Source organism: Pseudomonas sp. CBS (assembly GCF_024734645.1).
Lineage (GTDB): Bacteria > Pseudomonadota > Gammaproteobacteria > Pseudomonadales > Pseudomonadaceae > Aquipseudomonas.
Window position 1 is genome coordinate 3,950,494 of the sequence record NZ_CP102929.1, and the last position, 56,301, is coordinate 4,006,794.

The window sequence follows — 56,301 nt, forward strand, 5'->3', positions numbered from 1 at the left end:
TTCCCGCTGTCCACCGCGAGCAATGCCGATATCGTCGGGCAGCTGGGCGCCATGGGTTTCTACAACTTGCCGCTGAGCTACCTGGAAGATTTCATGAAACAATCCCAGGCGCTGACCGTTGACCAGGTCAAAGCTGCTTTGAACAAACATTTGAGTGCCGACAAACTGGTCATCGTGACCGCCGGCCCAACGATTGCGCAAAAGCCACTACCGCCCCCCACAGATAAACCCGCCGAGCAGCCGCTCGGGGTTCCGGAGCATTAATGGCCCGTCCATCCCGTCCCAAAAAACCTGTCCACAACGTTCACAACGGTGTGGGCCAACTGCGCATCATCGGCGGAGAGTGGGGCAGCCGTAAGCTGAGCTTCCCTGACGTCGTGGGCCTGCGCCCGACGCCCGACCGCGTGCGTGAAACCCTGTTCAACTGGCTCGCGCCGTATATCGCCGGGGCCAAGGTGCTGGACCCGTTCGCGGGCAGCGGCGCGTTATTCCTCGAAAGCCTGTCCCGTGGCGCTGCCTTGGGCCAGGCGCTGGATGCCAGCAATGTGGCGGTCGCCAGCCTCAAGGAACACCTGGGCACCCTGCGTTGCACCACGGGGCAAGTGCAGACGGCTGATGCGCTGCGCTACCTGGAAACCCAGGAAGCCCGCGAGTTTGACGTGGTGTTCCTCGATCCGCCGTTTAACCAGAACCTGCTGCCGACCGTTTGCGCATTGCTGGAAGAGCGCCAGTGGTTGGCACCGGATGCCTGGATCTACACTGAAAGCGAAACCGCACCGTCCACACTCGGCCTGCCGGGCACCTGGCGCCTGCACCGCGAGCAGAAATCCGGGCGGGTGTATTACGCGTTGTGGCAACGCACGACACAAATCTAACCCTGTGGTGAGGGAGCTTGCTGTGGCGAGGGAGCTTGCTCCCGCTGGGCTGCGCAGCAGCCCCAAAGCAGGCGACCGAGTTTTCTGAGAGATTGAGGGGTCAGTTTTTAGGGCCGCTTCGCGCCCCAGCGGGAGCAAGCTCCCTCGCCACAGCAAGCTCCCTCACCACAGCAAGCTCCCTCGCCACAGGTTGCTTATCCGCTCTGCCACCTGCCGCGAGAATCATCGTGTCAAAAACGTCCGACCGCTTCACCCCCGCCTTCGGCCTCGGCAACCCTCACCTGCAAACGTTGTGGGGACCGCTGTGGCGCAAAACCACTCATATCGAACGCCAGCGCGAACGGCTGTGGCTGGCAGACGGCGACTTTCTCGACCTCGACTGGCACGGGCCCCATGAGGCAACCACCCCGTTGGTGCTGGTCCTGCATGGCCTGACCGGCTCGTCCAACTCGCCTTACGTGGCCGGCCTGCAAAAGGCCCTGGCGGCTCAAGGCTGGGCCAGCGTGGCACTGAACTGGCGTGGCTGTTCCGGCGAACCCAACCTGCTCGCCCGTAGCTACCATTCCGGCGCCAGTGAAGACCTGGCCGAAACCATCGCTCACTTGCGGGCCAAGCGTCCGTTGGCGCCGCTGTATGCGGTGGGTTATTCGCTGGGCGGCAATGTGCTGCTCAAGCACTTGGGTGAAACCGGCGAAGCCTCCGGGCTGCAAGGCGCGGCAGCGGTGTCGGTGCCGTTTCGCCTGGATCAGTGTGCAGATCGCATCGGCCTGGGCTTTTCACGGGTTTATCAGAAGCATTTCATGCGTGAAATGCTGGCCTATATTCGCGTCAAACAAAGCCGTTTTCTAAAGGATGGCCAAGAAGCAGGCCTGAAAACCCTGGCCGATCTGGGCTCGCTGGAAAAGATGCGCACATTCTGGGACTTTGACGGCCGCGTCACCGCACCGTTGCACGGGTTCCTCAGTGCCGAGGACTATTACCGCCGGGCATCCAGCCGCTACTACCTCGGGTCGATTCGCACGCCGACCCTGATCATCCAGGCCGCCGACGATCCCTTCGTGTTCGCCCACAGCCTGCCCGAGGCCAGCGAGTTGTCGGACTGCACCGAGTTCGAACTGCTGGCCAAGGGCGGGCATGTGGGGTTTGTGGATGGCTCGCTGAAACAGCCAACTTACTACCTGGAACGACGAATCCCGGAGTGGCTACTGACACAACGCCGATAAAAATGTGGGAGCGGGCTTGCTCGCGAAGGCGGAGTGTCAGCCAATACATCTGTGCCTGATACACCGCCTTCGCGAGCAAGCCCGCCCCCACACTTTGGATCAGACCGCGTCAGGCAGACCTCAGTCGCCTGTTACAACTTCCCGCTTTGGATCAGTGATCCACTCGCTCCACGACCCCGCGTACAACTTGCCCAACGGATAACCCGCCAGACACAACGCAAACAAGTTGTGGCAAGCCGTCACACCCGAACCGCAGTAAGCCACCAGGTCATCCGGCGAGCGGTCTTGGAGCTTGGCGGCAAAACGTTGCTTGAGCTGGTCCGCCGGCAGGAAACGGCCGTCGCTGCCCAGGTTTTCATTGAACGCTGCACATTGCGCACCGGGGATATGCCCGGCAACCGGGTCGATCGGCTCCACTTCACCGCGAAAACGCGGCTGGGCGCGGGCGTCGATCAGGGTCAGGCCGGGCTGGCCGAGGCGTTTTTGCAGGTGTTCGGCATCCAGTTGCAGGTGGTTGTCCGGCGAGCCGCTGAAGCTACCGGGCTCGGTCACCGGCGCATCCAGGCTCAGGGGGAAGCCCGCCGCGTGCCAGGCTTTCAGGCCGCCATCGAGGATAAACACCCCGTCGCGCTTGCCCAGCCAGGCCAGCAGCCACCAGGCGCGGGCGGCGTAGGCACCGGGGCCGTCATCATACAAAACGATATCGCTGTCGACGTTAACGCCCCAGGCCCGCAGTTGCCGGATAAACGCATCTGCCGCAGGCAGCGGATGGCGACCGGTCACGCCCTTGATTATCGGCCCGCTGAGGTGGCGTTCCAGATCGGCATACTGCGCCCCTTCGATATGCCCTTCGGCGTAGCTGCACAGGCCGTAATCCGGGTCTTCCAGGGCAAAGCGGCAATCGAGGATCACCAGCCCGCCGGACTGCTGGCGCTCGGCCAGTTGCTGGGGGCTGATCAGTTGGGCAAGCGGCATGACTGACTCCTGTGGCTAGGTTAGCGTTCGGGAAACATCCTACTTCACTTCTTCCAGCGCCTGATTCAACGGCACGTAAAACTCTTTGAACAGAGCATCCACCGCGTCCTTGGCTTTTGGGGTGATAAACCCGGCTTCCAGCACCAGCACCTGGTACACACCGCGCTTGATCGCCTCGGCGCTCAGGTGCGTGGATTTTTCATTGGTGGTGCACAGGAAGCGCACCCATGAGGTGAGGATGATCCAGGCGTTGAGGGTCAGGGCTTCGGTTTGTATCGGGTCCATGTTCAGGATGCCGGCATCGACAAAACCCTGATAGATGGCCGCACCCTGGATCAGGCAGCGCTGGGAAAACCGCCGGTAGCCGGTGGCCAGCTCCGGGTCGCTTTCCAGCAGGTGTTCGAGGTCACGGTGCAAGAAGCGGTAGCGCCACATGCCGGCGAGCACCGCCTGAAGGTAGAAGCGTTTGTCTTCCACGGTCACTGCGCGGCCCTGGGGCGGGCGCAGGAAACTGTCCACCAACGCTTCGTACTCGCGAAACAGCACGGCGATAATCGCCTGCTTGTTGGGGAAGTGGTAGTACAGGTTGCCCGGGGAAATTTCCATATGGGCGGCGATATGGTTGGTGCTGACACTGCGCTCGCCCTGCTGGTTAAACAGCTCCAGGCTGGTTTGCACAATGCGCTCGCTGGTCTTGACTCGTGGTGCCATGGGAAATCAACTTCTAGACCCGTGATGACGGCATCTTACGGACTATCCTTGTTCGGATAAATCGGCATGTACGTGCAATGTTATTTGACAATTTAGAGTAATGACTCTAAAAACTGAAGCATTCCAATAACAATCGGGAACTTCGCCATGTCTGCCAACGTTGCCTACCTGCAAGATTCCCAGGCGCTGGATCAGCTCCAGGTCCTGTTTGACGCTCAGCGCCAAGCCTACGCGGCCAACCCGATGCCGCCCGCCGCCCAGCGCCAGCAATGGCTCAAGGCCTTGCGCGAGCTGCTGAGCGATGAGCGCCAGGCGTTGATCAACGCCATCAGCCGTGATTTCAGCCATCGCAGCGCCGACGAAACCCTGTTCGCCGAACTGATGCCCAGCCTGCATGGCATTCACTACGCCAGCAAACACCTCAAAGGCTGGATGAAACCTTCCCGTCGCGCTGTAGGCATCGCCTTCCAGCCCGCGTCGGCCAAGGTCATCTATCAACCGCTGGGCGTGGTCGGGGTGATCGTGCCCTGGAACTATCCGCTGTACCTGGCCATCGGCCCTTTGGTGGGCGCGTTGGCGGCCGGCAACCGGGTGATGCTCAAGCTCAGTGAATCCACCCCCGCCACCGGCCAGTTGCTCAAGGCACTGCTGGCGAAGATCTTCCCCGAAGACCTGGTGTGCGTGGTGCTCGGTGAAGCGGAAGTCGGCATGGCGTTTTCCAAGTTGCGCTTCGATCACCTGCTGTTCACCGGCGCCACCAGCATCGGCAAGCACGTGATGCGCGCGGCGGCCGAACACCTGACGCCGGTCACCCTGGAACTGGGCGGCAAGTCACCGGCGATTGTTTCCGCCGACGTGCCGCTCAAGGACGCCGCCGAACGCATCGCCTTCGGCAAGGCGCTGAATGCCGGGCAAACCTGCGTGGCGCCGGACTACGTGCTGGTGCCGGAAGACCGTGTGGACGGTTTCGTCGAGGCCTACAGCAAGGCGGTTCGCGGGTTCTATCCTACCCTGGCCGATAATCCGGACTACACCGCGATCATCAACGAACGACAACTGGCCCGGCTCAACGGCTACGTGAAAGACGCCACCGACAAGGGCGCCACCTTGGTCCCGCTGTACGACCAGGGCCAGGACCGGCGTATGGCCCACAGCCTGCTGCTGAATGTCAGCGACGACATGACGGTGATGCAGGACGAAATCTTCGGCCCGGTGCTGCCGATCGTGCCGTATCGCGGCCTCGACCAGGCGTTCGCCTACATCAATCAGCGCCCTCGCCCACTGGCGCTGTATTACTTCGGCTACAACAAGGCCGAACAGAACCGCGTACTGCACGAGACCCATTCCGGCGGCGTGTGCTTGAACGACACCTTGCTGCATGTGGCCCAGGACGACATGCCCTTCGGCGGCATCGGGCCGTCGGGCATGGGCCATTACCACGGCCATGAAGGCTTCCTGACCTTCAGCAAGGCCAAGGGTGTGTTGATCAAGCAACGCCTGAATGCAGCCAAATTGATTTACCCGCCCTATGGCAAATCCATCCAGAAGTTGATCCAGAAGCTGTTCGTCCGCTAACAAACCCATCATCGGGATAACAATAAGAATGAACCCAAGCCTGACTGAATCACCCGCGCTGTCACGGCGCGGCGTCTTGAAACTCGGCCTGTGCGCCAGCGCCTTCCTGGCCACCGCCGGGCTGGGCGCCAGCCTCAGCGGCTGCTCCAGCAGCACCCCGGCCAGCGGCTTTGCGATGTTGCGCAGCAGCGACCTGCCGTTTTTGCGAGCGGTGATCCCGGTGCTGCTGGAGGGCGTGGCCAGCGCCGAGGTGGTGGTGGCGGGCATCGACGACACCCTGAAAAAGCTCGACTTCAGCCTGCAACACCTGTCGCCGGAGATGTTCAAGCTGACCCAGCAACTGTTCGACGTCTTGGGCATGGCCATCACCCGTGGGCCCTTGACCGGCGTGTGGGGCAGTTGGGAAAACGCCAGCGCCGAGCAGATCCGCAACTTCCTGCACCGCTGGGAAAACAGCTACCTGAACCTGCTGCGCATGGGCCAGGGCTCGTTGCTCAAACTGGTGATCATGGCCTGGTATTTCCGCCCCGAGTCCTGGGCGCATTGCGGCTACCCCGGCCCTCCGAAAATCTGATTCGCATCCCGATAAAAACAAGAGACGACCCTGATGCCCGTACCTGATCTGTTCCGCGATGGCATGGCCCGCGGCTGGAAAACCCACAATGGCGCCGCCCTCGACCAGGACCTGACCCTGGAAGCCGACGTCGCAATCATCGGCAGCGGCGCCGGCGGCGGCACCACCGCCGAAATCCTCAGCGCCGCCGGCTACAAGGTGCTGTTGATCGAAGAAGGCCCGCTGAAAACCAGCAACGACTTCAAGCTGCTGGAGGACGAGGCCTACGCCACCCTGTACCAGGAAGGCATCGGGCGCATGAGCAAGGACGGCGCCATCACCATCCTGCAGGGCCGCGCGGTCGGCGGCACCACGCTGATCAACTGGACCTCCAGTTTCCGCACCCCGGACCCGACCCTCGCCCATTGGGCCAGCGAGTACGCGGTCAAGGGCCATAGCAGCGCCGAGATGGCGCCCTGGTTTGAAAAAATGGAACAACGCCTGGGCATCGCGCCCTGGGCGATGCCGCCGAACGCCAACAATGACGTGATCCGCAAAGGCTGCGAAAAACTGGGCTACAGCTGGCACGTGATCCCGCGCAATGTGCGCGGCTGTTTCAACCTGGGGTATTGCGGCATGGGTTGTCCGGTCAACGCCAAGCAATCAATGCTGGTAACGACCATTCCGTCCACCCTGGAGAAAGGCGGCGAACTGCTGTACCTGGCCCGCGCCGAACGCCTGAAGTTCAGCGGCGACACCATCACCAGCCTCGAATGCGTGGCCATGGACCAGTATTGCGTGGCTCCCACAGGCCGCAAAATCACGGTCAAAGCCAAGCACTACGTACTGGCCGGCGGCGGCATCAACAGCCCGGCGCTGCTGCTTCGTTCCGATGCGCCCGACCCGCACTCGCGCCTGGGCAAGCGGACATTTTTGCATCTGGTGAATTTTTCCGCCGGGCTGTTCGACGAGGTAATCAACCCGTTCTACGGGGCGCCGCAGTCGATCTATTCCGACCACTTCCAATGGCAGGACGGCACTACCGGCAAAATGTCCTACAAGCTCGAAGTGCCGCCGCTGCATCCGGGCCTCGCCAGTACTTTGCTCGGCGGCTATGGCACCCAGAACGCCCTGGATATGGGCCAACTGCCGAAAACTCACGCAATGCTTGCCCTGTTGCGCGACGGTTTCCACCCCGACAGCCCGGGCGGCACAGTCGAATTGCGCGGCGATGGCACCCCAGTGCTCGATTATCAGGTCTCGCCCTACGCCTGGGATGGCCTGCGCCGGGCGTTCCACAGCATGGCGGAGATTCAGTTCGCCGGCGGCGCCAAGTCGGTCATGCCGCTGCACGGGGATGCACGCTACGTGAACACATTGGCCGAAGCCCGCAGCATGATTGACGGTTTGAACCTTGAATTGCATCGTACGCGGCTCGGCAGCGCGCACGTGATGGGCGGTTGCGCCATGGGTGAAGAACCGAAAAATGCCGTGGCCGACAGCCTTGGGCGCCATCACCAACTGCGCAACTTATCGATCCACGATGGCTCGCTATTCCCTACCAGCATTGGGGCTAACCCGCAGTTATCGGTGTATGGATTGACCGCGCAACTGGCGACAGCGCTGGCCGAACGTCTGAAAACGGCCTGAAAAAACCGGGTATTCGCGGTGTCTATAGTGCTTTCTTCTGAATAAGTTGACTTGGCCGACCGGGATGGCTGCGATACCATCCGGTTCCCCAACGGACTCCGCCAGGACGACGCGATGAACCGAGTGTTGTACCCAGGTACCTTCGACCCAATCACCAAGGGCCATGGCGATCTGGTCGAACGCGCCTCGCGCTTGTTCGACCATGTGATTATCGCGGTCGCTGCCAGCCCCAAGAAAAACCCGCTGTTTCCCCTGGAACAGCGCGTGGAGCTGGCCCGTGAGGTCACCAAGCATCTGCCCAACGTTGAAGTGGTCGGCTTTGCCACCCTGCTGGCGCACTTTGCCAAGGAGCAGAACGCGAATGTGTTCCTGCGCGGCCTGCGAGCGGTGTCGGACTTCGAATACGAATTTCAGCTGGCCAACATGAACCGCCAACTGGCGCCGGACGTGGAAAGCCTGTTTCTTACGCCGTCGGAACGTTATTCGTTCATTTCCTCGACGTTGGTCCGGGAAATCGCGGCGTTGGGCGGAGATATCACCAAGTTTGTGCACCCGGCTGTGGCGGATGCGCTGACGTTGCGCTTCAAGAAGTAATTCTGGTCTTTGGGCTTATTGTGGCGAGGGGCTTGTCTGTGGCGAGGAGGCTTGTCCCCCGTTGGGCTGCGAAGCAGCCCCAATAAAGACGCCGCGTAGTTTCAGGTAAAACCCAATCGCCTGATTCGGGGCCGCTTCGCGCCCCAACGGGGGACAAGCCCCCTCACCACAGACAAGCCCCCTCGCCACAGGGGCGCCAATGCGGCACAATTGCGCGCATTAGTTTTCAGATGCCTTGGCTGACAGCCCTGGCAGGAGTTTCCATGTCCCTGATCATCACCGACGATTGCATCAACTGCGACGTCTGCGAACCCGAGTGCCCGAACGCTGCCATTTCACAGGGTGAAGAGATCTACGTGATCGACCCCAACCTGTGCACCCAGTGTGTCGGCCACTACGATGAACCTCAGTGCCAGCAGGTCTGCCCGGTGGATTGCATTCCGCTGGACGAGGCTCATCCGGAGACGGAAGAGCAACTGATGGAGAAGTACCGGCTGATTACCGGCAAGGCCTAAGTCCCTTGGCGATTCGTTAGGCCCCTTCGCGAGCAAGCCCGCTCCCACATTCGACTGCATTCCAAAGGTGGAACTCGAACGAATGTGGCAGCGGGCTTGCTCGCGAAGAGGCCATCAGCAGCACCACAAATTCTCAGCTCTGACACTTCGGGCAAAACACACTTGCCCGCTGCCCCAGCGTCACACTGCGCAATTCGGTCCCACAGACCTTGCACGCCTCGCCACCACGGCCATAGACGAACAATTCCTGCTGGAAATACCCCGGCAGTCCGTCGCCACCGATAAAGTCCCGCAACGTGGTGCCGCCGCGCTCGATGGCCGCCGCCAGGATGCGTTTGATCTCGATCGCCAGCTTCAGGTAACGCCCACGGGAAATGCCCTTGGCTTCCCGGCGCGGATCAATCCCGGCAGCAAACAGCGCTTCCGTCGCATAGATATTGCCCACGCCCACCACCACCGCGTTATCCATGATGAACGGCTTAACCGCCATCGAACGTCCACGGGACAGCTGGAACAACCGCTCGCCGTCAAACAGGTCGGTCAACGGCTCCGGCCCCAGGCGGATCAGCAGTTCATGGTTCAGCGGGTCGAGGCTCCAGAGCATCGCGCCAAAGCGTCGCGGGTCGGTGTAGCGCAAGGCCAGGCCCGACTCCAGCTCGATATCCACATGCTCATGCTTGGCCGCCGAGCTGCCGGCCTCCACCAGGCGCAGGTTGCCCGACATGCCCAAATGGCTGATCAGGGTGCCGACTTCAGCATTGATCAACAGGTACTTGGCCCGCCGTTCCACCAGCACGATCCGTTGCCCGGACAGCCGCACATCCAGGTCTTCCGGGATCGGCCAGCGCAGGCGCCGCTCACGCACCACCACACGGCTGACCCGCTGGCCTTCCAGATGCGGCGCAATTCCGCGCCGGGTGGTTTCGACTTCCGGTAACTCGGGCATGTTTACCTCTTGGAGAAAGGGTTAGTGCGCGCCCAGCTCGCGGATCGACAACTTCAAGCTCTCGAAGTCGTAGTCCGACAGGCCGACATGGTCCAGCACCAGCGGGCCGATGGCGTTCCACTCATGGTCATCCACCTGGTTGCCCAGCACGCGGTAGGACGCGCAAATGTGCTCGGCCATTTTCAGGATCGCCAGCAGGTTTTTCAGCTGCGGCTTGTGGTTGGACTCGTCGCTGAAAATCGCCAGGGCATTGTGGTGGTTGGCGATGGCGTCGGTCACATGTTCCGGCAGGCGCCAGGATTTGGCGGTGTAGTAACCCACCACGGCATGGTTGGTGTTGAACGCCTGGTTCTCGGTGTCGACCACGCGGCATTCCGGGCCGGCGTTGGCGTAGGCCTCTTCCAGCACGCTCATGTAGTTCGGGAAACGCTTGAGCATCAGCGGCACGCCGCAATCGTGGAACAGCCCCAATGCATAGGCTTCATCGACCGTCTGGCTGCCGGTGCGCTTGGCCAGGGCCAGGCAGGTCATGGCCACATCCTGGGCGGTGTCCCAGAAACGGTTGAGGGTGACGATGGTGTCGTCGCTCATCTCGCCCTTGATCGACTGCGCGTTGATCAGGTTGACGATGGAGCGGCTACCCAGCAGGTTCACCGCGCGCTGGATCGAGACGATCTTGTTGCTCAGCCCGTAATACGGCGAGTTGACGATCTTCAGCAGCGAGCCGGAGAGGCCCGGGTCCTGGGCGATCAGCCGGGCGATCACTTCCAGGTCCGGATCGGGCATGTACTGCTCCATCTGCAAATCCACCATGATTTGCGGTTGAGGCGGCACGCTGATGCCTTGGAGGCTCTGTTGGATCTGTTCGGCGGATAGCTCTTGGGACATAGGGGGCACACTCTGGACTAGGCGGCGATTCTAACCTTTATGGCAACCGGGCTGACACCTCAAAAACCCGAACTGAAACCGGATCAAATGTGGGAGCGGGCTTGCTCGCGAAAGCGGTGTGTCAGCCACCGAATGGGTTTACTGATCCTCCGCTTTCGCGAGCAAGCCCGCTCCCACATGTCCGGCGGCGCCGCCAAGTACCGCACAACACGGTATACTCCCGCTCTTTTTTCCGGAGCGACGTCATGTCCCTGCCAAGCCTGCGTCTCAAAGCCAACGCCGATCGTCGTTTGCGCAACGGCCACCTGTGGGTCTACAGCAACGAAATCGATGTGGCCGCCACACCTCTTCACGGCTTCCAGGCAGGCGACCAGGCGATCCTGGAAGCAGCCGGCGGCAAGACCCTCGGCATCGTGGCCATGAGCCCGAACAACCTGATCTGCGCCCGCCTGCTGTCCCGCGACATCAAGCTGCCGCTGGACAAATCGCTGCTGGTGCACCGCATCAACGTGGCCCTGTCCCTGCGTGACCGCCTGTTCGACAAGCCGTTCTACCGCCTGGTGTACGGCGATTCCGACCTGTTGCCGGGCCTGGTGGTCGACCGTTTCGGCGACATCCTGGTGGTGCAGATCGCTTCGGCGACCATGGAAGCCCACAAGGAAGACGTGATCGCCGCACTGACCCAAGTGCTCAAGCCAAGCGGCATCCTGTTCAAGAACGACTCCGCCGCGCGTGATGCCGAAGGCCTCAACCGCTACGTCGAAACCGTATTCGGCCTGGTGCCGGAGTGGGTGGCCCTGGAAGAAAACGGCGTGAAGTTCGAAGCGCCAGTGATTCAAGGCCAGAAAACCGGCTGGTTCTACGACCACCGCATGAACCGCGCCCGCCTGGCCCCGTATGCCAAAGGCAAGCGCGTACTCGACCTGTACAGCTACATCGGCGGCTGGGGTGTGCAAGCCGCAGCCTTCGGCGCCAGTGAAGTGTTCTGCGTCGACGCCTCCGCCTTCGCCCTCGACGGCGTGGAGCGCAACGCGGCACTGAACGGCGTTGCCGAGAAGATGACCTGCATCGAAGGCGACGTGTTCGAAGCCCTTAAAGAGCTGAAAGCCAGCGAAGAGCGTTTCGACGTGATCGTGGCCGACCCGCCGGCCTTCATCAAGCGCAAGAAAGACATGAAGAACGGCGAAGGCGCCTACCGCCGCCTGAACGAGCAAGCCATGCGCCTGCTCAGCAAGGACGGCATCCTGGTCAGCGCGTCGTGCTCGATGCACTTGCCGGAAGACGACCTGCAAAACATCCTGCTGACCAGCGCCCGTCACCTGGACCGCAATATCCAGATGCTGGAACGCGGCGGCCAGGGCCCGGACCACCCGGTGCACCCGGCGATTGCCGAGACTCGGTATATCAAGAGCATTACTTGCCGGTTGTTGCCGAACAGCTAACGCCCAATTGAAACCGAATCAACTGTAGGAGCGAGCTTGCTCGCGAAAGACGAATAGACAACACGGGCTACCTGATAGCGCTGCGTTATCGTTGACGTTCTTCGCGAGCAAGCTCGCTCCTACAGCGGCCACACACACCATCATGGGCTTGGCCTCCCACAACACTTTTGATTGAATTCCCCGTTTCGCAGACTAGTATCGGTTTCTGGTTTTACTCCGGAAAATAAAAACAATGTCTGAGTCCTCTTATTCGCCACCCCATGGCGACGTAAAACGCCAACAACGCTCACGCTTCATCCTCATCACCTGCATCTCGCTGATCAGCTTCTTCCCGATCAATATCCTGCTGCCCTCCTTTCCAGCCCTGGCCGCGAAGTTCGATACCTCAACTGCTGAGGTCGCCTTATCCATCAGCCTGTTCACTCTGGTTTTTGCGATTTCCCAACTGATCGCCGGCCCGCTTTCAGATAAATTCGGGCGCAAGGAAGTGCTGCTGGGGTGCATCGTGGTTTCCACCCTAGGCTCGATCGGCTGCGCACTGGCGGCGAATTACCCGAGTTTCCTGCTGTTTCGCGCCGTCCAGGCCATCGGCTGTGGCTTTTTTGTGCTCGGCCATGCGCTGGTTGAAGACCTTTTCGAAGAGCAGGATCGCGCCCGCATCCGCATCTACTACATGACCCTGAGCGGATCGTTCGTTGCGCTGTCGCCGCTGCTCGGCTCCTGGCTGCAAACCACATTTGATTGGCAGGGCAGCTTTTATGGATTTGCGGTGATGGCGCTGGGCATGTTTATCCATGCCTGGCTGATATTGCCGTCCAAGGCGGCCAGCCCTGAAAGAGCCCCTGTTTCGATCATCGCCACGCTGAAATCCATCGCAAGCAACCGGGACTTCATCCGTTACTGGTGGATCGCCGCGTTGGTATTCGCGTGCTACTTCGCCTTGATCAGCGTGACACCGCTGATTTTCATGGATGAGTTGAAGCTGTCCGAATACCAGTACGCGGTAGTGCTGATGGTGTATGGCGTTGCCTACCTGCTGGGCGGCGTTGCAGCAACTGCACTGCAGAAACATATCTCCCTCACGCGACAAATCAACCTCGGGCTGGGCCTGCTGGGGATCGCAGGCGTATTGCTGGCGCTGGTGATCAGCTATGAAGCCATGACCACCACCACCCTGCTGATCCCGATGCTGATCAGCGCCCTGGCCGTGACCCTGGTTCGCCCCGCCGCGATTTCCGCGGCTATGTTGCTGTTCTCCAGCAGCGCCGGCACCGCCGCCTCGGCCGGCAACAGCATCATGTTCATCACCGCCGCCGTCAGCAGCGCCGCGCTCGCCCAAGCCGGAGACAACTTGCTGATGACCATCGCCATCAGCTTCATCGTGTTCAGCGTTTGGGGAGTGGTGACGAACATCAGAGTCGGACGCTAACGCTCTCCCACTCCCACTCCCACTGTAGGAGCGAGCTTGCTCGCGAAGAACATATAGGCGACACGGGCCACCTGATAGCGCTGCGTTATCGTTGACGTTCTTCGCGAGCAAGCTCGCTCCTACAGAAGGCATGACATATTCAGAACCAGTGTTTAAACGCCAATAGACACTGTTGCCTCCTACCGTCTCTCTTCTACCCACACGAAGAGGACGAAGGAATGTCCACCCAGCAAAACGCCCATCGGCTGCGCACAGGCCGCTATTCGGAATCCGGCCGCATTTACCTGCTCACCGCCGTCACCCATCAACGACAGCTGGTCTTCCAGGACTGGCGCATTGGTCGCCTGCTTGTTCGCGAATTCAGAAAGGCTCAGGACGACGGCGAGGCGACCTCACTGGCCTGGGTCGTGATGCCGGACCATTTCCATTGGCTGGTGGAATTGCACAACGGCGATTTGCCGAGACTGATGCGGATTACCAAGTCGCGAAGTGCCCACGCCATTAACAAAGCGAGGAGTTGCCACGGGACACTTTGGCAAAAGGGCTACTTTGATCGGGCGCTGCGCCGGGAAGATGACCTGAAAGCAACAGCTCGATACATCGTCGCCAATCCATTAAGAGCAGGGCTGGTTGAGCGTATCGGCGACTATCCACTCTGGGACGCCATGTGGCTGTGAAATACGCAACCCTGTAGGAGCGAGCTTGCTCGCGAAAAACCAACAGACGACACGGACCACCTGATAGCGCTGCGTTACCGTTGACGTTTTTCGCGAGCAAGCTCGCTCCTACAGGTAGACGGCCATTCCCTCCGGCCGCCAGCGGTGTAGAATCGGACCTATTCATCGCCAGTCATCCCCCGGCGGGTTTATGAGCTCGAGGCCCAAGCAAGCGGCGATCCCGCGACGCGAGTGGCAACTTCCGGACACACGGCCATTTATCGGGTGTTCCAGTCGTCAATTAGAAGCTCACTCCCCTTTAGTACTTGATTAGCCGCCCGGAGTGCTCCAATGCCTGATTACCGCTCGAAAACATCCACCCACGGCCGCAACATGGCCGGCGCCCGCGCACTGTGGCGCGCCACGGGGATGAAAGATGACGACTTCAAGAAGCCGATCATCGCGATTGCCAACTCGTTCACCCAGTTCGTACCCGGCCACGTCCACCTCAAGGACCTGGGCCAACTGGTCGCCCGCGAGATCGAACGCGCCGGCGGCGTGGCAAAAGAATTCAACACCATCGCCGTGGATGACGGCATCGCCATGGGCCATGACGGCATGCTGTATTCCCTGCCGAGCCGCGAGATCATCGCCGACTCCGTGGAATACATGGTCAACGCCCACTGCGCCGACGCCATCGTGTGCATCTCCAACTGCGACAAGATCACCCCCGGCATGCTGATGGCCGCTCTGCGCCTGAACATCCCGGTGATCTTCGTCTCCGGCGGCCCGATGGAAGCCGGCAAGACCAAGCTCGCCTCCCACGGCCTCGACCTGGTGGATGCCATGGTCATCGCCGCCGATTCCAGCGCTTCTGACGAGAAGGTCGCGGAATACGAGCGCAGCGCCTGCCCTACCTGCGGTTCGTGCTCCGGCATGTTCACCGCCAACTCGATGAACTGCCTGGTGGAAGCCTTAGGGCTCGCCTTGCCGGGCAACGGCTCGACACTGGCCACCCACAGCGACCGCGAGCAGCTGTTCCTGCAGGCCGGCCGCACCATCGTCGAGCTGTGCAAGCGCTACTACACCGAGAACGATGAGTCGGTGTTGCCGCGCAACATCGCCAACTTCAAGGCGTTCGAAAACGCCATGACCCTGGACATCGCCATGGGCGGTTCCACCAACACCATCCTGCACTTGCTGGCCGCCGCGCAAGAAGCCGAGATCGACTTCGACCTGCGGGACATCGATCGTCTGTCGCGCCACGTGCCGCAACTGTGCAAAGTCGCGCCAAACATCCAGAAGTACCACATGGAAGATGTGCACCGTGCCGGCGGGATCTTCTCGATCCTCGGCTCCCTGGCCCGTGGCGGCTTGCTGCACACCGACCTGCCGACCGTGCACAGCAAATCATTGGCCGAAGGCATCGCCAAGTGGGACATCACCCAGACCACCGACGAAGCCGTGCATCACTTCTTCAAGGCAGGCCCGGCCGGCATCCCGACGCAGACCGCGTTCAGCCAGTCGACCCGTTGGGAAACCCTCGACGACGACCGTGAAAACGGCTGCATCCGCAGTGTTGAGCATGCCTATTCGAAAGAAGGCGGCCTGGCCGTGCTGTACGGCAACATCGCCCTCGATGGCTGCGTCGTGAAAACCGCCGGTGTCGACGAATCGATCCACGTGTTCGAAGGCCGCGCCAAGATCTACGAAAGCCAGGACAGCTCTGTACGCGGCATCCTCGCTGACGAAGTGAAGGAAGGCGACATCGTCATCATCCGTTACGAAGGCCCGAAAGGCGGCCCGGGCATGCAAGAGATGCTCTACCCGACGTCGTACCTGAAATCCAAAGGCCTGGGCAAAGCCTGCGCCTTGCTCACCGACGGCCGCTTCTCCGGCGGTACCTCGGGCCTGTCCATCGGCCACGCTTCGCCGGAAGCCGCTGCGGGCGGTGCCATCGGCCTGGTGCAGGATGGCGACAAGGTGCTGATCGACATTCCGAACCGTTCGATCAACCTGTTGATCAGCGATGAAGAACTGGCGGCACGCCGGGTTGAGCAGGACAAGAAGGGTTGGAAACCGGTTGAGAAGCGTCCGCGCAAAGTCACTACCGCGTTGAAGGCTTACGCCCTGCTGGCCACCAGTGCCGACAAAGGTGCTGTGCGTAACAAGGCGATGCTTGACGGTCTGTAAACCTCGCCCATAAAAATGCCCCGCCATGTGCGGGGCATTTTTTTGCCTGGTTGAATCAGAACTGCGGCGTATAGGTCATGGTGAACATCACATTACGCGGATCGCCATAGTAGTTGCTGCCCCAGGTCGCGTTGTACGCAGGGATGTAGTACTTCTTGTCGAACATATTGTTCAGGTTCGCCGCCACGGTGAATTCCTGATTGATTTTGTAGGCCACCCGCGAATCCCAGAGGGCGTTGCCCGGCACACTGAAGTTGCGGTCATAGGATTCAGTGCTGCTTTGCGCGGTAACGCCGGCGCCGACGCTGACTTTCTCCCAGTCACCCGGCAACTGGTAATCACCCCACACCTTGAGCAGGTGCTTCGGGGTCCAGGTGCTGAAGATCTTGCCTTCGTAAGTATTGTCCTTGAGGAACTTGGTGGTGTTGTAGGTGTAACTGGATGCCAGTTGCAGACCAGGCAGCACCTCACCGCTCAAGGTGGCTTCAAAGCCCTGGCTGCGGACCTTGCCCGACGCGACCGAGCAGTACCAGCCACCACAATTCATCGGCCCTTGCAGGTCCTGCACGCCACGGTTTTCCTGGTCGTAGCGGAAGATCGCAAACGAGGTATTGAGACGACCATCGGCCAATTCACCTTTGAGGCCCAGTTCGTAATTCTTGCCCTCGATAGGCTTGAGCATGCTGCCGGACGTAGTCAGGTTGGTCTGGGGTTCGAATGCATCGGCATAGCTGGCGTAGGCCGACCATTGGTCATTGAGGGCATACACCAGGCCTGCGTACGGCGTGACCCGGCCAGTGGTCTGGGTGGTGCTTTGAGTAGGGGCGTCGTACACACCCTGGAAACCGCTTTGGTCGATATAGGAAAAGTCATACCAACTGGTACGGGCGCCAACGATCAGGGTCAGCGGGTCCAGCAACTGGACGCGCCAAGTGCCGTAGATGCCTTTCTGGCGAATGTCATACCAGTTCTTTGACCCGGAGCCGTCCTGGAATAATTGATATTTGTCGCGCTGCACACGGTTGTGGTCGATGTTGAAGATATCCGCACCGTCGGTGGCATCCCGGGCGTACAGGTCGTGGGTCGTAAGCTTCGAGTAGTTGGCGCCCAGCACGAGTTCCTGGCGGAACCCAAGGGTCTCGAACTTGGCGTTGACGTAGACGTCCACCCCACGGCTCTTGTTGTTGAAGTCGGTGACCCAGTCCACATAACGCACGTTGCCGGTGCTGCCCGGATTGGGGATCTCGTCCCACGTCGCCTGATAAGTGGCGTCGTTGTGTTCATCCATGGCCACCACGGCGGCTTTCAGTTTCCAGTCGTCGTTGAAGCGATGTTCCAGGTCGGCGAACACTTGGGTCTGGTTGTTGACGCTACGGTTCCAGCTGGCACCGACAAAGGTCGAGCGCGCAAGGCCGATGTCGCTGCCATTGGCATAACGCGGCAAAGACATGAAGTTCGGGCGAGAGTGACCTTTCTGGTTGCTGATGCCCACGCCGACGGTAGTGTCGGGGGTGAAGTCGTAGTCGACGGCGGCATACACCGTCTGGTTCCAGCTGCCGGCGTAGTCGACAAACGAGTGGGTGGTGTCGTAATCCGCCACAAAGCGGCCGCGCAACGTGCCCTCGGCGTTCAGCGGGCCGCCGGCATCGACTTGGGTGCCATAGTGGTCCCAGGAGCCTGCCTTGGCGGTGATGGTGACTGTCGGCGCCTCCTGGCCGCGCTTGCGCACCAGGTTCATGGTGCCACCGGGGCTGTTGGCGCCCTGTAGCAAGGCGGCTGGGCCGCGCAGCGTCTCTACACGGTCGTAGATCGCCATGTTTTCAGTGAGGTAGCTGCCCAGCGCGTAGGTGTTACGCGGGATGCCAACACCGTCGTATTGCAGGGTGCCCACTTCGAAGCCACGGGAAAAGATGAACATGCCGGGGCCGGGTGATTTGGTCGCCGTCAGGCCCGGGGTGCGCTTGACCACTTCGGAGAGCTTGGTGGTGTTCTGGTCATCCATCTGCTTGCGGGTCATGACGCTGACCGATTGCGGGATATCCTTGAGTTTCTGCTCACCCTTGCCGATGGTCACCGCGCCGGTGGTGTAGGAGCCGGTGCCTTCGGTTGTCGTCCCAAGCTGCTCGGCGCTGATGGTGGTTGCGCCCACTTCAAGGGCTGTGCCTGATGCCACACGCTTTTCCAGGGTCACGGTATCGGCGTTGATAAAGGCCGCACTCAAACCCGTTCCCGCGAGCAACCGCGCCAGAGCGTCCCGTTGCCCCAGGCTGCCACTGACGCCGGGCGATGCCACACCTTGGGTCAACTCACTGGGCACCAACACCTGAACCCGCGTCACCGCCGAAAACGCCGCCAATGCGCCATCCAGGCTTTGTCCCGGAATATCGAAGCGGTAGGTCTGGGCCTGAGTGGTCTCGGCGGCCTGCAGAGACAATGGCGCAGTGCCGCAAGCCAAGGAAATGGCCAGCGCCAGCAAGGGCCGTGCGGCGAATCGGTGTGCCATGGGTGATGCTCCCCGGTGCAAAAATCAGTGAACGGGCGCGGCACTACTTGAGAGTGCTTACTATTTACGCCTCAGTGATCAAGGACGATGGCTTGGGGAGAAACCCTGAAAGATTTTTGAAAAAGATTCGCCTAGGACGCTTTGCCTTCGCGCAACACCAGCAAATACGGGGTGTAATGCTCGGCACGCAGGTTGAGGGTGTATTCCAGGGCCTTGATGACCGCGTCAGGTTTATCGATCTCGAATACGCCGGACACCACGCGATCGCGCAATGCATCGCCAAACACCAGGGTCTTGCCCGGCCAGTAGCGATTCAGTTCGGCCACCACTTCAGACAGTGGCTGCTGGCGAAACACCAGTTGCCGCTGGCGCCAGGCAAACCCGCTGGCAGGGTCGAACGCGTGGACTGCGGCCAAGCGTTGATCCTGATACTCCACCGCTCGCCCCGGCTCCAGGTACACCGGCTCACCCACGCCGGAGCTGACCTGAACCTTGCCCTGGGCGACTTGCACCTGAGTCTGCGCATCGCGGCGAGCAACGCTGAACTGCGTACCCACTACCTTCACCCAACCGTCACCGGACTGCACCACGAAAGGCCGCGATGGATCCTTGGTCACGCTGAAAAATCCTTCGCCCCGCAACAGGCGAACCTGGCGTTCACCGGCGCTCATGCGGATCTGCACAGCGCTGTCGGTGTTGAGTTGCAGCTGCGAGCCGTCCGCCAGTTCCACGGTGCGCGACTCGCCGGTGCCGGTGGCGTAGTCAGCCCGCAGGCGATCCAGCCATGGCGTGTTCTGCAGCGTCAGGCCGACGGCCAGCAACATAGCGGCAGCACAGGCCCAACGGCGCGCCGGCTTGCGCCAGGCCGCTTGCTCGGCCCGACGAATCACCCGCGCTGGCTCGCGCAGGCCACCCAGCATCGCCTGGACTTCCTGCCACGCATCATCCTGGGCGGCACCCTGCCCGAGCCATGCGGAAAACGCTTCGATTTCAGCCGCCGTGACGTCTTCAGCCTGAAGACGGAAATACCAGCCGGACGCTTCGGCAAACAACTCGTCGGCAGTGGGTGCGGCGCTCATGACCGGCGTCCTTGTTCATCACAGGCCAGTCGCGCCTTGATAAAGGCACGGCATTCGATCAAGGCCCGACGCAATTGGTATTCCACACTGCGCGGGGTGATCGACAGGCGTTCGCCAATCTCGCGGTAGGAAAGTTCGTCGACATGATAAAGCAGGAAGATCTGCCGAGTCGCTTCGGGCAGCGCCAGGATCGCGTCCTGCATCAGTTGCTCCTGTTGATAGGCAGCCAATTGCTCGTCGGCACTTGGGTTGCTGCAGGGCAGTTCTTCGCTGGGTTCGCCGGCATCCAGGCGCTCGCGGCGGATGGCCTGGCGCTGGTGGTCGCGCACCAGGTTACTGGCGATGGTGAAGAGGAAGGCCGGGAGGTTGTCGATCTTCTCGCCGGAGTCCAGCCGGGCCAGGCGCAGGAACGATTCCTGGGTCAGGTCGGCGGCCACCTGGGCACTGCCGGTGCGGCGGGTGACGAAGGCTTCGAGGGCCTTCTTCTGCTCCGCGAACAGGCGCGCGATCTGCGAATTCCAGGAGAGCACAGCACTACCTTGAGAAGAACGGGATGTTCAGGAAGTGCGCACGCTAGCAGAGGATGAGATTGGTTCGCAATTGATATCTATTTTTGCTGGGGTTTTGCAGTGCTGCCGACGGCCTCATCGCGGGCAAGCCCGGCTCCCACATGGACCGAGTTGCCTGAGCGAACTCGGTCCATGTGGGAGCTGGCTTGCCTGCGATGGCCGCGCCTCGGTCTTACTGAATCTCGTCCGGCTTGACGATCACCCAGTTTTTATCCGCCGTCACCGGCAACCCTTCCTTGGCCTGGGCCGCAGCGTGCTTGGCCATCATGCCGTTGAGCTGGGTCATGTATTTGTCTTTACGGTTGATCCACAGGTGGATGCCGCCCTTGGCCACGTCCACGTCATGGAACAGCATGTAGCCGTCACTGGTCGGCGTGTCGCCACCGACGATCACCGGTTTTTTCCACTCGTCGATGTAGGTCAGGATCGCCGCGTGCTTGCCGGCCATCCAGGTGGCAGGGGTCCACAGGTACGGGGTCAGTTCCAGGCCGAGGTTGGCCTTCTCGTCATACTTGCCGGCAGCAATCTGTTTGCGGGCGGTGGTCAGCTCGCCGGTCTTGCGGTCCTTGAGCAAGGTGGTCACGCCGATGACGTTCTCGGGTTTGACGTTGTAGCCGTACTTCGGATCAGCCGCGACCATGCGCACCAGTTCCTCGGACGCGGCGGTCATCACGTAGACCTCAATGCCGTTTTCCATCAGCTTGTTGAACAGCTCAGCCTGGCCGGTGAATACCTTCGGCGGCTGCACTTCCATGTTCTTGACCACGTCACCTTCGTAATAGGTGACCGGCACCGGCTTGCCCGACGCCATCATCTCGTCGACGTAGCCCTTGAGTTCCTTGAGGGTGAAGCCGGAGAAAATCTGCGCGACCCACGGGTAGCAGACCATGTCGTCGACTTCGCAGAGGCGGTAGTAGTAACTGAACAGGCTTTCCTTGTGGTCAGCAGTGTCTTTGAACGGGATCAGCTTCAGGGAAGGGTCCATGGTGTCGCGGGTAATCAGGCCCTTGTTTTCCAGGTACGGCAGCAATGACTCTTCAAGGTCGTAGCGATAACTGGTGTTGTCCATGTCGAACACCGCGAAGTTGCCCTTGTTGGCATTGGCGGCAATCATCGTGTCCAGTTGCTTCGCGGCAGCCGCCGGCCAGTGTTTCAACTCGGTGGCGGCAAAGGCCTGGCTCGCGAGGCCCAGGCACAGCGCGGCGGCAAACAGTTTCGGCGCTAGCTTCATGTGCGTTTTCTCCCTGAGTGAAAGACATCGACGCTAACAAATCTGTATGACAGTTATCGCCCGAGCGCGACCGCTTTCGTCGTGATCGCGCCAACACCATACGCCTGGGCGTCACCCGCTTATTCCAAAAACGACAGTCACCATGCGATAACGTTATTAAATCAATATATTTCAAGCTGTTAGGCTTGCCGGTTCGCAATCGCAGGCTCCTGCGATTGGCTGCCTTCTCAACGGAGCTTCAATGAATCTGCCCCTGATTCTCAACTTACTGGTGTTCGTGGCCCTGTTGCTGGGCCTGGCACAAACCCGTCGAACCAACTGGAGCCTCGCCAAGAAGGTGTTGTTTGCGTTGGTACTCGGCGTGATCTTCGGTGTGGTGCTGCACGCGATCCACGGTGCCGGCAACCCGGTACTCAAGGCCTCGATCGGCTGGTTCGACCTGGTCGGCAACGGTTACGTGCAGTTGCTGCAAATGATCGTGATCCCGCTGGTGTTCGCCTCGATCCTCAGCGCCGTGGCCCGCCTGCATAACGCCTCGTCCCTGGGCAAGATCAGCTTCCTGACCATCGGCACGCTGCTGTTCACCACCGCGATTGCGGCGCTGATCGGTATCGGCCTGACTAACCTGTTCGGGCTCACCGCCGAAGGTCTGGTGGCCGGCACCCAGGAAATGGCGCGCCTGCAAGTGATCCAGAGTGATTACGCGGGCAAGGTCGCCGACCTGAATATCCCGCAACTGCTGCTGTCGTTCATCCCGCAGAACCCGTTCGCCGACCTGGCTCGGGCCAAGCCGACGTCGATTATCAGCGTGGTGATCTTCGCTGCATTCCTTGGGGTTGCCGCGCTGCAACTGCTCAAGGATGACGTGGAAAAGGGCCAGAAAGTCCTCAACGCCATCGACACCCTGCAAGCTTGGGTGATGCGCCTGGTGCGCCTGGTGATGAAGCTGACCCCGTACGGCGTATTGGCGTTGATGACCAAAGTGGTCGCCAGCTCCAACCTGCAAGACATCATCAAGCTCGGCAGTTTTGTGGTGGTGTCGTACCTGGCCCTGGGCCTGATGTTTGTGGTGCACGGCCTGCTGCTGTCCCTGGCCGGGATCAACCCGCTGCGGTTCTTCCGCAAGGTCTGGCCGGTGCTGACGTTTGCCTTCACCAGCCGCTCCAGCGCCGCCAGCATCCCGCTGAGCATTGAGGCTCAGACCCGTCGTCTGGGGATTCCGCAGTCCATCGCCGGCTTTGCCGCCTCGTTTGGCGCGACGATTGGCCAGAACGGTTGCGCGGGTCTTTACCCGGCGATGCTGGCGGTGATGGTTGCGCCGACCGTGGGTATCAACCCGCTGGACCCGCTGTGGATCGCAACACTGGTGGCGATTGTGACCTTGAGTTCCGCCGGTGTGGCGGGCGTGGGCGGCGGTGCGACGTTTGCCGCGCTCATCGTGCTGCCGGCGATGGGCTTGCCCGTGTCACTGGTGGCGCTGCTGATTTCGGTTGAGCCGCTGATCGACATGGGCCGTACGGCATTGAACGTGAACGGTTCGATGACGGCCGGGGCGATTACCAGCCAGATCATGCAGCAGACGGATAAAGAGTTGTTGAATGCGGATGAGCATGCGGAGTTGGCGCAGGCTTAACCGATTCTACTGCTTGGCAGGGAGTTCGCTCCCTGCTAACTCAAGCGCTCGGTAGCTTTACGATATACCTCGTCGCGCTCACGCTTATCGACAGCCACCACAAATACCATGACCTCCTGATCAATCACCTGATAGACCAACCGGTAACCGCTGCTACGCAGCTTGATTTTGTAGCAGTCGGGCAAACCATGCAGCCGGTTAGCTTCAATACGTGGATGGGTCAGGATCTCAACCAGCTTTTTCTTGAGCTGTTGACGTACGGTATCCCCAAGCTTGCGCCATTCCTTTAGCGCTCGTGCATCAAACTCAAGGTTATAGGTCATCCAGTGAGACCTTCACTCGCTGGGGAGCAGCCAGCCGTTCCCGAACTGTAGCCAACAAGGCTTCATCGTCCTCGGTCATCAGAACAGGCTTGAACGGTAATTGCCCGCGCTCAGCCACATATTGCAGGGCTTGGCGCATCAATTCGGAAGGGGTGACACCCAACTTTTCCAGCTCGTGATAAGCGCGAGCTTTAAGGTCGTCGTCGATACGGATGTTTATAGAGGCCATCATGCGACCCTCACTGTAATGACATTGGTCATTACAGTGGCGCAAGAAATGCTCTTTTGCAAGCCAGATTTGTCGCAGACGCGTCAGGCCTTTTCCCAAACCTCAAAGTTATACGCCGGCTTGTCCCCCTCAGCCGCATTCTCGACATTCGACACCAGCTTCCACTGGTTCAAATCAAACTCGGGAAACCACGCATCGCCGTCCGGGCTCAATGCAACCCGCGTCAAATACAGGCGATCCGCCTGCTCCAGCCCCTGGGCATACAACTGCGCGCCGCCGATCAGCATCAGCTCATCCACGCCCTGCGCCTTGGCCCATTCCTCAGCCCGCTCCACGGCCGCGTCCAGTGACGGAAAAACTTCCGCACCTTCCAGCGCCAAGTCGGTCTGACGGCTGACCACTATGTTCAAGCGGCCCGGCAACGGTCGACCCAGGGAATCCCAGGTCTTGCGCCCCATGATGATCGGCTTGCCCAAGGTGGTGGCCTTGAAATATTTGAAATCCCCCGGCAAATGCCAGGGCATGCTGTTGTCGACGCCGATCACACGGTTTTCACCGAGGGCTGCGATCAGGCTTAAAGGGAGAGTTTTTTTCATGGCGACGAGAATACCAGAGCCGCGCGCGGCATACCCCAACCGGCGTTCCAGCGGTTATGCTCCAACCTCACTGGCTCAACAGGACGGCGCGTGACAGCTCTGAATCCCCTGCAAACACTCTGGCTGACCGAAACCGTGCGCTTGCGCGAGGAACACGCCGGCGCCCTGGAAGACCAGGAAGCCAATCGCCTGGCCCGCAGCAGCGGCGGTGACTTGCCGACGCGCATTCAAAACCGTGCGTTGTGGTTGGCTGAACGCGATGGCCTGACCGCCGCCCTGACCCGCTGGCTGCAAGGTGCACGCCTGGCGCTGATCCTGCTGGCGGTGGTTGCCATCATCAGCGGTGCCGGCTTGGCCTTTGCCGCGCTGGGCAACGGGCTGGCGCCAGTCAATGTGTTCTGGGCCCTGGGCAGCCTGCTGGGCTTGAACCTGATCCTGTTGTTCAGCTGGGCCCTGGGCCTGCTGTTTGCCGGTGAACACGGCGCCAGCCTTGGCCGCCTGTGGTTATGGCTCAGCGAAAAACTCGCCCGCGACGCCAAGGCCGCGCAACTGGCGCCCGCCCTGCTGCTGTTGCTGCAACGGCGCAAACTCAATCGCTGGGCGGTCGGTGTGCTGGTCAACAGCTTGTGGCTGCTGGCCCTGCTCAGCGCCATGGTGATCCTGCTGACGCTGTTGGCCACCCGGCGCTACGGGTTTGTGTGGGAAACCACCATCCTGCGGGCCGACACCTTTGTCGCCGTGACCCAAACCCTCGGCGCCCTGCCCGCCTTGCTCGGCTTCAATGTGCCCACTGTCGAGATGATCCGCGCCAGCGGCGATGCCGCCCTGAATATCGAAAGCGCCCGCCAGGCCTGGGCCGCCTGGCTGGTGGGCGTGCTACTGGTGTACGGCATCCTGCCGAGGCTGATCCTCGCGCTGCTGTGCCTGTGGCGCTGGAAACGCGGGCGCGCCGCCTTGAGCCTCGACCTTAACCTGCCCGGCTACAGCCAACTGCGTGAACGGCTGATGCCCAGCAGCGAACGGCTTGGGGTCAACGATGCGGCGCCCGAACAGTTGCACCACGTGACCGGCGGCGTCAGCGAACTGGAAAGCGACGGCGCCCTGCTGGTGGCCATCGAACTCGATGACCAACGCACCTGGCCGCCGAAGCTCCCGGCCAGCGTCAAGGACGCCGGCATCCTCGACAGCCGTGAATCCCGCAACAAGCTGCTGGAGCAACTCACCCGCTTCCCGCCCGCACGCCTGGCCATTGCCTGCGACCCACGGCGCTCGCCGGATCGCGGCAGCCTCGCGCTGATCGCCGAACTGGCCCGCAGCGCCACCGCCACCCGGGTCTGGCTGCTGCAAGCGCCGGCGGGTCAGGCGCTGGACGCGGAACGCCTGGGTGACTGGCATACAGCGTTGCAGCAGTTGCAGATCCCGTTCGCTGATTGCGCGCCGCTCACTTGGCTGGAGACCGGTCATGACTAAGCCCCTGAAACTCGCGGTGGTCGGCCACACCAACGTCGGCAAGACCTCGTTGCTGCGCACCCTCACGCGAGACGTCGGCTTTGGTGAAGTGTCCCATCGGCCCAGCACCACCCGGCATGTCGAAGGTGCTCGGCTGTCGGTAGACGGCGAAGCCTTGCTGGAGCTGTACGACACGCCGGGCCTGGAAGATGCCATCGCCCTGCTCGATTACCTTGAACGCCTGGACCGCCCCGGCGAACGCCTCGACGGCCCGGCACGGCTGGCGCGTTTTCTGGAAGGCAGCGAGGCCCGGCAACGCTTCGAACAGGAAGCCAAGGTGCTGCGCCAACTGCTCGCCTCGGATGCGGGCCTGTATGTGATCGACGCCCGGGAACCGGTGCTGGCCAAGTACCGCGATGAGCTGCAAGTGCTGGCCAGCTGTGGCAAACCGTTGCTGCCAGTGCTCAATTTTGTCAGCAGCGCCGACCACCGCGAGCCGGACTGGCGCGAAGCCCTCGCCCGCCTCGGCCTGCACGCGCTGGTGCGTTTCGACAGCGTCGCGCCGCCGGAAGACGGCGAGCGCCGCCTCTATGAAAGCCTCGCCCTGCTGCTGGAAAATTCCCGTGGGCAACTGGAGCGGCTGATCCTTGATCAGGAAGCCCAGCGCCAGGCTCGCCAGCAAAGTGCTGCGCGGTTGATTGCCGAACTGCTGATCGACTGCGCCGCCTGCCGCCGCAGCGTGGTCAGCGAAGTCGAGGTAGAACAGCAAGCCATCAGCGAACTGCGCAAAGCCGTGCGCCAGCGCGAACAGCGTTGCGTGGAGGCCTTGCTCAAGTTGTTCGGCTTCCGCCCGCAGGACGCCGCCGCCAGCGATTTACCGCTGCTGGACGGGCGCTGGGGCGATGACCTGTTCAACCCCGAGACCCTCAAGCAACTGGGCGTGCGGGTCGGTGGCGGTATCGCGGCCGGCGCGGCCGCCGGTGCGGGTGTGGATCTACTCGTAGGCGGCCTGACCCTCGGCGCCGCCGCGCTCGCCGGAGCCATCGCCGGTGGCGCCCTGCAAACTGCCCGCAGTTATGGCAGCCGCCTGCTGGGCAAGATCAAGGGCCAGCGCGAGCTGACCGTCGACGACAGCGTGCTGCGCCTGTTGGCCCTGCGCCAGCGGCAACTGCTCAAGGCCCTGAACCTGCGGGGCCACGCGGCGATTCACAGCATCAAGGTCGACACGCCCCAGGACAAGACCTGGCGCGAAGGCAAGCTGCCGGAAGCCCTGAACAAGGCCCGCGCCCATCCGCAGTGGTCGTCCCTCAACCCGCACCCCAGGTTGAGCCAGGCCGAACGCCAGGAACAGATCGAAGCCCTGGCCCAGCGCCTGGACGAGACCTAAGCCGCCAACAGTTGCCGGGCCTTGGACTTCAGCACTTCAAGGTCCAGCACCGGCACATGCATTTCCTTGGCCTGTTCATCCCAGTGGCGCATGCGCAGGCTGACGGCGCACAGCGGGTCCTGCTCGAACGCTTGGGCTTCCTCGGCGGTCATCACGCCGCCCTGGTAACCCAAGGTACGGCGGCTGGCTTCGCTCAAGCGCGCGTAATAATCCGGCTGGCTGAAGGTCAGATATCGCTTGGCCTGCACGTGGTATTCCACCAGTTTTGCCATCCGCTCGCTGAAGCCTGCGCGGCGCAGATAATCGGCGCCCAGCCGTTCATGGCTGACCACACCATAACCGCCCATGTTCTCGCCACCTTCGCCGCAGATATGCCCGATATCGTGGAAGAACGCCGCCAGCACCACTTCATCATCAAAGCCCTCAGCCATGGCCAACTGCGCAGCCTGGGACATGTGCTCGATCTGCGAGACCGGTTCGCCGATGTAGTCAGCGGTGCCGTGCTGTTCGTACAGGCCGAAGACCTCGGCGATTGCCTGCTCTGCGTTCATCACGCGTCCCCCCACAACTCTGTGATATTGCGCTCGGCCATCGCTGGCCCAACGCTCATGCCCACGCCGGTGTGCATCAACGCCGCGCTCACCCCGGGTCCCGCTCGCAGGAACGAAAACGGCCCTGGGCCACGGGAACCATAAACACCCTGCCAGCGCTCCACGACCTGGATCTTGCAGCCCAGAGTCTCTTCGGCCAACTCGATCATCCAGGTGTCCACCTGCTCGGCATTGAACGGTGAAGGGTCGCTGCCGTAATGGTGGGAGTCACCGATGATCAGCTCACCATAAGGCGTTGGGCTGATCAGCAGGTGAATGCCGTTTTCGTGCAGGTGCGGTACATCCCGCAGGATTTCGGCCTGCACCGGCGCGGCCTCCGGCAAATCGGCGAAGGCGCCGTAGTGGACGCAGCTGAGACCGGTCAGCAGCGCGTGTTGCAGGTTCAATTCCACCGCAGGCCGGGCGCGCAGCATTTGCAGGCGGCAGATTTGCGGGTTGAGTTCGCCGATCTGCTCGGCCAGCAGCGTCTGGTAATCGTGGCCGGAGCAGACAATGATCTGCTCGCCGCGAAAGGTGCCAGCGGTGGTGTGCACCTGGCCGGGCTCGATGTCGCGGACCAGGGTGGAGAAATGAAACTCCACGTTCAGTTCGCGGCTCAGGTAGTTGATCAGCGCCGGGATGGCTTCGCGGGAATACAGTTGTTGATCGTCCAGGCCGTGAAGCGCGGCACGGTGATGAGCGAACTGGCCACCGTACAGACCGTGCAGGGCCGCGCCTTGCAGCAACTCGACGCGATAACCGTACTCCAGGGCGCGACCGGCGCAGAAGGCTTCAAGCAAGTGCTCTTCGGCTTCGGTGCGGGCGAACAGATAGGAGCCGTTGCGTTTGAGCTGGATACCGGCGAGCTGTGCCCACTGGCCCCAGATTTCGCGGCTTTCCCGCGCCAGGTCGAGCATCGGCCCGGGCGGCTGGCCGGTGACCAGTGCCTGGCCGAAGTTGCGTACGGAAGCACCCAATGGGGTGGCGCTGCGCTCGAAGACCTTGACCTTGAGGCCGCGTTTGGCGGCCGCATAAGCGTGGGACAGGCCGAGGATGCCGGCGCCGATGATCAGCAGTTGTGTCATGAAGACCTCTCGTTCCCACGCTCCGCGTGGGAATGCATCCTGTGACGCTCCGCGTCACGACTACAAAAGCGGACGCAGAGCGTCCAGGCCCGCGTTCCCAAGCAGAGCGTGGGAACGATCGGTGGTTATTGTTTTTCCGACTTGCCGTCATAGCGCTTGCGCCATTCGGTCAGGATGCTGTCGCGGTTTTTCGACGCCCAGGCAAAGTCGTTCTTGATCAGCCGCTGCTCATAGTCAGCCGGCAATTCGGTCTGCGGCTTGGCAATACCCGGCTGAGCCAGTACCGCGAAGTTTTCCTTGTACAGCTCCATCGCCGCCGGGCTTGCGGAGAAGTCGGCGAGTTTCTGTGCCGCGTCCGCGTGGGCAGTGCCTTTGATCACGGCAGTCGCTTCGATGTCCCAGCCCAGGCCTTCTTTCGGCAGGATAATGTCCAGCGGCGCACCCTGGCGCTTGAGTTGAACGGCCGGGTATTCAAACGAGATACCGATCGGAAACTCACCCGACGCCGCCAGCTTGCACGGCTTGGAACCGGAGTGAACGTACTGGCCGATGTTCTGGTGCAGGTCGTCCATGTACTGCCAGCCCTGTTTCTCGCCGAAGGTCTGCAGCCAGGCGCTCACATCCAGGAAACCGGTGCCGGACGAGGCCGGGTTGGGCATCACGATCTTGCCTTTGTACTCAGGCTTGGTCAGGTCCTGCCAGCTCACCGGCTTGCTCAGGCCCTGCTTTTCGGCTTCGACGGTGTTGAAGCAGATGGTCGCAGCCCACACGTCCATGCCGACCCAGGCCGGTGGGTTGGCGGCGTCGCGGTAGTTCGCGCCGATCTTGCCCAGATCCTTGGGTGCGTAGTTTTGCAGCATGCCCTGCTGGTCGAGGATAGCCAGGCTGGAAGCCGCCAGGCCCCAGACCACGTCAGCCTGCGGGCGGGCTTTTTCGGCCAGCAGCTTGGCGGTGATGATGCCGGTGGAATCGCGCACCCATTTGATATCGATGTCCGGGTTAGCCTTTTCGAAGGCTTGTTTGTAAGTCTTCAATTGCTCGGCTTCGAGGGCCGTGTACACGGTCAACTCGGTCTTGGCGGCAAAGGCATTCAGGCTGAACGCAGTGAGCACAGCAGCGGCTAACGCCAGGGGCTTGAACATGGTGCAGTTCCTTTATGGATGATTTATTGACCGGGCGCGGTTTGGCGCCAGGCCTGGGAGCGGCGCAACAAGCCGCGTGAGGCCCACGCCAGCAGCAAGGACACGCCCGCCGAGGTGAACAGAATCAGGGTCGACATGGCCGCTGCGCCGCCGACGTTGCCGGCGTCGTCCATGTTCAGCACGGCGACGGCGGCGAGAATGGTGTCGGGGCTGTAGAGGAAGATCGCGGCGGAGACGGTGGTCATCGCCGAGACGAACAGGTAGCGCACGATGTCCAGCAGCGCCGGCAGGCAGATCGGCACGGTGACCCGCAGGTAATGGCGGTACAGCGGCGCCTTCAGCGACAGCGCGGCGGCTTCGAATTCCGCGTCCAGTTGGCGCAGGGCCGTGGTGGCGGTCATTTGGGCGGTGGTCAAATAGTGAGCAATGGTGCACACCACCAGCAACGTCATGGTGCCGTAGAGCACATGCAGCGGGTTGCCGTTGAGGTTGAAAAAGAACACGTAGCCCAGGCCCAGCACCAACCCCGGCACCGCCATCGGCACGAAGCTGAGCATGCGCAGCGCCAGGTTCAGGCCCTTCTGGCCCTTGGTCTTTTCCATCAGGTAGGCGCCGGTGAAGATCAGCACGCTGCCGATCAACGCGGTGCACAGGGCCATGGTGATGCTGTTGCGGTAGGCCAGCCAGCCGCCGCCGGCCGTGTCTTCGAACTGGTAGTGGGCCAGGGACAGCGACAGGTTGTAGGGCCAGAATTTCACCAAGGATGAGTAGACCGCCATGCCGAACACCAGCAGCAGGATCGCGCAGATCAGCAGGACGACGGCCAGGTAGCAGCCGTCCCGCAGCTTCGACGGTGCCGGCTGGAACACCTGGGCGCGGCCGCTCATGGAGTCGCCGTGACGACGGCGTAGCCAGGCGTCGACACCGAAGCTGAACAGTGCCGGCAGCAGCAGGACCATGCCGATCAAGGCACCGCGGCCGAATTGCTGCTGGCCGACCACAGCTTTGTAGGCTTCCAGCGCCAGTACTTGATAGTCGCCACCGACTACCACGGGCACGCCAAAGTCAGTGATGGTCAGAGTGAACACCAGGCAAAACGCGGCAAACACGGCCTGGCGGGTCGCCGGCCAGGTGATACTGCGAAACGCCCGGGCGGGACTCGCGCCCATGCTCGATGCGGCGTCGAACAAGCGTGCATCCGCCAGGGAAAGCGCCGACAACAGGATCATCAAGGCATGGGGAAAGGTGTAGATCACTTCACCGAGGACGATGCCCCAGAAGCCATAGATGTTGTCCGACAGCAGCCCGCGCAGCATGCCCTGGTTACCGAACAGGTAGACCAGCGCAATCCCGGGCAGCATCGACGGCGCCATCAACGGCAGCAGCGACATGCCACGCCAGATCGCCTTGCCCGGAATCAACGTGCGTTGCAGGGCGTAGGCAAACAGGTAGGCCAACGGTACGACGATGGCCGCCACGCTGCCGGAAACCTTCAGGCTGTTACCCAGCAACCAGTGGAAGTTATCGCTGGTGACCAGTTCCCGCGCAGCCACCAGGCCACCGCCCTGCCCGGCTTCACTGCTGAAGCCGCGCCAGAAGATCGCCAGCAGCGGCAGCAGTACCGCGACGCCCAGCAAACACAGCCAGAGCAGCTTGCCGCCGATAACAAAAATACGGTCGCCGACTTCGGCACGGGAAACCTGACGAGCCACGTTATCGGGTATCGGCAGAGTCATATCGCGGGCCATCTCAGGCAAACACCTGCAGGCTACGCGGGGGCAGCGCGACCCAGATGTCCTGGGCGCCGAGGCGCGGCATGGCTTCCGGGGCCAGTTCGGCCAGCAGCGGATGGCCGGGCAGTTGGTCCAGCTCAAAGCTCATGCGGCAGCGGTTGCCGAGGAAGGTGATCTCGCGGACCTTGGCCGGGAACAGGTTTTCTTCATGCACCGGCGGGTTGACGCTGATGGCTTCCGGGCGGCAGAACAGACGGCCCGATTTTGCGGCACCGGAGTTTTCCGCCAGGCGCATGTTCATCCCGCCGACCTGGGCGTGGCTGGCGCTGTTGCGGCTGAACGGCAGCCAGTTGCCCTGGCCGACGAACTCGGCCACGAACGGCGTGGCCGGGCGGTCGTAGATTTCCTGGGGCGTGGCGTACTGCTCGACCTTGCCGTTGTTCATCACGGCAATGCGGTCGGCCATCAGCATGGCCTCGTCCTGGTTGTGGGTGACCATCAGGGTGGTAATGCCCAGGCGGCGTTGCAGTTGGCGCAGCTCGGTGCACAGATGCTCGCGTACCCGGGCGTCGAGGGCCGACATGGGTTCGTCCAGCAACAACAAGGACGGCGCCGGCGCCAGGGCGCGGGCCAGGGCCACACGCTGCTGTTGGCCGCCGGAGAGTTGACCGGGGAATTTCTTTTCGCTGCCCACCAGGCCTACGAGTTCCAGCATCTGCCCGACGCGCTTGCGCACTTCATCGCGGCCACTGCCGGTGAGGCCGTAGCCGATGTTCGCTTCGACGGTGAGATTGGGAAACAGCGCGTAGGACTGGAACAGAATGCCGTAGTCCCGTGCCTGGGGTGCCAGCAGGGAAACGTCGCGGTCGCCGAGGTACAACTCGCCGCTGTCCTGGCGTTCCAGGCCGGCGATGCAGCGCAGCAAGGTGGTCTTGCCGCAGCCCGACGGGCCCAGCAGGCACACCAGTTCGCCGGCGGCGACATCCAGGGACACGTTATCCAGGGCGGTAAAGGCGCCGAAGCGTTTCTGCACACCGCGCACCTTCATTGGCGCGCCGGGGTTGGTCATGGCTGTGTTCATGGAGGCACCTCATCAAACTGATGAAGGTCATCCTAGGCAGGCAATGCGTCCCTCTTGTGGCAGAAAGGCAAAACGTGGCGATAGTGGTATTGGTGGATTTGGGTTGTGCCAACAGATTGTTCCTACGCTCTGCGTGGGAATACATCCTGTGACGCTCCGCGTCACGACCTTAAGAGCGGACGCGGAGCGTCCAGGCCGGCGTTCCCACGCAGAGCGTGGGAACGATCAGACACTTTAGATCGGAGACATTTCCTGCGCCAACCCCAGGAAAGCCGCCGGCAACCGGGCGCCCTTTCGCTCTTTGAGGCAGTACAAATACTCGGGAATCTGCGGGGCATTCTCGATGGTCAGCACACGCAGTTGCGGATCGTGGGGCACTTCCTGGCGGGCAATGATGCTGATGCCAATATTGCGCAGCACTGCCTCACGGATCGATTCCCGACTGCCGATCTCCAGCAGCGGCCCGTAACTCACGCCGGCGCCCTGCAACATCTCCTCGGTCAATCGACGGGTGGTCGACCCCGGCTCGCGCATCAGCAAGGTGTGCCCGGCCAGCGCGGTCAGTGGCACATGGTCGAGCACTGCCAGCGGATGATTGCGATGCACCGCCAGCACCAGCGGGTCCATGCCCAGTACCCGCCGGATCAGGCGCGGGTCTTCAAGCAGTTGAGATGAGGCAGCGACGTCGACACGGTAGTCATCCAGCGCTTCCAGCACCTGCTGGGAGTTGCCGATTTCCACCGAAACCTCGACCTGCGGCAGCCGCTCACGGAAGGTTTTGACCAGGTCGAGGATGTAATAAGGCGCCGTCGCGGCAATCCTCAACGTGCCTTGCACCTGGCCACTGTTGCGCAGGAAAAACTCGATGTCCGCTTCCTGCTGCAACAGCGCCTTGACCATCGGCAACAGCCGCGCGCCTTCCTCGCTGACGGTCAGGCGGCGCCCGCCTCGGTAGAACAACTCCACCGAGTACTGGCTTTCCAGGTGACGAATCTGGGTGGTCACCGTGGGCTGGCTCAGCCCGAGCTTTTTCGCCGCCTGGGTAATACTGCCCAGGCGGGCGACCATGTAAAACGCCTTCAGCTCGGCACTCAGCACACCACCCTCTCATCGACTATTTGCGCAACAGGCGCAGACCATTGAACACCACCAGCAGGCTCACGCCCATGTCGGCGAACACTGCCATCCACATGGTGGCCATCCCAAGGAAGGTCACCGCCAGGAAGATCGCCTTGATAACCAAGGCCAGGGCAATGTTCTGCTTGAGGATACTCGACGTGCGCCGCGACAGTTGAATGAATGCCGGAATCTTGCGCAGGTCGTCGTCCATCAGCGCCACGTCGGCGGTCTCGATGGCGGTGTCGGTACCGGCGGCGGCCATGGCAAACCCGATCTCGGAACGGGCCAGCGCCGGGGCGTCGTTGATGCCGTCGCCGACCATGCCCACCCGGTGGCCCTTGGCGTAGAGCGCTTCGATGGCTTGCAGTTTGTCGGTGGGCAACAGGTCGCCCTGGGCCTGGTCGATGCCGACCTGATCGGCGATTGCCTTGGCGGTGTGGGTGTTGTCGCCGGTGAGCATCAGGGTCTTGATGCCCAGGTCATGCAACTGCTGGATGGCTTCGCGGCTGGTGTCTTTCACGGTGTCGGCCACCGCGAACAGCGCCAGCGGACCGGATTTATCCAGCAGCAGGACCACGGACTTGCCTTGTTTTTCCAGGGCGAAGAGTTTTTCTTCAAGGGCCGGCGAGCACAGGTTCAGCTCTTCCACCAGACGGTGATTGCCCAGGTAATAGACTTCACCATTGATTTCACCCTTCACCCCACGACCCGCCAGGGCTTCGAAGTTATCCACAGTGTGAACGGTGAGATTCTTATCCACAGCCGCATTGGCGATGGCCAGGGACACCGGGTGATCGGAGCGTCCGGCGAGGCTCGCGGCCAGGGCTGGGGCGCTGTCTTCCATGTTCGGGAACAGCGACAGGTAATCGGTTTGCACCGGTTTGCCGTGGGTGATGGTGCCGGTCTTGTCCAGGGCCAGGTAGTCGAGCTTGTAACCGCCCTCCAGGTACACGCCGCCCTTGATCAGGATACCTTTGCGCGCCGCGGCGGCCAGGCCGCTGACGATGGTCACCGGGGTGGAAATCACCAGCGCACACGGGCAGGCGACGACCAGCAATACCAGCGCACGGTAGATCCAATCAAACCACACGCCTGCCATGAACAGCGGCGGAATAAGCGCCACGCCCAAGGCAAAGATAAACACCGCCGGGGTGTAGACCTTGGCGAAGGTGTCGACAAAACGCTGGGTAGGCGCGCGGGCGCCCTGGGCCTGTTCCACGGCGTGGATGATCCGCGCCAGGGTGGAGTTGTTGGCGGCTGCAGTGACTTTGTATTCCAGGGAACCGGCCTGGTTGATGGTGCCGGCGAAAACTTTGTCGCCCACGGTCTTTTCAATCGGCAGGCTTTCACCGGTAATCGGCGCCTGGTCGATGGTGGACTGGCCGGAGGTGACCTCACCGTCGAGACCAATCCGCTCGCCGGGGCGAACCCGCACGATGGCGCCCAGTTCGATGACTTTGACATCCTGTTCAACCCAACTGCCGTCGGCCTGACGAACCGTGGCCTGTTCCGGGGTCATCTGCATCAAGCCACTGATGGCATTGCGCGCGCGGTCCAGGGACTTGGCTTCGATCAACTCCGCCACGGTAAACAGGAACATCACCATCGCGGCTTCAGGCCACTGGCCGATCAGGATCGCGCCGGTCACGGCGATGCTCATCAGGGCGTTGATGTTCAAGTTGAGGTTCTTCAGGGCAATCCAGCCCTTTTTATAGGTGGTGAGGCCGCCGCTGAAGATCGAGATCAGCGCGACCAGGGCGATCACCCACGTCGGGGCTGCGTTGGTGAAGTGCAGCACTTCGGCACCCAACGCGCCCACACCGGACACGGCCAGCGGCCACCAGTGCTTCTTCGCCGGCGGTTCCGCCGGGGCGACGCCCTCTTCGATGGGATCTGCCTGCATGCCCAGGGACTTGATGGCGTCGATGATCGGCGCGGTCGTCGGCAGGTCGTGGGTCACGCCGAGAATGCGGTTGATCAGGTTGAATTCCAGTTGCTGCACACCGGCGAGCTTGCCAAGTTTGTTCTGGATCAGCGTCTGCTCGGTGGGGCAGTCCATGGCTTCGATGCGGAAGGTGCTCAGCCGCGAGCCCGCCGTCGGGGCTTCAGTCAGCTTCACCAGCGCCGGCGCGGCCTTGCTGGAACAGCAGGAATCGCCATGGCTGCCATGGTCGTGCTTCTGCACAGGTTTCAGCTTCGAGCCGTGATCGTGCGCGTGGTCATGATCATGGTCGTGCTTGTGCGGGGTGTGGATGGAATCGCTCATTCTGTCGCGTCCGTAAAGGTGCCTGTTGCCAAGTAAAGACCCTGTAGCCACTATAGGGTCAAGCACCCTTTTGGAGATTGCTGCGATGAAGATCGGCGAATTGGCAAAATTGACGGATTGCCAGGTGGAAACCATCCGTTATTACGAGAAGGAAGGCCTGCTGCCGCCGCCTGCGCGCAGTGACGGAAACTACCGTCTGTACACCCAGGCGCACACTGAGCGGCTGGTGTTTATCCGCAACTGCCGCAGCCTGGACATGACCCTTGAGGAAATTCGCAGCCTGCTGGGCCTGCGGGACAGTCCTCAGGATCAGTGCGAAAGCGTGAATGCATTGATTGACGAGCACATCCACCACGTGAAGGCGCGGATCGACGGGCTGCTGGCGTTGCAGGAACAGTTGCTCGACCTGCGCCAGCGCTGCGGCGGCGGGCCGGATCTGGATCAGTGCGGGATTTTGCAGCGGCTGGAAGTCAGCGGGAGTGTCGCGGCCAGCGAGGCTGAGCCCTCACATGTGGGCAGAAGCCACGGCCATTGAATGTGTACACAAAACAAATGTGGGAGCGAGATCGCTCGCGAAAGCGGAGTGTCAGCCACTGGGTGTGTTTCTGATACACCGTATTCGCGAGCAAGCCCGCTCCCACATTGGGACCGAGATCGCTTTTAGATAGCCACGTCGGCCTTGATGCTCGGATCAGCGTCATAACCCACGATTTCAAAGTCTTCGAATTTGTAATCGTAGATCGACGCGGGTTTGCGCTTGATCACCAGTTCCGGCAGCTTCTTCGGCGTGCGCGCCAGCTGGGTCTGGATCTGTTCCATATGGTTGCTGTAGGCATGGGTGTCGCCCGTGGTGACGATGATCTCGTGAGGGATCAGGTCGCACTGTTGGGCCAGCATATGGGTGAGCAACGCCAGGGCCGCGGTGTTGTATGGCAGGCCGAGGAATACATCGGAGCTGCGGATGTACAACTGCATCGACAGATGACCGTCATGCACAAAGGCCTGGTACAGCAGGTGGCAAGGCGGCAGCGCTTGCTTGCCGTCCCGGGCGTTTTGCTGGGGGCTCTTGGTCTCGTCCGGCAGGTACTCGACGTTCCAGCCGTGGAACAGGATGCGGCGGCTGTTGGGGTTGGTCTTCAGCGTCTCGACCATGTAGTCGATCTGGTTGATCTTGCCGCCGTCCTTGGTTGGCCACGCGGTCCACTGCTCGCCGTACACCGGGCCCAGGTCACCGTCTTCGGTGGCCCATTCGTCCCAGATCTTTACGCCATTCTCGTTCAGCCACTTGATGTTGGTGTTGCCACTCAACATCCAGATCAATTCGTTGGCGATGCTTTTGAAGTGAAGCTTCTTGGTGGTCAGCAGCGGGAAGCCGTCGGCCAAGCTATGCCGAAACTGACGGGCAAACACGGCCTTGGTGCCGGTGCCGGTACGGTCGCCCTTGGTCAGGCCATTGGTCACGACATCGTTCAGTAGTTCGAGATATTGCTTCATGTCTATACCTGTATCGTTGAAGCCGGGCCCCTCGGGCCCCGGCGTTCGAATTTAAAGCGCGGTGTTCTTGATGCCCTGGGGGCGATTGTAAGCCCACCACAGCAGGCCCAGGCCGGCGATGATCATCGGCAGGCTGAGAATCTGACCCATGGTCAACCAGCCCCACGCCAGGTAGCCCAGCTGCGCATCCGGCACCCGCACGAACTCGACGATAAAGCGGAAGATCCCGTAGAACAGCGCGAACATGCCCGACACGGCCATGGTTGGGCGTGGCTTGCGCGAGAAGATATAGAGGATCAGGAACAGCGCCACGCCTTCCAGGGCGAACTGGTACAGCTGCGACGGATGACGCGGTAATTGCGCCGGGTCGCTGAACGGCGGGAACACCATGGCCCACGGCACGTCGGTCGGCTTGCCCCACAATTCGGCATTGATGAAGTTACCGATACGCCCGGCACCCAGGCCAATCGGCACGAACGGCGCGACGAAGTCCATCAGTTGGAAGAACGACTTGCCGTTACGCCGGCCAAACCACCAGGCAGCGATCATCACCCCCACAAACCCGCCGTGGAACGCCATGCCGCCCTTCCACACCTCGAAGATCAGCGTCGGGTTGGCGATGTAGGCTGGCAGGTCGTAGAACAGCACATACCCCAGGCGTCCGCCGACGATGACCCCCATCGACATCCAGAACACCATGTCGGAGAGCTTCTCCTTGGTCCAGGTCGGGTCGAAACGGTTCAGGCGCCGGGAAGCCAGCAGCCAGGCACCGCCGATGCCGATCAGGTACATCAACCCGTACCAGTGGATTTGCAGCGGACCGATGGCCACGGCCACCGGGTTGATCTGCGGGTAAGGCAGCATTGCGACTCCTCGTTAAATCAATAGTCATGGCGCATCGGACCATGCCGGTGCGCGATTAAGCCTGCGTTACAACAAAAAATTCAAACCCACGCAAAACAGCAAGCCGGCGAACAGCCGCTTGAGCAAGCGCGGCGATAACCGATGCGCCAGACGCGCGCCGAAACGGGCCGCCACCATGCTGGTCAGGGCAATGCCCAGCAGCGCCGGCAAATACACAAAGCCGAGACTATGCTCGGGCAGCAACGGATCATGCCAGCCCAGAATCATGAAACTTAACGCACTGGCCAGGGCGATCGGCAAGCCGCAGGCCGACGAAGTGGCCACTGCCTGCTGCATCGGCACGCTGCGCCAGGTCAGGAACGGCACGGTCAACGAACCGCCGCCGGTGCCGAAAATCGCCGACGACCAGCCGATCACGCCGCCCGCCAGGGTCAGGCCGAGCTTGCCCGGCACCTGGCGGCTGGCCTTGGGCTTGAGCTCCAGGGTCATCTGCAACGCGATCACCAGGGCGAACACACCGATGATCTTCTGCAAGTGCGGCCCGGAAATCGCCTCGGCGGTCAGCGCGCCAACGCCTGCGCCCAGCAGGATGCCCACAGCCATCCACACAAAGATCGGCCAGCGCACGGCGCCGCGCCGGTGATGCTCACGCACCGCATTCACCGACGTGAAGATAATAGACGCCAGGGATGTGCCGACAGCGAGGTGGGTCAACACCGAGGGATCGAAGCCCTGCAAGGTGAAGCTGAACACCAGCACCGGCACGATAATGATCCCGCCGCCCACGCCGAACAGCCCGGCGAGCATGCCCGCACAGGAACCCAGCAGCAAATACAGCAGAAATTCCATGGGAGCCCCCGAAAACAGACCGGCATGTTAACGGATGCAAAGCACAGGGTTCTATGGGTAGAGTGGGCAAAACACAAAGGGATTGCCTTATGTGCCTGATTGTTTTTGCCTGGCGGCCGGGCCACGCCCAGCCGCTGATCGTCGCGGCCAACCGTGATGAGTTCTATGCCCGGCCCAGTCTGCCGTTGGCCCAGTGGCTGGACGCGCCCCATGTTTACGCCGGGCGCGACCAGGAAGCCGGCGGGACCTGGCTGGGGGTCGGGACGGATGGGCGCTTTGCGGCGCTGACCAATATTCGTGACCCACACCAGCCGCCGGCCCGCAAGTCGCGGGGTGAATTGGTGGCGCGGTTTCTCAGTGGTTCGCTGTCGATTGACGACTATTTGGCCGACGTTAATGGCAGATCGATTGAATATGCCGGGTTTAACCTGCTGGTCGGGACGCGGGACGAGCTTTGGCATTACAACGCCAAGGAATCTGCGCCGACACCATTGGTGGCGGGGGTTTATGGGTTATCCAATGCAGGGCTGGATACGCCGTGGCCGAAGTTGTTGAAGGCCAAGGCGGCGCTGACAGAAGTGCTGGACGATCCGCAGCCTAAAGCTTTGCTGGGGATTTTGAGCGACCCGCAGACGGCGCCGTTTGCTGACTTGCCGGACACCGGCGTGGGCTTGGCGACGGAGAGTTTGCTGTCGAGTGTGTTTATTGCCAGTCCCAGTTACGGGACGCGGGCGAGTACGGCGTTGATTGTGAATGCCGACGGGACGCGGCATATCGTGGAGCGCAGTTTTGGGCCGTATGGCGGGCAGTTGGGTGAAGTTGAACTGAAGGTGTAATGACTCACGTAGCAGCTGTCGAGCCTTGGCGAGGCTGCGTCCGCGGTGTTTCAGGCACACCGCTGACGCAGCCTCGCCAAGGCTCGACAGCTGCTACGTACGCATCACCCCTCTATAAGGTTTTTGCAGACGCCGGATTGATCATCCGCGCCAACCCAAGGTTCTTCAGCGCCAATTGCAGCGAGCTGTGGATAACTTGCGGGTTGTCGATGGTCATCAATTCCGCCAGCAGTTCCTTGGCCCGGCTCAGGTTGATCTGGCGCAGCATCCATTTCACCTTCGGCAAGTTGGTGGCGTTCATCGACAGGCTGTCAAAGCCCATCGCCATCAACAGCACGGCCGCCGCCGGGTCACCGGCCATCTCGCCGCAGATACTCACCTGCTTGCCTTCGGCATGAGCGTCGCGCACCACATTCTGCAAGGCTTGCAGCACCGCCGGGTGCAGGTAGTCGTAGAGGTCGGCCACCCGTGGGTTGTTGCGGTCCACGGCCAGCAGGTACTGGGTCAGGTCGTTGGAGCCCACCGACAGAAAGTCCACCTGCCGCGCCAGCTCTTTAGCCTGGTACACCGCTGCCGGAATCTCGATCATCACGCCAATCGGCGGCATCGGCACGTCGGCGCCTTCGTCGCGCACTTCGCCCCACGCCCGGTGGATCAGGTGCAGCGCCTCTTCCAGCTCGTGGGTGCCGGAGATCATCGGGAGCAGAATACGCAGGTTGTTCAGGCCTTCGCTGGCCTTGAGCATGGCGCGGGTCTGGACGAGGAAAATTTCAGGATGGTCGAGGGTTACACGAATACCGCGCCAGCCAAGGAAGGGGTTGTCTTCCTTGATGGGGAAATACGACAGTGACTTGTCGCCGCCAATGTCCAGGCTGCGCATGGTCACCGGTAACGGATGGAAGGCGGACAGTTGCTCGCGATAAATCGCCAGCTGCTCCTTCTCACTCGGAAAACGTTGGTTGATCATGAACGGCACTTCGGTGCGGTACAGCCCGACACCTTCAGCGCCGCGCTGTTGTGCGCGTGCCACGTCCGCCAGCAAGCCAGTATTGACCAGCAGCGGTACACGGTGGCCGTCGAGGGTCACACACGGCAGTTCCCGCAGGGCGTCGAGGCCCTGGGACAGCTGGCGTTCTTCTTCCACCACTTCAGCGTATTGCTTGCGCAGCACTTCGCTGGGGTTGGTGTAGACCTCGCCGTGGTAGCCGTCGACGATCATTTCGATGCCGTCGACCTTGGAATACGGCAGGTCCACCAGGCCCATCACCGTCGGAATGCCCATGGCCCGGGCCAGGATCGCGACGTGGGAGTTACCCGAACCCAATACCGAGACCAGGCCCACCAGTTTGCCTTCCGGCACTTCGCCGAGCATGGTGGCGGTCAGTTCTTCACTGATCAGGATGGTGTTGTCGGGGTACACCAGGGTGGTCGAGCGTTCTTCCTGCAGGTAGGCCAGCAGACGGCGACCGAGGTCTTTTACGTCCGAGGCGCGTTCGCGCAGGTAGGCGTCGTCCATCAGTTCGAAACGGTTGACGTGATCGGTGACCACCTGGCGCAGCGCGCCCTGTGCCCACTGGCCGGTCTTGATCACGTCCTTGACTTCGCTGCCCAGGGACGCGTCGTCGAGCATCATCAGGTACACGTCGAACAACGCCCGTTCTTCAGGCCGCAGCTGGGTGGCCAGCTTGGTCGACAGGGTGCGCATGTCATTGCGTACGCCTTCGAGGGCGGTCTTGAACAGGATGATTTCAGCGTCGATGTCGGTGACGGTCTTGTCCGGCACCACGTCCAGGTCGGCCGGCGGCAGCATGACCACCGCGGTACCGACGGCAGCGCCTGGCGAACCCGGTACGCCGACGAACTTGGCCTCCTGGATACCCTTGCCCTGGCGCCCCAGGCCGCGAATCGAACCGGTGGCCTCGGCGTGGGCAATAACCCCGGCGAGCTGCGCGCTCATGGTCACGAGGAAGGCTTCTTCACCTTCGTCGAACTGGCGGCGTTCTTTCTGCTGGATGACCAACACGCCGACAACGCGGCGGTGGTGAATGATCGGTGCACCGAGGAACGAGGCGTAGCGCTCTTCGCCGGTTTCGGCAAAATAGCGATAACGCGGATGATCGGCCGCGTTTTCGAGGTTCAGGGGTTCTTCACGCGTCCCCACCAGGCCCACCAGACCCTCATTGGGCGCCATGCTGACCTTACCGATGGAGCGCTTGTTCAAGCCCTCGGTGGCCATCAGGACAAAACGGTTGGTCTCGGGGTCCAGCAGGTAAACCGAGCAGACCTGGCTGCCCATGGCTTCCTTGACGCGCAACACAATAATCCCCAACGCCGCCTTGAGATCCTTGGCGGAGTTAACTTCCTGGACGATCTTGCGCAGCGTATTGAGCATGGCTCGGGGTCGAACTCCGTCGTCAGTCGCGCGCTAAAAGGCGCGGGGCAAGCTCTTTAAGAGCGCGACGATAAACCTCGCGCTTGAATGTCACCACCTGGCCCAACGGATACCAATAACTGACCCAGCGCCAGCCATCGAACTCCGGTTTACCGGTCAAATCCATCCGCACCCGCTGCTCGTTGGAGATCAGGCGCAGGAGAAACCATTTCTGTTTCTGGCCGATGCACAGCGGTTGGCTGTGGGTACGCACCAGACGTTGCGGCAAACGATAGCGCAACCAGCCTCGGGTGCAGGCCAGAATTTGCACATCTTCACGTTCAAGGCCTACTTCTTCGTTCAACTCACGGTACAAGGCGTCTTCAGGGGTTTCGTCGGGGTTGATTCCGCCTTGAGGAAACTGCCAGGCATCTTGGTTGATACGGCGAGCCCATAGCACCTGTCCGGCATCATTCGTAAGAATAATCCCGACATTAGGACGGAAACCATCGGGGTCGATCACGGCAACAACCTCGCAAACGCATGTCACCGCATTGTTCCACAAAGATTGATACAGCGGCAACGAGGCTGCTTACCTTATGTGCACTCTTGTGAAAAGACCGTATTCTGGACGCCTTTTTACAGACTTTTCAGCGAGTAACTGCAATGCGCCTGGCTTTATTCGACTTGGACAACACGCTTTTGGGGGGTGACAGCGATCACGCCTGGGGCGATTACCTCTGTGAACGCGGGATTCTCGACGCCGTGGCCTACAAGGCCCGCAACGATGAGTTCTACCAGGACTACCTGGCCGGCAAGCTGGATAACGCCGAGTACCTGAACTTCTGCCTGGAAATCCTCGGCCGCACCGAGATGGCCCAGTTGGAGGAGTGGCACCGTGACTACATGCGCGACTGCATCGAGCCGATCGTGCTGCCCCTGGCCGTTGAACTGCTGGCCAAACACCGCGCCGCTGGCGACAAGCTGGTGATCATCACCGCCACCAACCGTTTCGTCACCGCGCCAATTGCCGCACGCCTGGGCGTGGAAACCCTGATCGCCACCGAATGCGAGATGGAAAACGGCCGCTACACCGGACGCAGCACCGATGTACCGTGCTTTCGCGAGGGCAAGGTGACGCGCTTGAATCGTTGGTTGGAAGAGACCGGGTTTAGCCTGGAGGACAGTTACTTCTATAGCGATTCGATGAATGACCTGCCGTTGCTGGAGCAGGTGACGCATGCGGTGGCGGTGGATCCGGATCCGAATCTGCGGGCGGAGGCTGAGAAGCGTGGTTGGCCGGTGATTACTCTGCGCAGCTAAAGATCGTTCCCACGCTCCGCGTGGGAATGCATCACTGGACGCTCTGCGTCCGCTCTTGGGACGCGGAGCGTCCCGGGCGGCGTTACCACGCGGAGCGTGGGAACGATCATCTAGACGGGTTTGGCACCCATCAACCCGGCAATCGCCACAAACCCCACCAGGCTCACAACTGCCAGCGCCACGGTAAAGTTCAAACTCCCCGCCCCGCCCAACCGCAGTCGATTGAGCCGCGCCACCAGCCAGAACCAGCTCAGCGCCGCCACGGTGTAGATCACACTTGAACCCAGAATCCAGGTTTGCCCCAGCGGCCAGCCGATCAGGTGCGCCAGCCACCAGCCGGTGAACGGCATGCTCACCACGCAAATCCCCATCAACAACCACACAAACACCCACGGCCGCTGCACGGTATAGGCCGGCCCGGCACTGCGTTTGCGCCAGGCCAGCACCGCCAGCGCGACGCCGCTGAGCAGCAGCAACACCGTGGCCGCGATGTGGATAACTTTAAGGGTGGTCAGCGTTTCCATGTTCTCGATTCCTTGAAGGCCGCTCAGTCAGCGTAGTCGCTCAACCGAGGAACAGTTGGTAGGCCGGGTTATCACTTTCATCCCAGTACGGGTAGCCAATGGCTTCCAGCGCCGCCGGCACCAGGTGGCGCTCGTCCGCCGGCACTTGCAGGCCCGCCACTACGCGCCCGTCAGCGGCGCCGTGGTTGCGATAGTGGAACATCGAGATGTTCCAGCGCCCGCCCAATTTGTTCAGGAAGTTGAACAACGCTCCCGGACGTTCCGGGAATTCGAAGCGGAACACCACTTCGTCGCTGACGTGCGCCGCATGGCCACCGACCATATGACGGATGTGCAGCTTGGCCAGTTCGTTTTCCGTCAGGTCCAGCACCGGGAAACCCTGGCTGGTGAGGCTGGCGATCAGCGCGCTGCGCGGGTCGTTTTCCGGGTGGGTCTGCACGCCGACAAAAATGTGCGCCTCGCGACCAGAGTGGTAGCGGTAGTTGAATTCGGTGATCTGGCGCTTGCCCACGGCCTCGCAGAAGGCCTTGAAGCTGCCCGGTTTCTCGGGGATGGTCACGGCGATGATGGCTTCGCGGCCTTCACCCAGCTCGGCGCGCTCGGCCACATGGCGCAGGCGGTCGAAGTTGACGTTGGCCCCGGAATCAATGGCCACCAGGGCTTGCCCGGTGATGCCACGGGTCTCGACGTACTTCTTGATGCCCGCCACGCCCAGGGCGCCAGCCGGCTCCGTGATGGAGCGGGTGTCGTCGTAGATGTCCTTGATCGCCGCGCAGATTTCATCGGTGCTGACGGTGATCACTTCATCCACGTAATCCTTGCAGATGTCGAAGGTGTGCTGGCCGATCTGCGCCACTGCCACGCCGTCGGCGAAGATACCCACGGTCGGCAATACCACGCGCTCGCCCGCCGCCATGGCGGCTTGCAGGCAGTTGGAGTCGTCCGGCTCGACGCCGATGATCTTGATTTCAGGCCGCAGGTATTTCACGTACGCCGCGATCCCGGCGATCAGGCCACCGCCGCCCACCGGGACGAAAATCGCATCCAGCGGCCCCGGGTGCTGGCGCAGAATCTCCATCGCCACCGTGCCCTGCCCGGCAATGGTGTGCGGATCATCGTAGGGGTGAATGTAGACGTAGCCTTTTTCGTCGACCAGCTTCAGCGAATACGCCAGCGCTTCCGGGAACGAATCCCCGTGCAGCACCACTTTGCCGCCACGGGAACGCACGCCTTCGACCTTGATCTCGGGCGTGGTCTTGGGCATCACGATGGTGGCCTTGACCCCCAGCACCTTGGCCGCCAAGGCCAGGCCCTGGGCGTGGTTGCCCGCTGAAGCGGTAACCACACCGCGCGCACGTTCTTCGGCGCTCAGTTGGGTCAGCTTGTTGTAGGCACCGCGAATCTTGAACGAGAACACCGGCTGCAAGTCTTCGCGCTTGAGCCAGACCTTGTTGCCCAGGCGCTCGGAGAGCTGGCGGGCGGTCTGCAGCGGGGTTTCTACGGCAACGTCGTAAACGCGCGAGGTGAGGATCTTTTTGACGTACTGTTCAAGCATCGGAAAGCATCACTGGGCGGGTTGGGCAGGGCCAAGGAGTCTAACCCAGCGTTTGGCCGGGCGACCACACGAAAACCGAGGTTTTGTTGGGTTATACTCGCGCCCCTCTTTACTCCCCGCCCGTTCCGGAGCCCGCATGACCCAGGATCAACTCAAACAGGCAGTGGCCCAGGCCGCCGTCGATTTAATCCTTCCTAAACTCGACGATAAAAGCATCGTCGGTGTCGGCACCGGCTCCACCGCCAACTGCTTTATCGATGCGCTGGCCCTGCACAAAGGCGCGTTCGACGGCGCGGTCGCCAGCTCCGAAGCCACGGCTGCGCGGCTCAAGGGCCACGGTATTCCGGTGTATGAGCTGAACACCGTCAGCGACCTGGAGTTCTATGTCGACGGCGCCGATGAAAGCGACGCACACCTGAACCTGATCAAGGGCGGCGGCGCAGCCCTGACCCGCGAGAAGATCGTCGCGGCCGTGGCCAAGACCTTCATCTGCATCGCCGACGCCAGCAAACTGGTGCCCGTCCTCGGCGCGTTCCCGCTGCCGGTGGAAGTGATCCCGATGGCCCGCAGCCACGTGGCCCGCGAGTTGGTGAAGCTGGGCGGCGACCCGGTGTACCGCGAAGGCGTGCTGACCGACAACGGCAACATCATCATCGACGTCTTCAACCTGCAGATCACCAACCCGGTGGAACTGGAGCGTCAGATCAATGCCATCGTCGGCGTCGTCACCAACGGCCTGTTCGCGGCACGCCCGGCAGACGTATTGCTGCTGGGCACCCCGGAAGGCGTGAAAACCCTCAAAGCCTGAACCGCTCCCCAACTGTAGGAGCGGGCTTGCCCGCGAAAAACCAACCAGCGCCTCGCCCGCTCAGGACGAGCCGCGTTACCGGTAACGTTTTTCGCGAGCAAGCGTGCTCCTGCAAGCAGCATTTGCGCTCACCCTCGGCCGAAACCGAGCACGCCCCACGGCATCTCTCGCCGCACTTCGTATCAAATCTGTTACAAATTACAGCCAGGCGACTCGTGCGTTTAACAATGCGCCAATTCGCCGCCGCCCATGGAATGAGGCGCGCATTGTGCAAAAGGTCTCGGCTCCCGACTCCAATCACTTCAAGGAAGACCCTGTGATAAAGCCTCTAGCCCTCGCTGTCAGCGTTGCCAGTGCCCTGCTGTCCACCAGCGCCCAGTCATACGATTACGGCCAACACGCCAACACCACCCTGGAAACGCTGATCAACGACTACCCCGGTCGCTATCGTGGCACCGCCAATTTCGCCGGGGCTGCCGATTGGATGCAAAGCCAGATGGGCAGCGCCTATAACATCAGCCGCCAGGATTTTTCCTGGACCGCCAGCGGCACTTCCCGCAGTTCGCAAAACGTGGTGGCCTACGCCGCCGGCACCCAGCCGCAATATGTGGTGATCGGTGCGCACTTCGACACCTATTTTGGTCGCCCCACCTTGCAAGGCCTCGATGACAATGGCTCCGGCGCCAGTGTGCTGACCGAGGTGGCAAAAAACCTGGGCGGGCTGCAGTTGGAGAACGGCCTGCAAATCGTCGGCTTTGGCGCAGAGGAAGAAGGCCTGCGCGGCTCGAAAGCCTTCGTCAACTCATTGAGCGCCAGCCAGAAGGCCAACATGCTGGCGATGATCAACCTCGACAGCCTGATCACCGGCGACATGATGTACGCCCACGCCGGCCAGAACAGCACGGCCAACCCGGCGCTGGCGTCGTTGCGCGAGCACACGTTCCAGATCGCCAGGGAGCTGAACATTCCGCTGTTCACCAACCCCGGCCTCGACCCGCAATACCCCAAGGGCACCGGCTGCTGCAGCGACGGCGAACCCTTCGAGCCGCTGAATATCCCGATCCTGTATATCGAAGCAACCAACTGGGAATTGGGCGACCTGGATGGTTATACCCAGACCAACAACCCGGCCATCCCCGGCGGATCGACCTGGCACGACCCTGCCGAGGACAACAAGGCCGTGCTGACCAATGCCTTCGGCCAGGAACGTATTGATCAGCGCCTGCGGGACTATTCGCGGCTGCTCAGCCGGCTGGTATTGGAGTTGACCAATGCCGACTTGATGGCCTCCACCGCCTCGGGTGGCGCCGTTGCGCGCAACATGCAGGACAACCTGCAACGCCAGCATCAGTCGATGGTGCGCCTGCACGATCGCCGCTGGCTGACCCTGCAGTCGGCCAGCCGCGAGGTCGGCAGCTTCGATGGCGAAATCGGCGTAGACGGCGAATACAACCCCGACAGTGGTTTCGACTCCGCTCCCAACCCCGAGGCGCGGAGTCTCGGCCTGCATGCCCTGGGCGACTACCAGTTGAGTTCCAGCCTGAACCTGGGCGCCAGCCTCAGCTACCTCAATGGGCGCGACAAGCTTGAGCATCGCGGCAAACTGCAAAGCGACACCTGGCAGGCTGCCGCCTACGCACTGTTGAATGACGGCGGCCCGAGCTGGCTGGCCGGCGACTTGAGCGTGGGCCACAGTCGCTTTGACTCCCGGCGCAATTTGCTGATCCAGGCCAACGGTGGGCCGGTATTGCTCAATCAGCACCTGACCGGGAAAACCGATGCGTTGGCATTGGGCGCGCGGGTACTGGGCGGCTATGACTTCGACTTCGGCGCGATCAAGAGCGGGCCCTTTGCCGGGCTGGACTACACACATTACCGCATCGATAAATTCCATGAAAAGCAGGACCTGCGTACCGCCCTTGAGTACGAAGAACAGTCGTTCGACTCACTTGAAGCCAGCCTCGGCTGGCGTGTGCGCGGTGCTGTCGCCTTGCCTTATGGCCTGAGCCTGATGCCTTACGCCGACATCGCCTGGGTCAAGGAACTGGCCGACGGCCGCCTGGACGACCTTGACCTGACCGCCCGCGCCGATGGCCAGGCACGCACGGCCCGGCTGGGGTCAGTGGATAAAAGCTTCGGCCGCGCCCAGGTCGGCAGCCAACTGGCAATCACCCCGCAGTTGGGCGTGTATGCCGAAGTGAACGGCCGATTGGGCCATGCCGAGGGTAGCCAGACCGGCTATTCGCTGGGCGTGCAGTGGATGTTCTGATCAGGGCTTCTTGAACACATAAAAGAGGTTCGGCTCACTGACCATGTACAACGTGCCGTGGTTGTCCATGGCAATCCCCTCGGCCTGAGGCACGCGCTGCTTCAGGCCATGGCGCCCCTTGAGCAGCGACAGACTGCTCAGCGGACGACCGTCGATATCCAGTTCCAGCACCAGGAACGACTCATCCGACAGCGCCAGCAAATGGCCGCTGCGCTCGTCGTATTGCAGGCTCGACAGGTCGCGCACAAACAACCCGGCATCGCGCTTGGGGTTGTTGATCACGTGCACCGAGTAGGTTTTTTCCGGTTTGAAATGGGGAAAGCCGTGCACCTCGTAGATCAGCATCGGGTCGCGTTCCTTGGCCACAAACAGGCGCTTGCCCACCGAGTCATAGGCCAGGCCTTCGAAGCCTTTGTTGCCACCCAGGTGCACGCCGAGGGTCATTTGCTCGGCGTCGGCGGCATCGAGGAATTGGGTGTCGTCATCCACATGGACCTTGATCAGCCGCTGCTGGCGCTCGTCGCTGATGACGTAGGTGTTGTCACTGATGTACTCCACCGCCTCTGCATCACCAAAACCCACCAGCGCAATGCGCCGCAGGATTTTGCCCTCCAGGGACAACTCCACCAGCTCGGCATTTTTATTGGTCACGGTAAACAGGCTGTTGCGCACCGGATCAAAGGTCAGGGCCGAGACATCATCGTTGAGGCCGTCGATCACCTGCGCCTCCAGGGCCACCCGGTAATCCCCCAGGCCAATGGAATGCTCACCGGCGGGATGGCGCCACGACTGCCAGTTGAACCAGGCACGCTCGAACAGGCGCAACTGCTGCGCGACCACGCCCACCGCCACCAGGGCGATCAGGATCAGGATGAAAAAAGCAGGTTTGGGGCGGGCAAGTCGACGCATCGGGCGGGGCTCAAAGTGAAAAACTGGCGAATGAATATCACGGTCGCCTGAATTTAAACTTAAACGCCCCGGGTGTCTGGGGGATGCCGCAGATAGAGAGAAATCTGACGTAATCGAACTACTGTTTCTGCTTCTCGAAGCGATAGAACAGGTTCGGCTCGCTGACCATGTACAGCGTGCCGTTCTCGTCCATGGTCACGCCTTCGGCACGGGGAATGGTGTCCTTCAAGCCATTGAAGCCGCCCAGCAAGGTCATGAAGCTGACTTGCTCGCCCTTCTCGTCCAGTTCCAGCAGCAGATGGGAATCGGCCGACAGCGCCAGCAGATGGCCGGTACGCGGGTCGACGGTCAGTGCCGACAGGTTACGCATGTCCAATTCGGTGTTGGCGAGCTTCTGCTTGTCACCGGTGAGGGTCTGGCTACCGTCGCTTTTCCAGGTAAACAGGGCCGGCGGACGTTCTTCGCCGAGAATCAGCTGTTGATTGCGCTTGTCCCAGGTGATCGCTTCGAAGGCTTTGTTCTGGTCCTTCGAGGGGCCGAGGTCATAGGACGGGAAGTCGGCTTTGTTCAACTGCTGGGTCTGCGGGTCAACCTTGATGATGGTCAGGCTGTGCTGACGCTCATCGACCACAGCCATCAGGCCGTTTTCCATCATGGTCACGCCTTCCGGGTTGTTCCAACCATTGAGCGGCATCTTGCGCAGCACGTCGCCTTGCAGGGTCAGCTCAACCAGGAACGGGTTCTTGCCCATGACCGAGAACAGGGTCTTGGTCAGCGGGTTATACGCCAGGTCCGAGGCCTCATCCTTCTCCATGCCGGGCAGCAGCTTGGCGTCGATCACCGCGTGGTAGTCCGGGAGCCAGACACTTTCCAGGCGCTCGGCCGGAGTTTCGAAGCCCTCTGCCACCCACAACACACCGCGGTCGTCCCAGTGCATGGCCCAGGCCACGCCATAAATGATCGCGCCGGCCAGGAACAGCCAGGAATACCAGCGCATGGCAAGGCGTGAACGCAACGAGGGTTTTACGGAGGGGAGAGGCACGGCCATTACGCTTTCCAGAAAGTCAGCTTTAGGGGATAGCACAGGATCACAAGGTCCGCGCGCGGGAGGCTGATGATTATCCGGATGGGGTGTGAAAAAAATGCAAAAACCGATTTTGCAGCCATACACAGATCAAATGTGGGAGCGGGCTTGCTCGCGAATGCGTAGTGTCAGTCACTGAATCTGTCGACTGGTCCACCGCATTCGCGAGCAAGCCCGCTCCCACATTATTGACCGCGTTTCGCCAGGTATTTAGCGAACGCTGCTTTCGAAGCGGCTCACACCCGGCAACTCCAGCACCAGTTCATCGCCCACATTCAGCGGGCCCACGCCTGCCGGCGTACCGGTGAGGATCACATCTCCGGCCTGCAGCGAGAAGCAGCCGGCCATGTACTGGATCATCGGGATGATCGGGTTGAGCATGATCGCGCTGTTGCCGTCCTGGCGCACTTCGCCATTGATGGTAAGGCGAATGCCAATATCCGTCACATCCGGGAAGGTGCTGCCGACCACGAACGGTGCAATCACTGCCGCGCCATCAAACGACTTGGCGATTTCCCACGGCAGGCCCTTGGCTTTCAGCTCGGCCTGTTTGTCCCGCAGGGTCAGGTCCAGGGCCGGGGCGAAGCCGGAGATGGCGTCCAGCACTTCTTCGCGGCTCGGCTTGGTCGACAACGGCTTGCCAATCAGCACTGCAATTTCCGCTTCGTAGTGCACCGAACCGCGCTCGGTAGGGATGGCGAAGCCGCCTTCCAGCGCCACCACGCAGCTGCCGGGCTTGATAAACAGCAGCGGCTCGGTGGGTACCGGGTTATCCAGTTCCTTGGCGTGTTCGGCGTAGTTACGCCCGATGCACACCACTTTCCCTAGGGGAAAGTGAATATTGGTGCCGTCGACATACTTGTGCTGGTAGCTCATGGACCGACTCCTTCAGGGACTGTTAAACAGCGAAAATCTTGCCTGGGTTCATGATCCCGTTCGGGTCGAACACCGCTTTCACTGCCTTCATGTATTCGATTTCAACCGGCGAGCGGCTGTAAGTCAGATAGTCGCGCTTGGTCATGCCTACGCCGTGTTCGGCGGAGATCGAGCCGTTGTACTTCTGCACGGTCTCGAACACCCACTTGTTGACGGTGGCGCACTTGGCAAAGAACTCGTCCTTGCTCAGGTTTTCCGGCTTGAGGATGTTCAGGTGCAGGTTGCCGTCGCCGATGTGGCCGAACCACACGATTTCGAAGTCCGGGTAGTATTCGCCGACAATCGCATCAATTTCCTTCAAGAAGGCCGGCACTTTCGACACAGTCACCGAAATGTCGTTCTTGTACGGCGTCCAGTGGGAGATGGTCTCGGAGATGTACTCGCGCAGCTTCCACAGGTTGTGCAGCTGGGTTTCGCTCTGGCTCATCACGCCGTCCAGTACCCAGCCCTGCTCCACGCAGTGTTCGAACGTGGCCAGGGCGTCGTTGGCCACTTCTTCGGTGGTCGCTTCAAATTCCAGCAGCGCGTAGAACGGGCAATCGGACTCGAACGGCGCCGGCACGTCGCCGCGCGCGAGGACTTTGGCCAGGGCCTTGTCGGAGAAGAATTCGAAGGCGGTCAGGTCCAGCTTGCTCTGGAAGGCGTGCAACACCGGCATGATCGAGTCGAAATCGGTGGTGCCGAGCACCATCGCGGTGAGGTTTTTCGGCGCCCGGTCCAGGCGCATGGTCGCTTCGACCACAAAGCCCAGGGTGCCTTCCGCGCCGATGAACAGCTGGCGCATGTCGTAGCCGGTGGCGTTCTTGATCAGGTCTTTGTTCAATTCCAGCAGGTCGCCCTTGCCGGTGACGACTTTCATGCCCGCAACCCAGTTACGGGTCATGCCGTAGCGAATCACCTTGATCCCGCCGGCATTGGTGCCGATGTTGCCGCCAATCTGGCTGGAACCGGACGAAGCGAAGTCCACCGGGTAGTACAGGCCTTTTTCTTCGGCGACGTTCTGCAATTGCTTGGTGACCACGCCCGGCTGGCACACGGCGGTGCGGTCGGTGAGGTTCACGTCGAGGATCTGGTTCATATAGTCGAACGACACGACCACTTCGCCATTCGCCGCGACGGCAGCGGCCGACAGGCCGGTACGACCACCGGACGGCACCAGCGCCACCTTGTGTTCATTGGCCCAACGGACGATGGCCTGCACCTGTTCGGTGGTCTTCGGGAAGACGATGGCCACCGGGGCCGGGGCGAAATGCTTGGTCCAGTCCTTGCCGTAAGCCTCAAGGGAGTCAGCATCGGTCAGGACCTTGCCAGGCTCAACCAGGGTCTTCAGCTCATCAATCAGGGCAGGATGGGTCATCGACAGAACTCTCGAACAATTCATGGTCATCCTGAGAACGCTTCACGTCGCAGGAATGGGTGTTTAGCGGGGCACGTATGCTAGCATACCGCCCCCGCAGGATAGTGCCCAAGGGCGTTCTGCGGTGACGGCTTTCCTGCCGTCCGGGTCAGCTTGCGCTGCTCGATTCCCTGCCATTTTTCTCCGGGATACAGGTTTACGCAGATGAGCAAGACTTCTCTCGATAAGAGCAAGATCAAGTTCCTTCTTCTGGAAGGCGTCCACCCATCGGCCGTCGAAGTTCTGAAGGCTGCTGGGTACTCCAGCATTGAGTACATCACCAGTTCTCTGCCGGAAGCCCAGCTCAAGGAAAAGATCGCCGACGCGCACTTTATCGGCATTCGCTCCCGCACTCAGCTGACCGAAGAGATCTTCGATCACGCCAAGAAGCTTGTCGCTGTAGGTTGTTTCTGCATCGGCACCAACCAGGTCGACCTCAACGCAGCGCGCGAGCGCGGCATCGCGGTGTTCAACGCACCGTACTCCAACACCCGCTCCGTGGCTGAGCTGGTATTGGCCGAGGCCATCCTGCTGTTGCGCGGTATTCCCGAGAAGAACGCTTCCTGCCACCGTGGCGGCTGGATCAAGAGCGCAGCCAACTCCTTCGAAATCCGCGGCAAGAAGCTGGGCATCGTCGGTTACGGTTCGATCGGCACTCAACTGTCGGTTCTGGCCGAAGGCCTGGGCATGCAGGTGTTCTTCTACGACACCCTGACCAAGCTGCCATTGGGCAACGCCACTCAGGTGTCGAGCCTGACCGAGCTGCTGGGCATGTCCGACATCGTGACCCTGCACGTACCGGAAACCGCTGAGACCCAGTGGATGATCGGCGAGAAGGAAATCCGCGCCATCAAGAAGGGCGGGATCCTGATCAACGCCGCACGCGGCACTGTTGTTGAGCTGGACGCCCTGGCCGACGCGATCAAGGACAAACACCTGATCGGCGCCGCCATCGACGTGTTCCCGGTAGAGCCGCGCTCTAACGACGACATCTTCGAAAGCCCACTGCGCGGCCTGGACAACGTGATCCTGACTCCGCACATCGGCGGCTCCACCGCTGAAGCCCAAGCCAACATCGGCCTGGAAGTGTCGGAGAAACTGGTCAAGTACAGCGACAACGGTACGTCGGTGTCCTCGGTCAACTTCCCGGAAGTGGCCCTGCCGGCTCACCCTGGCAAGCACCGTCTGCTGCACATCCACCAGAACATCCCTGGCGTGATGATGGAGATCAACAAGGTCTTCGCGGAAAACGGTATCAACATTTCCGGTCAGTTCCTGCAGACCAACGAGAAAGTCGGCTACGTGGTGATCGACGTAGACGCCGAATACTCGGACCTGGCACAAGAGAAGCTGCAACACATCAAAGGCACTATCCGTAGCCGCGTGTTGTTCTAATCCTGTAGGAGCGGGCTTGCCCGCGAAAAACGTTAACGAAAACGCGTGCATCCTGGATGCACGCAGCGCCCTCAGGTTTTTCGCGAGCAAGCTCGCTCCTGCAAATTAAAAACGGGAGCCCCGCAAGGGGCTCCCGTTTTTTATTTCACGTTAACCGTGATGACTTTTGACGCTACAGTCGGGTTGAACTGCATATGCAGTTTATCGCCGGCAACCAGTTGCAGCGTGTGCTTGCCTGGGGTGAGGGTCACCTCGGTTTCGGTCTGGGCCTTGCCGTAGTGGATCACGGTGTCGGTGGCCGGGATTGGCACGCTGGCGTCAGGCAATGCTTTCTGGTCGATCAGCAGGTGGTGGTGGCCGGTGCCCGGGTCCTGGCTGGTGGCCGGCGCCAGTTTCAGGCCTTCCATGCCGAATTTCACGGTGAAGGTTTTATCGACGGTGGCGCCATCTTTCGGCGACACGATGAACACTTTGGCACCTTCTGGTGGAGCGCTGCGCGGGATGCCATCAGCAGCGGTCGCCAGCATCGAAGCGCCCAGCAAAAGGCTGGCCAGGGTTGCACGGGTCAAAAAGGCTTTCATTCACTTCTCCAGTTTTTCGGTGAAATCTGTAGGGTTAAGACAACTTCGCGACAAATTGCTGTCCAAGGCACTCAACACCATAGCAAAGCGAGCCGGAACAGCGCCTCGCTCATTCGAATTCTTTAGGAGAGACCATGCGCTTCCTGCCTGGCCTGTTACTTTTACTTCCCCTTGTGAGCCCCTTGGCCCACGCCGAACTGATCGACGATGTGTTTGACCGTGGGGAATTGCGCATCGCCCTGGAAGCCAACACCCCGCCCTTCAACTTCAAGGAAGGCGACAAACTCACCGGTTTTGAAGTGGAGCTGGGTGAGTTGCTGGCCAAGGAAATGGACGTACGCCCCTCCTTTATCACTGTCGATGCCGCCGATCTGCTGCCCGGCGTGGAAAGCGCCAAGTACGACGTGGCCATCAACCATATCGCTATGACTCCTGAACTGGCGGATCGTTTCGACTTCAGCGAGCCCTACAGCTACTCCAGTGCACAGCTGATCGTGCGCAAGCAGGAACAACGTCCACTGGGCAGCTTCGCGGCGCTCAAGGGCAAGGCGTTGGGCGTGGCCCAGGGCAGCCAGTTTGTGGAGCAGGCGCGCACCGCCGAGGGCGTTGATTTGCGCAGCTATGCCGATGCCAAGCAACCGATCAAGGACGTCGCTGACCAACAGATTGATGCCGCCATCAGTGACCGGTTGCTGATTCCCTACGCGATTCGCGACAGCCAGTTGCCGGTGAAAGAAGGTGCAGACGTCGGCCCTACGCTGAGCCTGGCGATTCCGTTCCAGAAGGGTAACCCGGCGTTCAAGGCCAGCCTGGACAAGGCCCTGCAGCGGGTAAAGGCCGATGGCCGGCTGACGGCGTTGTCGGAGA

General features: G+C 61.4%; 52 protein-coding genes (2 of these 52 cut by a window edge). 22 read left to right on the plus strand and 30 right to left on the minus strand.

The genetic code is table 11. The features are described from left to right. The 3 genes from NVB75_RS18145 to NVB75_RS18155 form a co-directional block, all read left to right on the plus strand. Positions 1-264, plus strand: the final stretch of a protein-coding gene (locus tag NVB75_RS18145) for a pitrilysin family protein (RefSeq protein ID WP_258342651.1). The gene continues 1,227 nt to the left of window position 1, outside the view; the window shows 264 of its 1,491 coding nt (coding positions 1,228-1,491); its start codon lies beyond the left edge, outside the window; the stop codon is at positions 262-264. Continuing rightward, positions 264-875 (plus strand): 16S rRNA (guanine(966)-N(2))-methyltransferase RsmD, encoded by a 612-nt coding sequence (gene rsmD, locus NVB75_RS18150; protein ID WP_258342652.1) that lies wholly within the window; start codon positions 264-266, stop codon positions 873-875. Before NVB75_RS18145 ends, rsmD begins: the two co-directional genes overlap by 1 nt. A 227-nt stretch (positions 876-1,102) precedes the next feature. Then, positions 1,103-2,098 carry a hydrolase gene (locus tag NVB75_RS18155; protein ID WP_258342654.1) on the plus strand — a complete coding sequence of 332 codons (996 nt, stop codon included), beginning with the start codon at positions 1,103-1,105 and terminating at the stop codon, positions 2,096-2,098. A 120-nt stretch (positions 2,099-2,218) separates the two neighbouring features. Here NVB75_RS18155 and NVB75_RS18160 read toward each other — a convergent pair whose 3' ends face one another. Both NVB75_RS18160 and NVB75_RS18165 read right to left on the minus strand, forming a co-directional pair. Next, positions 2,219-3,073: a sulfurtransferase gene (locus tag NVB75_RS18160; RefSeq protein WP_258342655.1), complete on the minus strand. Its 855-nt coding sequence runs from the start codon at positions 3,071-3,073 to the stop codon at positions 2,219-2,221. A gap of 39 nt (positions 3,074-3,112) precedes the next feature. After that, the gene (locus tag NVB75_RS18165; RefSeq protein ID WP_258342657.1) at positions 3,113-3,784 is read right to left on the minus strand and encodes a TetR/AcrR family transcriptional regulator; all 672 of its coding nucleotides are present in this window, start codon (positions 3,782-3,784) and stop codon (positions 3,113-3,115) included. 147 nt (positions 3,785-3,931) lie between these two features. On the opposite strand from NVB75_RS18165, the gene NVB75_RS18170 reads away from it, so the two are divergent. From NVB75_RS18170 to NVB75_RS18190, 5 genes are all read left to right on the plus strand, one after another. Next, positions 3,932-5,359, plus strand: coding sequence for a coniferyl aldehyde dehydrogenase (locus NVB75_RS18170; RefSeq protein ID WP_258342659.1), 1,428 nt, complete (start codon positions 3,932-3,934; stop codon positions 5,357-5,359). A gap of 28 nt (positions 5,360-5,387) precedes the next feature. Next, a complete protein-coding gene (locus NVB75_RS18175; RefSeq protein ID WP_258342660.1) occupies positions 5,388-5,933 on the plus strand; it encodes a twin-arginine translocation pathway signal protein in 546 nt (181 codons plus the stop codon). A gap of 33 nt (positions 5,934-5,966) precedes the next feature. Then, positions 5,967-7,562 (plus strand): GMC family oxidoreductase, encoded by a 1,596-nt coding sequence (locus NVB75_RS18180; RefSeq protein WP_177035302.1) that lies wholly within the window; start codon positions 5,967-5,969, stop codon positions 7,560-7,562. 114 nt (positions 7,563-7,676) lie between these two features. Beyond that, on the plus strand, positions 7,677-8,156 hold the full coding sequence (gene coaD / locus NVB75_RS18185; RefSeq protein ID WP_049711086.1) for a pantetheine-phosphate adenylyltransferase: 480 nt from the start codon (positions 7,677-7,679) through the stop codon (positions 8,154-8,156). A gap of 263 nt (positions 8,157-8,419) precedes the next feature. Beyond that, complete coding sequence (locus NVB75_RS18190; protein ID WP_003213796.1) at positions 8,420-8,671, plus strand: YfhL family 4Fe-4S dicluster ferredoxin; 252 nt, start codon at positions 8,420-8,422, stop codon at positions 8,669-8,671. A gap of 133 nt (positions 8,672-8,804) precedes the next feature. On the opposite strand, the gene mutM is transcribed toward NVB75_RS18190, so the two are convergent. Together mutM and NVB75_RS18200 are read right to left on the minus strand one after the other, a co-directional pair. After that, the gene (mutM, locus tag NVB75_RS18195; protein ID WP_258342662.1) at positions 8,805-9,617 is read right to left on the minus strand and encodes a bifunctional DNA-formamidopyrimidine glycosylase/DNA-(apurinic or apyrimidinic site) lyase; all 813 of its coding nucleotides are present in this window, start codon (positions 9,615-9,617) and stop codon (positions 8,805-8,807) included. 21 nt (positions 9,618-9,638) lie between these two features. Further along, a complete protein-coding gene (locus NVB75_RS18200) occupies positions 9,639-10,451 on the minus strand; it encodes an HDOD domain-containing protein (RefSeq protein WP_258348671.1) in 813 nt (270 codons plus the stop codon). Between the two features lie 299 nt (positions 10,452-10,750). Here NVB75_RS18200 and NVB75_RS18205 point away from each other — a divergent pair, with 299 nt between their 5' ends. The 4 genes from NVB75_RS18205 (at position 10,751) to ilvD (ending at position 16,225) form a co-directional block, all read left to right on the plus strand. Continuing rightward, positions 10,751-11,947, plus strand: a complete 1,197-nt coding sequence (locus NVB75_RS18205; protein ID WP_003213799.1) for a class I SAM-dependent rRNA methyltransferase — start codon at positions 10,751-10,753, stop codon at positions 11,945-11,947. 232 nt (positions 11,948-12,179) lie between these two features. Further along, complete coding sequence (locus NVB75_RS18210; protein ID WP_258342663.1) at positions 12,180-13,376, plus strand: MFS transporter; 1,197 nt, start codon at positions 12,180-12,182, stop codon at positions 13,374-13,376. 218 nt (positions 13,377-13,594) lie between these two features. After that, entirely contained in the window at positions 13,595-14,053 is a 459-nt protein-coding gene (locus NVB75_RS18215) for a transposase (protein ID WP_178966049.1), read from the plus strand. A gap of 330 nt (positions 14,054-14,383) precedes the next feature. Further along, complete coding sequence (gene ilvD, locus NVB75_RS18220) at positions 14,384-16,225, plus strand: dihydroxy-acid dehydratase (RefSeq protein ID WP_017476546.1); 1,842 nt, start codon at positions 14,384-14,386, stop codon at positions 16,223-16,225. A gap of 55 nt (positions 16,226-16,280) precedes the next feature. On the opposite strand, the gene NVB75_RS18225 is transcribed toward ilvD, so the two are convergent. From NVB75_RS18225 to NVB75_RS18240, 4 genes are all read right to left on the minus strand, one after another. Next, the gene (locus NVB75_RS18225; protein ID WP_258342665.1) at positions 16,281-18,728 is read right to left on the minus strand and encodes a TonB-dependent receptor; all 2,448 of its coding nucleotides are present in this window, start codon (positions 18,726-18,728) and stop codon (positions 16,281-16,283) included. Between the two features lie 131 nt (positions 18,729-18,859). Further along, a complete protein-coding gene (locus tag NVB75_RS18230) occupies positions 18,860-19,807 on the minus strand; it encodes a FecR family protein (protein WP_177020250.1) in 948 nt (315 codons plus the stop codon). Then, complete coding sequence (locus NVB75_RS18235) at positions 19,804-20,337, minus strand: RNA polymerase sigma factor (protein WP_177020251.1); 534 nt, start codon at positions 20,335-20,337, stop codon at positions 19,804-19,806. Before NVB75_RS18235 ends, NVB75_RS18230 begins: the two co-directional genes overlap by 4 nt. A 211-nt stretch (positions 20,338-20,548) precedes the next feature. Further along, complete coding sequence (locus tag NVB75_RS18240) at positions 20,549-21,607, minus strand: haloacid dehalogenase-like hydrolase (RefSeq protein WP_256344485.1); 1,059 nt, start codon at positions 21,605-21,607, stop codon at positions 20,549-20,551. Positions 21,608-21,848: 241 nt separating this feature from the next. Here NVB75_RS18240 and NVB75_RS18245 point away from each other — a divergent pair, with 241 nt between their 5' ends. Further along, entirely contained in the window at positions 21,849-23,240 is a 1,392-nt protein-coding gene (locus tag NVB75_RS18245; RefSeq protein WP_258342668.1) for an L-cystine transporter, read from the plus strand. A 35-nt stretch (positions 23,241-23,275) separates the two neighbouring features. On the opposite strand, the gene NVB75_RS18250 is transcribed toward NVB75_RS18245, so the two are convergent. The 3 genes from NVB75_RS18250 to NVB75_RS18260 form a co-directional block, all read right to left on the minus strand. Beyond that, the gene (locus NVB75_RS18250) at positions 23,276-23,563 is read right to left on the minus strand and encodes a type II toxin-antitoxin system RelE/ParE family toxin (protein WP_258342669.1); all 288 of its coding nucleotides are present in this window, start codon (positions 23,561-23,563) and stop codon (positions 23,276-23,278) included. Then, positions 23,553-23,792: a type II toxin-antitoxin system RelB/DinJ family antitoxin gene (locus NVB75_RS18255; protein WP_258348672.1), complete on the minus strand. Its 240-nt coding sequence runs from the start codon at positions 23,790-23,792 to the stop codon at positions 23,553-23,555. The genes NVB75_RS18250 and NVB75_RS18255 overlap by 11 nt, the downstream gene beginning before the upstream one ends. Positions 23,793-23,875: 83 nt before the next feature. Continuing rightward, the gene (locus tag NVB75_RS18260; RefSeq protein WP_008438965.1) at positions 23,876-24,388 is read right to left on the minus strand and encodes a dihydrofolate reductase; all 513 of its coding nucleotides are present in this window, start codon (positions 24,386-24,388) and stop codon (positions 23,876-23,878) included. A gap of 90 nt (positions 24,389-24,478) precedes the next feature. Here NVB75_RS18260 and NVB75_RS18265 point away from each other — a divergent pair, with 90 nt between their 5' ends. Next, positions 24,479-25,858: a DUF2868 domain-containing protein gene (locus NVB75_RS18265; RefSeq protein ID WP_258342670.1), complete on the plus strand. Its 1,380-nt coding sequence runs from the start codon at positions 24,479-24,481 to the stop codon at positions 25,856-25,858. Beyond that, positions 25,851-27,224: a DUF3482 domain-containing protein gene (locus tag NVB75_RS18270; protein WP_258342671.1), complete on the plus strand. Its 1,374-nt coding sequence runs from the start codon at positions 25,851-25,853 to the stop codon at positions 27,222-27,224. Before NVB75_RS18265 ends, NVB75_RS18270 begins: the two co-directional genes overlap by 8 nt. Here NVB75_RS18270 and NVB75_RS18275 read toward each other — a convergent pair. From NVB75_RS18275 to NVB75_RS18305, 7 genes are all read right to left on the minus strand, one after another. Then, positions 27,221-27,775, minus strand: a complete 555-nt coding sequence (locus NVB75_RS18275) for a phosphonate degradation HD-domain oxygenase (protein ID WP_258342672.1) — start codon at positions 27,773-27,775, stop codon at positions 27,221-27,223. The genes NVB75_RS18270 and NVB75_RS18275 overlap by 4 nt on opposite strands. After that, positions 27,775-28,899 (minus strand): TIGR03364 family FAD-dependent oxidoreductase, encoded by a 1,125-nt coding sequence (locus NVB75_RS18280; RefSeq protein ID WP_258342673.1) that lies wholly within the window; start codon positions 28,897-28,899, stop codon positions 27,775-27,777. Before NVB75_RS18280 ends, NVB75_RS18275 begins: the two co-directional genes overlap by 1 nt. A 125-nt stretch (positions 28,900-29,024) precedes the next feature. Further along, positions 29,025-30,041 (minus strand): putative 2-aminoethylphosphonate ABC transporter substrate-binding protein, encoded by a 1,017-nt coding sequence (locus NVB75_RS18285; protein WP_017476554.1) that lies wholly within the window; start codon positions 30,039-30,041, stop codon positions 29,025-29,027. A gap of 23 nt (positions 30,042-30,064) precedes the next feature. After that, positions 30,065-31,789: a putative 2-aminoethylphosphonate ABC transporter permease subunit gene (locus NVB75_RS18290; RefSeq protein ID WP_258342674.1), complete on the minus strand. Its 1,725-nt coding sequence runs from the start codon at positions 31,787-31,789 to the stop codon at positions 30,065-30,067. A gap of 1 nt (position 31,790) precedes the next feature. Continuing rightward, entirely contained in the window at positions 31,791-32,855 is a 1,065-nt protein-coding gene (locus NVB75_RS18295; RefSeq protein WP_063026458.1) for a putative 2-aminoethylphosphonate ABC transporter ATP-binding protein, read from the minus strand. A 234-nt stretch (positions 32,856-33,089) separates the two neighbouring features. Next, positions 33,090-33,953 (minus strand): LysR family transcriptional regulator, encoded by an 864-nt coding sequence (locus NVB75_RS18300; RefSeq protein WP_258342675.1) that lies wholly within the window; start codon positions 33,951-33,953, stop codon positions 33,090-33,092. A gap of 16 nt (positions 33,954-33,969) precedes the next feature. Next, positions 33,970-36,240: a heavy metal translocating P-type ATPase gene (locus tag NVB75_RS18305; RefSeq protein ID WP_258342676.1), complete on the minus strand. Its 2,271-nt coding sequence runs from the start codon at positions 36,238-36,240 to the stop codon at positions 33,970-33,972. Positions 36,241-36,325: 85 nt separating this feature from the next. On the opposite strand from NVB75_RS18305, the gene cadR reads away from it, so the two are divergent. After that, a complete protein-coding gene (gene cadR, locus NVB75_RS18310; RefSeq protein ID WP_017476559.1) occupies positions 36,326-36,775 on the plus strand; it encodes a Cd(II)/Pb(II)-responsive transcriptional regulator in 450 nt (149 codons plus the stop codon). A gap of 125 nt (positions 36,776-36,900) precedes the next feature. Here the strand turns inward: cadR and NVB75_RS18315 are convergent, their stop codons facing one another. The 3 genes from NVB75_RS18315 to NVB75_RS18325 form a co-directional block, all read right to left on the minus strand. Further along, positions 36,901-37,734 carry a thymidylate synthase gene (locus NVB75_RS18315; RefSeq protein WP_008438950.1) on the minus strand — a complete coding sequence of 278 codons (834 nt, stop codon included), beginning with the start codon at positions 37,732-37,734 and terminating at the stop codon, positions 36,901-36,903. A 51-nt stretch (positions 37,735-37,785) separates the two neighbouring features. Beyond that, positions 37,786-38,598, minus strand: coding sequence for a prolipoprotein diacylglyceryl transferase (gene lgt / locus NVB75_RS18320; protein ID WP_008438947.1), 813 nt, complete (start codon positions 38,596-38,598; stop codon positions 37,786-37,788). A 66-nt stretch (positions 38,599-38,664) separates the two neighbouring features. Next, entirely contained in the window at positions 38,665-39,447 is a 783-nt protein-coding gene (locus tag NVB75_RS18325; protein WP_017476560.1) for a sulfite exporter TauE/SafE family protein, read from the minus strand. 89 nt (positions 39,448-39,536) lie between these two features. Here NVB75_RS18325 and NVB75_RS18330 point away from each other — a divergent pair, with 89 nt between their 5' ends. Next, positions 39,537-40,283 (plus strand): NRDE family protein, encoded by a 747-nt coding sequence (locus NVB75_RS18330; protein ID WP_258342677.1) that lies wholly within the window; start codon positions 39,537-39,539, stop codon positions 40,281-40,283. Positions 40,284-40,395: 112 nt separating this feature from the next. Here the strand turns inward: NVB75_RS18330 and ptsP are convergent, their stop codons facing one another. Together ptsP and NVB75_RS18340 are read right to left on the minus strand one after the other, a co-directional pair. Then, the gene (gene ptsP / locus NVB75_RS18335) at positions 40,396-42,675 is read right to left on the minus strand and encodes a phosphoenolpyruvate--protein phosphotransferase (RefSeq protein ID WP_010167790.1); all 2,280 of its coding nucleotides are present in this window, start codon (positions 42,673-42,675) and stop codon (positions 40,396-40,398) included. A gap of 22 nt (positions 42,676-42,697) precedes the next feature. Beyond that, entirely contained in the window at positions 42,698-43,177 is a 480-nt protein-coding gene (locus NVB75_RS18340; protein ID WP_003176750.1) for an RNA pyrophosphohydrolase, read from the minus strand. A gap of 143 nt (positions 43,178-43,320) precedes the next feature. On the opposite strand from NVB75_RS18340, the gene NVB75_RS18345 reads away from it, so the two are divergent. Further along, on the plus strand, positions 43,321-43,977 hold the full coding sequence (locus tag NVB75_RS18345) for an HAD family phosphatase (protein ID WP_258342680.1): 657 nt from the start codon (positions 43,321-43,323) through the stop codon (positions 43,975-43,977). Positions 43,978-44,087: 110 nt separating this feature from the next. Here the strand turns inward: NVB75_RS18345 and NVB75_RS18350 are convergent, their stop codons facing one another. Beyond that, a complete protein-coding gene (locus NVB75_RS18350; protein ID WP_258342682.1) occupies positions 44,088-44,501 on the minus strand; it encodes a DUF2269 domain-containing protein in 414 nt (137 codons plus the stop codon). Positions 44,502-44,541: 40 nt separating this feature from the next. Further along, a complete protein-coding gene (gene ilvA, locus NVB75_RS18355; RefSeq protein ID WP_258342683.1) occupies positions 44,542-46,056 on the minus strand; it encodes a threonine ammonia-lyase, biosynthetic in 1,515 nt (504 codons plus the stop codon). A gap of 136 nt (positions 46,057-46,192) precedes the next feature. Here ilvA and rpiA point away from each other — a divergent pair, with 136 nt between their 5' ends. Continuing rightward, a complete protein-coding gene (rpiA, locus tag NVB75_RS18360) occupies positions 46,193-46,864 on the plus strand; it encodes a ribose-5-phosphate isomerase RpiA (protein ID WP_076013033.1) in 672 nt (223 codons plus the stop codon). 316 nt (positions 46,865-47,180) lie between these two features. Then, complete coding sequence (locus NVB75_RS18365; RefSeq protein ID WP_258342686.1) at positions 47,181-49,133, plus strand: autotransporter domain-containing protein; 1,953 nt, start codon at positions 47,181-47,183, stop codon at positions 49,131-49,133. Here the strand turns inward: NVB75_RS18365 and NVB75_RS18370 are convergent, their stop codons facing one another. The 4 genes from NVB75_RS18370 to NVB75_RS18385 all read right to left on the minus strand — a co-directional run bounded on the left by NVB75_RS18370 (position 49,134) and on the right by NVB75_RS18385 (position 53,419). Then, a complete protein-coding gene (locus NVB75_RS18370) occupies positions 49,134-50,042 on the minus strand; it encodes an SdiA-regulated domain-containing protein (RefSeq protein ID WP_258342688.1) in 909 nt (302 codons plus the stop codon). A 118-nt stretch (positions 50,043-50,160) separates the two neighbouring features. Continuing rightward, the gene (locus tag NVB75_RS18375) at positions 50,161-51,090 is read right to left on the minus strand and encodes an SdiA-regulated domain-containing protein (protein ID WP_258342690.1); all 930 of its coding nucleotides are present in this window, start codon (positions 51,088-51,090) and stop codon (positions 50,161-50,163) included. Between the two features lie 246 nt (positions 51,091-51,336). Then, positions 51,337-52,002: a fumarylacetoacetate hydrolase family protein gene (locus NVB75_RS18380; RefSeq protein ID WP_010167806.1), complete on the minus strand. Its 666-nt coding sequence runs from the start codon at positions 52,000-52,002 to the stop codon at positions 51,337-51,339. A gap of 22 nt (positions 52,003-52,024) precedes the next feature. Further along, positions 52,025-53,419: an FAD-binding oxidoreductase gene (locus NVB75_RS18385; RefSeq protein ID WP_258342692.1), complete on the minus strand. Its 1,395-nt coding sequence runs from the start codon at positions 53,417-53,419 to the stop codon at positions 52,025-52,027. A gap of 204 nt (positions 53,420-53,623) precedes the next feature. Here NVB75_RS18385 and serA point away from each other — a divergent pair, with 204 nt between their 5' ends. Continuing rightward, on the plus strand, positions 53,624-54,853 hold the full coding sequence (gene serA / locus NVB75_RS18390; RefSeq protein WP_076013037.1) for a phosphoglycerate dehydrogenase: 1,230 nt from the start codon (positions 53,624-53,626) through the stop codon (positions 54,851-54,853). A gap of 140 nt (positions 54,854-54,993) precedes the next feature. On the opposite strand, the gene NVB75_RS18395 is transcribed toward serA, so the two are convergent. Beyond that, entirely contained in the window at positions 54,994-55,434 is a 441-nt protein-coding gene (locus tag NVB75_RS18395) for a DUF4399 domain-containing protein (RefSeq protein WP_258342694.1), read from the minus strand. A gap of 134 nt (positions 55,435-55,568) precedes the next feature. Between NVB75_RS18395 and NVB75_RS18400 the strand changes: the two genes are divergently transcribed. Next, positions 55,569-56,301, plus strand: the 5' portion of a protein-coding gene (locus NVB75_RS18400) for a transporter substrate-binding domain-containing protein (protein ID WP_258342696.1). Its footprint extends 47 nt past the window's final position; the window shows 733 of its 780 coding nt (coding positions 1-733); its start codon is at positions 55,569-55,571; the stop codon falls past the right edge of the window.

Bases quoted from the DNA above. Each gene is read 5' to 3' on its own strand.
- rsmD (WP_258342652.1), top strand. From the start codon at position 264: ATGGCCCGTCCATCCCGTCCCAAAAAACCTGTCCACAACGTTCACAAC.
- NVB75_RS18160 (WP_258342655.1), bottom strand. From the start codon at position 3,073: ATGCCGCTTGCCCAACTGATCAGCCCCCAGCAACTGGCCGAGCGCCAG.
- NVB75_RS18165 (WP_258342657.1), bottom strand. From the start codon at position 3,784: ATGGCACCACGAGTCAAGACCAGCGAGCGCATTGTGCAAACCAGCCTG.
- NVB75_RS18170 (WP_258342659.1), top strand. From the start codon at position 3,932: ATGTCTGCCAACGTTGCCTACCTGCAAGATTCCCAGGCGCTGGATCAG.
- NVB75_RS18175 (WP_258342660.1), top strand. From the start codon at position 5,388: ATGAACCCAAGCCTGACTGAATCACCCGCGCTGTCACGGCGCGGCGTC.
- NVB75_RS18180 (WP_177035302.1), top strand. From the start codon at position 5,967: ATGCCCGTACCTGATCTGTTCCGCGATGGCATGGCCCGCGGCTGGAAA.
- coaD (WP_049711086.1), top strand. From the start codon at position 7,677: ATGAACCGAGTGTTGTACCCAGGTACCTTCGACCCAATCACCAAGGGC.
- NVB75_RS18190 (WP_003213796.1), top strand. From the start codon at position 8,420: ATGTCCCTGATCATCACCGACGATTGCATCAACTGCGACGTCTGCGAA.
- mutM (WP_258342662.1), bottom strand. From the start codon at position 9,617: ATGCCCGAGTTACCGGAAGTCGAAACCACCCGGCGCGGAATTGCGCCG.
- NVB75_RS18205 (WP_003213799.1), top strand. From the start codon at position 10,751: ATGTCCCTGCCAAGCCTGCGTCTCAAAGCCAACGCCGATCGTCGTTTG.
- NVB75_RS18210 (WP_258342663.1), top strand. From the start codon at position 12,180: ATGTCTGAGTCCTCTTATTCGCCACCCCATGGCGACGTAAAACGCCAA.
- NVB75_RS18215 (WP_178966049.1), top strand. From the start codon at position 13,595: ATGTCCACCCAGCAAAACGCCCATCGGCTGCGCACAGGCCGCTATTCG.
- ilvD (WP_017476546.1), top strand. From the start codon at position 14,384: ATGCCTGATTACCGCTCGAAAACATCCACCCACGGCCGCAACATGGCC.
- NVB75_RS18225 (WP_258342665.1), bottom strand. From the start codon at position 18,728: ATGGCACACCGATTCGCCGCACGGCCCTTGCTGGCGCTGGCCATTTCC.
- NVB75_RS18230 (WP_177020250.1), bottom strand. From the start codon at position 19,807: ATGAGCGCCGCACCCACTGCCGACGAGTTGTTTGCCGAAGCGTCCGGC.
- NVB75_RS18240 (WP_256344485.1), bottom strand. From the start codon at position 21,607: ATGAAGCTAGCGCCGAAACTGTTTGCCGCCGCGCTGTGCCTGGGCCTC.
- NVB75_RS18245 (WP_258342668.1), top strand. From the start codon at position 21,849: ATGAATCTGCCCCTGATTCTCAACTTACTGGTGTTCGTGGCCCTGTTG.
- NVB75_RS18250 (WP_258342669.1), bottom strand. From the start codon at position 23,563: ATGACCTATAACCTTGAGTTTGATGCACGAGCGCTAAAGGAATGGCGC.
- NVB75_RS18255 (WP_258348672.1), bottom strand. From the start codon at position 23,792: ATGGCCTCTATAAACATCCGTATCGACGACGACCTTAAAGCTCGCGCT.
- NVB75_RS18260 (WP_008438965.1), bottom strand. From the start codon at position 24,388: ATGAAAAAAACTCTCCCTTTAAGCCTGATCGCAGCCCTCGGTGAAAAC.
- NVB75_RS18270 (WP_258342671.1), top strand. From the start codon at position 25,851: ATGACTAAGCCCCTGAAACTCGCGGTGGTCGGCCACACCAACGTCGGC.
- NVB75_RS18275 (WP_258342672.1), bottom strand. From the start codon at position 27,775: ATGAACGCAGAGCAGGCAATCGCCGAGGTCTTCGGCCTGTACGAACAG.
- NVB75_RS18280 (WP_258342673.1), bottom strand. From the start codon at position 28,899: ATGACACAACTGCTGATCATCGGCGCCGGCATCCTCGGCCTGTCCCAC.
- NVB75_RS18285 (WP_017476554.1), bottom strand. From the start codon at position 30,041: ATGTTCAAGCCCCTGGCGTTAGCCGCTGCTGTGCTCACTGCGTTCAGC.
- NVB75_RS18290 (WP_258342674.1), bottom strand. From the start codon at position 31,789: ATGGCCCGCGATATGACTCTGCCGATACCCGATAACGTGGCTCGTCAG.
- NVB75_RS18295 (WP_063026458.1), bottom strand. From the start codon at position 32,855: ATGAACACAGCCATGACCAACCCCGGCGCGCCAATGAAGGTGCGCGGT.
- NVB75_RS18305 (WP_258342676.1), bottom strand. From the start codon at position 36,240: ATGAGCGATTCCATCCACACCCCGCACAAGCACGACCATGATCATGAC.
- cadR (WP_017476559.1), top strand. From the start codon at position 36,326: ATGAAGATCGGCGAATTGGCAAAATTGACGGATTGCCAGGTGGAAACC.
- NVB75_RS18315 (WP_008438950.1), bottom strand. From the start codon at position 37,734: ATGAAGCAATATCTCGAACTACTGAACGATGTCGTGACCAATGGCCTG.
- lgt (WP_008438947.1), bottom strand. From the start codon at position 38,598: ATGCTGCCTTACCCGCAGATCAACCCGGTGGCCGTGGCCATCGGTCCG.
- NVB75_RS18325 (WP_017476560.1), bottom strand. From the start codon at position 39,447: ATGGAATTTCTGCTGTATTTGCTGCTGGGTTCCTGTGCGGGCATGCTC.
- NVB75_RS18330 (WP_258342677.1), top strand. From the start codon at position 39,537: ATGTGCCTGATTGTTTTTGCCTGGCGGCCGGGCCACGCCCAGCCGCTG.
- ptsP (WP_010167790.1), bottom strand. From the start codon at position 42,675: ATGCTCAATACGCTGCGCAAGATCGTCCAGGAAGTTAACTCCGCCAAG.
- NVB75_RS18345 (WP_258342680.1), top strand. From the start codon at position 43,321: ATGCGCCTGGCTTTATTCGACTTGGACAACACGCTTTTGGGGGGTGAC.
- NVB75_RS18350 (WP_258342682.1), bottom strand. From the start codon at position 44,501: ATGGAAACGCTGACCACCCTTAAAGTTATCCACATCGCGGCCACGGTG.
- ilvA (WP_258342683.1), bottom strand. From the start codon at position 46,056: ATGCTTGAACAGTACGTCAAAAAGATCCTCACCTCGCGCGTTTACGAC.
- rpiA (WP_076013033.1), top strand. From the start codon at position 46,193: ATGACCCAGGATCAACTCAAACAGGCAGTGGCCCAGGCCGCCGTCGAT.
- NVB75_RS18370 (WP_258342688.1), bottom strand. From the start codon at position 50,042: ATGCGTCGACTTGCCCGCCCCAAACCTGCTTTTTTCATCCTGATCCTG.
- NVB75_RS18375 (WP_258342690.1), bottom strand. From the start codon at position 51,090: ATGGCCGTGCCTCTCCCCTCCGTAAAACCCTCGTTGCGTTCACGCCTT.
- NVB75_RS18380 (WP_010167806.1), bottom strand. From the start codon at position 52,002: ATGAGCTACCAGCACAAGTATGTCGACGGCACCAATATTCACTTTCCC.
- NVB75_RS18385 (WP_258342692.1), bottom strand. From the start codon at position 53,419: ATGACCCATCCTGCCCTGATTGATGAGCTGAAGACCCTGGTTGAGCCT.
- serA (WP_076013037.1), top strand. From the start codon at position 53,624: ATGAGCAAGACTTCTCTCGATAAGAGCAAGATCAAGTTCCTTCTTCTG.
- NVB75_RS18395 (WP_258342694.1), bottom strand. From the start codon at position 55,434: ATGAAAGCCTTTTTGACCCGTGCAACCCTGGCCAGCCTTTTGCTGGGC.